The organism is Pseudomonas sp. MWU12-2319 (assembly GCF_023242525.1).
Lineage (GTDB): Bacteria > Pseudomonadota > Gammaproteobacteria > Pseudomonadales > Pseudomonadaceae > Aquipseudomonas > Aquipseudomonas gingeri_D.
The window spans coordinates 1-57,671 of record NZ_JALJES010000009.1 but is presented as its reverse complement, the minus strand read 5'-3'; the positions used below and the strand labels follow the sequence as shown (position 1 = coordinate 57,671).

The following is a 57,671-nucleotide window of genomic DNA, read 5'->3' as shown; positions in this document are numbered from 1 at the left end:
GTATTGTTGAAGTCGAGGACCTGCCGCTGGCGCTCGGCCGCATCCAGCAGGGCGACGTCGTCGACACGCTGTTGCGGGGTGTCGACAAAGGCCTGCAACAGGCGCACGTAGTGACGCATCAGTTGCTGGATAAATTCAGGGTCGAAGAAGTCGGCGTTGTAGGCCAGGTGACCATTCCAGTGTTGCTCGCCGGCACTGATCAACAGGTGCAGGTCGTTCTTGCCGTAGCCCAGGTTGGTTTCCAGGCTGTTGATCGCGAGCCCGGCGATCAGGGTGCGGCTGTCGCTGACGGACTGGAAGTTGAACAGCACGTCGAACAGCGCGGTGCGGCTCATGTCCTTGGCTGGATTGAGGGCCAGCACCAACTGGTCGAACTGCATGTGGCGATGACGACGGGCGTCGGCCAGGGTGCCGGCAGTCTGTTCCAGCAGGGTTTGCAGGGTGGTGTCGCTATCGCAGGTGCCGCGGATCACCAGCAGGTTGTCGAGCGGGCCGACCACGTCTTGCAGGGCCGGTTCGCGGCAGGCTGCCGTAGTGCCGATGACCAATTCATCGTGCCCGGCATAGCGCCGCAGCAGGGCGGTGAAGGCGCTCAGCGCCAGGCTGTCGGTACTGACGCCGACTTCCCGGGCCAGCTCGCCGAGGCGCTTGACCAGCGCCGCCTCGATAACGAACTCATGGGTGGCTTCGCTGAAGACATGCACCGCCGCCCGTGGGCGGTTGAGTGGCAGCTCCAGAGCTTGCAGCTTGCCGCGCAGTTGATAGCTCCAGTAGGCCCGCAGGTTTTCGCGCACGGCGGCCGGCAACTGGCGCTGCCAGGCGGCGAAGTCGCCGTAACCCAGGGACAGCGCCGGCAGCGTGGCTTCGCGCTCGGCGCAGGCGGCTTCATAGAGGGCCAGCAGGTCGCGCTTGATCAGTTGCATCGACGTGCGGTCGGCCAGCAAGTGGTGCACGGCCAGGGCCAGCACGGCATTTTTCTCGTCCGCGCGAATCAGGCTGGCACGCACCAGGCTGCCGCCGTTCATGTCCAGGGGACGGCGGGTTTCGGCCAGGGCCAGGGCCGTCAGGTTGCCCGGAGTACCCTGGAGCTGTTCCAGCACCAGGCTCGCCGGGCCGTCAAAGCTCTGCCAGGCGCTGGCACCGTCGGAATGCACCCGGCAGCGCAGGATGGCGTGGCGGGCCAGCAGCCCGTCGAGGGCGGTTTGCAGGGCCGGGACCTGCAGTTCGCCGAAGATCTCCAGCAGCAGCGCGACGTTGTGATAGACCGGGTTGGCCTCGTACAGGTAGCCGGTTTCGAAGGTGTCGACGAACCAGACCCGTTCCTGGTGATAAGACAGCGGCAGCCGTGCCGGGACTGGCACCAGCGCGCTGACCTCGGGTAGCGCCAGGGCGGCGTCCAATTCCAGGGCGCCGAGTCGGGTTTGCGGGGCTTCGGTGAAGCACTGCAGCAGGCGTTCGAAGCGCGCCGCCAGGCGTTCGACGGTACTGGCGTCGAACAGGGCGGTGGAATACGACAGGCTGCAGGACAGGCTCGCGCCGCCTTCGTCGATATGTAACGACAGGTCGTGCTGGGTGTTGTCCTTGTGCGACGGCAGGAACTCCAGGTTCAATCCCGGCAATTGCAACTGCCCGCCGGCACCGCCGGCGTTGGTGTAGAGCATGGTCTGGAACACCGGACTGTAGCTGGCGCTGCGAGGTGGCTTGAGGGCCTCGACCACTTGCTCGAACGGGGTGTCCTGGCGGCTGGCGGACTCCAGCAGCAGCTCCTTGACCTGTTGCAGCACCTGGTCGAGGGTCGGGTTGGCGTCCAGGCGCACCCGCAGGGCCAGGGTGTTGACGAAGAAACCGATCAACGCCTGCACGTCCTGGCGGTCGCGGTTGGCGGTCACGGTGCCGATCACCACGTCCTGCTGGCCACTGATCCGGGCCAGCAGGACCGCCCAGGCGGCCATCAGGGTCATGAACGGGGTCGCGGCACGGGACTGGGCGAAGCGGGTGATGGCCGCGGACAGGGCCACGGGCAAATCGAAGCTCAGGGTCTCGCCACGGTAGCTCTGCACCGCCGGACGTGGCCGGTCGGTGGGTAACGCAAGCAAGGCCGGGGCGCCGGCCAGGTGACTGCGCCAGAACTCGACGTGCTGGCTCAGGCGTTCGCCTTCCAGGTGCCGGCGTTGCCAGGCCGCGTAGTCGGCGTATTGCAGGGCCAGGGCCGGCAGGGGATCGGCCTGGCCGGTGCTGAAGGCCTGGTACAGCGCGGCGAACTCCTTGACCAGCACCCCGATGGACCAGCCGTCGGAGATGATGTGGTGCTGGGTGATCAGCAGGCGGTGTTCATCGTCGGCCAGGCGCAGCAGGCTGCCACGGATCAGCGGCCCGTTCAGCAGGTCGAAGGGCGCCGTGGCTTCGCGTTCGCTCAACCGGGCGGCCTGTTCTGCCGCCAGCTCGACGGACAGGTGGCGCAGATCGTGCTCCGCCAGGCTGAAGCCGCAGTTGGCCGGCGCGATGATTTGCACCGGCTGCTCGCCGTCACGGCGGAAGGTGGTACGCAGGCTTTCATGGCGGGCCACCAGTTGATCGAGGGCGGCCTTCAGTGCGTTGTGGTCAAGGCTGCCGCGCAGCACCAGTGCTGCCGGCATGTGGTAGGCGGCGCTGGCCGTCGGGTCCAGCTGATCGAGGAACCACAGGCGTTGCTGGGCGAACGACAGCGCCAACGGACCGTCGCGGTCCACGGCAACCATGTCGTCCGAGGTGGTATCGACGGTCCGCGTGGCGCCGCGCTGCTTGAGCAGGCGCAGCATGGCGGCACGTTTCAACTGGTCGAGACTATCGTTATGTGAGTTCAATTTATCAAGCATCCTTGGAGACGATAGCGAGCAGTTCGCTTTCAGACAGCGAAGCCATTTCTTGTTGCAGGTCCAGCAGTTCGTCCGACTCGTACTGCGCCAGTTGCAGGGTGGTGACCAGGTCGGCCAGGGCCTGCAGCGACGGGTGTTCGAACAGGCCCCTCAGGGGCACTTCGACACCGAAGGTCTCGCGGGCCCGGAGGGTGACCTGCACGGCCAGCAACGAATGACCGCCGAGTTCGAAGAAGTCGTCATGCCGGCCGATGCGTTCGAGGCCCAGCAGGTCGGCCCAGATCGCCGCCAGCAGGGTTTCGGTCTCATCGTTGGGCGCTTCGTACTCGCGGTGGGCGAAGTCTTCGGCGGCAGGGACCGGCAGGGCGCGACGGTCGAGCTTGCCGTTGGGGCTCAGCGGCAGTTGCTCGACCAGCACGAAGGCTGACGGCACCATGTAGTCCGGCAGTTGCGAGCTGAGGTAAGGCCGCAATGTATGGCTGGCATTGCGTCCGGCCAGGTGCGGCTCGACGCTCAGATAGGCCACCAGACGGGTGCTGCCCGGAACATCCTCGCGAGCGATCACCGCCGCCTCGCGTACGCCCGGCAGGGTCAGCATCAGCGCTTCGATTTCACCGGGTTCGATACGGAAGCCGCGGATCTTCACCTGCTGGTCGTTACGGCCGAGGAACTCGAGCACCCCGTCGGGACGCATCCGCACCAGGTCGCCGGTGCGGTACATCCGTGCGTTGTCGCTGAGGCCGAACGGGTCGGCGAGGAAGTGCTCGGCGTTCAATTGCGGCCGGTTCAGGTAGCCACGGGCAATCCCTTCGCCACCGATATACAGCTCACCCGAAACCCCCAGGGGCACCGGCTGGCCTTGCGGATCGAGCAGGTACAGGCGGGTATTGGGAATGGCCTGGCCGATCGGCACCGTGCCCTGTTCATCACCGGAGCAGCGGTGCACCGTGGCCCAGACCGTGCCTTCGGTGGGACCGTATTCGTTGTACAGGGTGATGGCCGGTTCGAAGCTGGCGCATTCCTGCACCAGCAGCGGCGGGCAGGCTTCGCCGGCGACAATCATCTCGCGCAGGCTGGCGTGACCCTTGCCGCTGGCCAGGCTGCCCAGCACCAGGCGGCCCAGGGACGGCACGCAGAGCAGGGTGGTAATCGCCTTGGCATCGATGAAGCGGGCAACGGCTTCGGGATCGCGGGCGGTCTCGGCATCCGGGATGCACAAGGTGCCGCCGCTGACCAGGGTACCGAAAATCCCCGCCACCGAGCTGTCGAAGGCAATCGAGGAGAGCAGCAGGAAGCGCCGGTCTTCGTTCGGTGCGTAGACGGCGCAGCGGGCCAAAGTCGAGGACACCAGGTTGCGGTGCTCGATCATCACGCCCTTGGGCTTGCCGGTGGAGCCGGAGGTGTAGATCACATAGGCCAGGTGCGCCGAGGTCAGGGCGCCGGCGGCGAACCGTGGATTTTCCAGGTTGGCTGCCGGCGTCAGCGTATCGGCCTGTTCGAGCGCCAGGTAGCGGGTCGTGCCAGTCAGTTCGCCCACCGCCGCGCGTCCGAGCGGATCGGCCAGCAGCAAGCGCGGTTGGGCATCCTCGACAATCGCGACGAGGCGTTCGGTCGGGTAGGTCGGGTCCAGCGGCACATAGGCGGCACCGGCCTTGAGAATGGCGAGGATGCTGACGATCATCGCCGCGCCGCGTTCGACACAGATGGCGATCAGGTCACCTGGCTGGGTGCCGGCCGCGATCAGCTGTTGGGCCAGGTGGTTGGCGCGGGCATTGAGTCCGGCATAGTCGAGGCTGCCCTGGGCATCGACCAGGGCGATGGCTTCCGGCGTCCAGCACACCTGCTCTTCGAACAGTTGCTGGATGCAGGCGTCCGTCGGGTAGTCCAGGCGATTCTGGTTGAAGGTTTCGAGCAACAGGGTGCGCTCCGCGGGCGGCAGCACATCGAGTTGCGTGAGGGGGATTTTCGGCGTGTACATCAGCGCCTGGGTCAGTTGCTCCAGGGCACGCTGCATCAGGGCGCAGAGGCGTTGCGGGTCCACCGGCCGCACGCTTTGCACCAACAGGCCGAGGTCGTCGCCGTAGTCGTTGACCGACAGGGTCAGCGGGTAGTTGGTCCGCTCGGCGCTGTCGAGCATGCGCATGCCCGGCCATTGCAACTGGCTGTCATCGCTCTGGTGGCGGTAGTTGAGCAGGCTGGTGAACAGCGGCAGGGCCTTGGCCACGCCACTGCAACGTTGGGCCAGGGCCAGGGATGCCTGTTCGTGGGCAAGCAGCTCGCCGAGGTCGCGGTGAGTCGCCAGGACCAGCTCATGGGCCCCTTGCGCGGCCAGTTGCACCCGCACCGGCAGGGTATTGATAAAGACTCCGAGGGCCCGTTCGGCACCCGCCGAACCTTGCAGGCGACCGGCGACCACGGTGCCGAAGACCACGTCGTCGCGGCCGGTGCAGCGGGCCAGGACCTGGGCCCAGGCCACATGGAACAGCACCGCCGGGGTCATTCCGCGTTCGCGGGCCTGGGCCCGGATACGCCGGCTGAGCTCGCTGCTCAGGTGCACCTCGGCTTCTTCGATGTGGTTGCCGTCGCCCTGGACTTCCAGCAGGTCGAACGGCGCGGTCGGTGTATCGACATCGGCCAGGCGGCGGCGGAAGTAGGCTTCATGGACTTCGGCCGGAGTGGCCTGGGTCTGGGCGATAAAGTCGCGATAGGGTTGCGGCACCGGCAGGCTGTCGCCCTGTCCGTGGAGGATCGCGTGGATTTCTTCCAGGACGATTTCCAGGGTCACATGGTCGCTGGCCATATGGTGGTTGAGCAATGCCAGCAACCAGCGCTCGGAGTGCGGATCGCGGGCGATACAGGCACGCATCAGCGGCGCCTGACGCAGGTCCAGGCGCAGTTGCCGTGGATCGTTGAGGTTGCGCAACTGCTCCAGCGGGTCCTTGTCGCTGTCGAGGGTGACACTGTGCACCGGCAGGCGAGCGTGACGTTGCACCACCTGCACCGCCTGGGGCAGGCCGTCCCAGTGCACGGCCGTGCGCAGGATGTCATGCCGCTCGATCACCTGCTGCAGGGCACCGATAAAGGCGTCCAGGTGCTGGCGGTCGTCGAACTCGATCATCGAGCGCACCAGGTAGGCGTCGCCTTCATGGCCGAGCAGGTGATGGAAGAGAATGCCTTCCTGCAGCGGCGCCAGGGGGTAGATGTCCTGGATATTGGCGGCCCCGCCGGGCACGGCGGCGACGATTCGCTCCAGCTGCGTGGCGTTCAGCGTCACCAGCGGCAACATATCCGCTGTCAGCTGTGTGCAATCGGCCGGGATCCGGTTGGCCGGTGCCTGGAACAGCGCTTCACTGGCCTGGCCCACGGCCAGGGCCAGCTCGCGCAGGCTCGGGGCACTGAAGACCCGCCGCACATCGGCGTTCAGGCCTTGTTCGCGCAGGCGTTCGATCAGGCTGACGGCCATCAGCGAGTGGCCGCCGAGCTCGAAGAAACCGTCATGGCGACCGACACGTTCCAGACCGAGCAATTGCTCCCAGATCGTGGCGATAACTTGTTCCACGGAGCCCTGAGGGGCTTCGTAGGTACGGCTGGCGTAGGCGTCCTGGCCCGGCTCCGGCAGGGCCCGACGGTCGAGCTTGCCGTTGGCGGTCAAGGGCAGGACATCCAGCACCACAAAGGCGCTCGGCACCATATGGCTGGGCAGGCGGGTCAGCAATTCGGCGCGCAATTGCTCGGCGCTGGCCGGTTCGCCACAGAGGTAGGCGATCAGGCGCTTGCTGTCGGCTTGTCCGGCCTGCTGCTCGCGGGCAATGACTGCCGCCTCGCGAACACCAGGCAGGGCGGCGAGGGCCGCCTCGATTTCCCCCAGTTCGACCCGCAGGCCACGGATCTTCACCTGGTCGTCATTGCGCCCGAGGTATTCCAGGGTGCCGTCGGGCAGCCAGCGGCCGACGTCGCCGGTCTTGTAAAGGCGGGCGTTGGCCAGTGCGGAGAACGGGTCGCTGATAAAACGCTCGGCACTCAGTTGCGGCAAGTTGAGGTAGCCGCGGGCAACGCCGACGCCGCCGATATGGATCTCGCCGCGGACCCCCACGGGCAGCAATTGACCGTGGTTGTCCAGCACATGCAGTTGCATATTGCGGATCGGCCGGCCAATCGGGATCGAACGCTCCTGGTAGGTCGCCAGGTCCATGTCCGCCGTGTGCCAGGCGACCACGTCGCTGCACTCGGTGGGGCCGTAGCTGTTGATCACCGCCGGGCGTGGCAGGGCGAGTTTTTCCAGCATGGCGATCTGAATCGGCTCGCCCCCCAGGACCACGCGTTTCAGGCAGGCCAGGGCCTGTTGTGGGTCAGCGTCCACCAGGGCGTGGAAGGCACTCGGTGACAGGTTGATGTGGGTGACGCCGGCCTCGGCGATCTGCGCGACGATGGCCGCGGGGTTGAACGGTTCTTCGGCCAGGTGCAGCGCCGCGCCGACCATCAGTGGCGCAAGGATATTCTTCTGGGTCAGGTCGAAGTTGTAGGAGGAGGCCAGCAGCACTGCGTCCCCGGCATGCAGCGCCAGGTCCTCGAGGTACCAGTCGAGCAGGTTGCGCAGGCCGCGATGTTCGACCATCACGCCCTTGGGCAGGCCGGTGGAGCCCGAGGTGTAGATCACATAGGCCAGATGGCTGAAGTTCAGCGCCGGCACCTGCGGGTTGTGATCCGCTACGTCGAGGAGCGTCGGGTCGTTCAGTTCAAGGGTCGCCAGGCCCGCGGGCAGCGGCAGTTCGTCCAGCCCTGGCTGGAACACCAGGGCCCGTGGCGCGCTGTCGGCGAGCATATGGGCCAGGCGTTGCGTCGGGTATTGCGGGTCCAGTGGCACGTAGGCAGCACCGGCCTTGAGGATACCGAGCAGGCCGATGACCATCTCCGGACTGCGGCGGGCGCAAAGGCCGACGGTGTCGTCAGGGCGCACGCCGAGAGCGATCAGGCGGTGGGCGATACGGTTGGCCCGGGCATTGAGCTCGGCGTAATCGAGGGTTTGTCCGACGCAGACCAGTGCCACCGCGTGCGGGGTGAGTGCCGCCTGGGCCTCGAAGACACGCTGGGGCAGACGCTGCGGCTGTTCGTCCAGGGGCGTTTGCGCTGGATTGAAGGTCGTCAGCAGTTGCTCGCGTTGATCTGCGTCGAGCCATGGCAGGCTCGCCAGCGGTTGTCCGGCATCGCCGAGCAGGGCGTCGAGCAGGTGCAGCAGATGGCGGCTCCAGCGGGCGATGGTGCTTTCGTCGAACAGATCGGTGGCGTATTCGAACTGGCCACGGATGCTTTCACCGTCGTCGTTGAGCGACAGGCTCAGGTCGAACTGGGTGGTGCCGGTGACTTGAGGCAGTGGGGTCAGTTCCAGGCCGGGCAGGGCCAGAACCTGGTCGTGAGGGGTATTGCCGAGCACCAGCATCGCCTGGAACAGCGGGCTATGGCCCAGGCTGCGCTCCGGTTGCAGGGCTTCGACCACCTGTTCGAAAGGCAAGTCCTGATGGCTGTAGGCGTCGAGGGTGGTGGCCTTGATCTGCGCCAGCAACTGGTCGACGCGGTGGTGGGCCTGGACATCGACCCGCAGGGCCAGGGTGTTGACGAAGAAGCCGATCAGCGCTTCGGTTTCCTGGCGTGGGCGGTTGGCCACCGGAGTACCGACCACCACTTGCGCCTGGTTGCTCAGGCGTGACAGCAGGATCGACCAGGCCGCCAGCAGGGTCATGAACGGGGTCAGGCCCTGTTGCTGGCTGAACTGGCGCAGCTTGGCACTCAGTGCAACGGGGAGTTCCAGCGGCAAGGTCGCACCGATATAACTCTGCACGTGTGGCCGTGGATGATCGCTCGGCAGTTCCAGCAGGCCGGGCGCACCGCTGAGGTGTTCGCTCCAGAAACGGGTCTGGGCCTGCAGGCGTTCGCCTTGCAGGTGCTGTTGTTGCCAGTTGGCATAGTCGGCGTATTGCAGGGCCAGCGGTGGCAGCGGATCGTCGAGACCCTGGCTGAAGGCGCTATACAGGCGGTTGAACTCGCCGATCAGCACCGCCACGGACCAGCCATCGGAGACGATATGGTGCTGGGTGACCAGCAGGATATGCTCGTCTTCGGCCAGTTGCAGCAGGCGTCCGCGGACCAGCGGACCCTGGCTCAGGTCGAAGGCAGCGTGGACTTCGGCCTGGCCCAGTTGTTCGACCGCCAGTTCACGGGCTTCGCCTGCCAGGGCGCGGAGGTCGTGCTCGGCCAGGGTAAAGCCGATGTCTTCAGCGGCGAAGCGCTGACTGACTTTGCCGTCCTGCCGTTCGAAGGTCGTGCGCAGGCTTTCATGCCGGGCGACGATGCGGTCCAGGGCACGTTGCAAGGCGGTGCGGTCGAGCTGGCCACGCAGGCGCAGGGCGGCCGGCATGTGGTAGGCGACGCTGGCGGCATGGTCCAGCTGGTCGAGGAACCACAGGCGTTGCTGGGCCAGGGACAGTGGCAGGTCCTGGTTGCGGGATACCGCTTCAATCGGCTGGACCCGCGACTGGGCCGCCTGGTCCACGCACTCGGCCAGGGCTTGCAGGGAACTCAGGCCGAACAGGCTGCGCAGATCGATCTCGGCACTGAGGTCCTGGTGCAGGCGGGCTTGCAGTTGCACGGTGAGCAGCGAGTGGCCGCCCAGTTCGAGGAAGCCGTCGTGACGGCCGACCTGATCCAGGCCGAGTAGGCTTTTCCAGATCCCGGCGATGGCGACTTCAGTGTCGCCTTGTGGTGCCTCGTAGATCTTGCTGGCCAGGGATTCCAGGCCAGGAGCGGGCAGGGCGCGGCGGTCGAGCTTGCCGTTGGCGGTCAGCGGCAGGGCGTCCAGATGGACGAAGGCGCTCGGCACCATGTACTCGGGCAGGTGTTTGAGCAGCTCGCTGCGCAGCTGTTCGGCGGACGCCGGCTCGCCGCACAGGTAGGCCACCAGGCGCTGGTCTTCCCGGGCAATGACCACGGCCTCGGTGACGCCGGCACAGCTCAGCAGCACACTTTCGATTTCACCCAGTTCGATACGGAAACCGCGGATCTTCACCTGGAAGTCGTTACGGCCCAGGTACTCCAGGGTGCCGTCGGCCAGCCAGCGGCCGAGGTCGCCGGTTTTGTAGAGGCGGGCATTCGGGACGTCGGAGAACCGGTCGGCGATAAAACGCTCGGCACTCAGTTCGTCGCGGTTGAGGTATCCGCGGGCCACACCGGCACCGCCGATATGGATTTCCCCGGCCACGCCCAGTGGTGCGGGTTCGCCACGGGCATCGAGGACATGCACCTGGACATTGGCAATCGGCCGGCCGATGCTCGGTTTTTCACCGAGATCACGGATCAGGTCGATGGTGGCGTCCACCGTGCACTCGGTCGGGCCGTACATGTTGTAGAAGCGGATGGTCGGGCAGTTGCGCAGCTTTTCCCAGGTGCTGGCGTTGATCGCTTCGCCACCCAGCAGCACGCTGATCGGCTGGTAGCTGCTGCGTTCCAGCAGGCCGGCGGAGAGCAGGGTATCGAGCTGCGACGGGGTCGAGTCGAAGGCATGCACCCGGTGCTGTTCAAGGAAGTCCAGCAGCTCGCCGCCACTGGCGCGGATCAGTTGCGGGATGATCACCAGCTTGTGGCCGGAGAACAGCTGCGAGATGCCCTTGATCGACATGTCGAAGAAGAACCCGGCGTTAAGGGCCACGGTAGCTGGCGTCGGGCAATGCTGGTGGGTGGTGCGGGTCAGCACGTTCCAGAAGTTGAACACCGAACGGTGCTCGACCATCACGCCCTTGGACTGGCCGGTGGAACCGGAGGTGTAGATGACATAGGCCAGGTTTTCCGGCGTCAGGCCTGGAACCGTCGGGTTGGCATCGAAAGCCTCATCGTCAGCGGCACGTAGCGACTCGGCGGTATCGAGCAGCAACAGCGGCGTGTCGCCAGCCGGCAGGGTGAGGGCTGTTTGAGTTAGCAGAGCGCGTGGTTGGCTGTCCTGCAACATGAAGGCCATGCGGTCGGCAGGATGCGCCGGGTCGATGGGTACATAGGCACCGCCGGCCTTGAGCACACCCAGCAGGCCGACAATCATGTCCAGGCTGCGTTCGGCGCAGATGGCCACGCGTTCGTCCGGCCGTACACCGAGGGCCAGCAGTTGCCGGGCCAGATGGTTGGCGCGGCGGTTGAGCTGGCGATAGCTCAGTTGCCGGTCTTCGCAGACCAGGGCCACGGCGTCGGGATTGGCACGGACCTGGCTTTCGAACAGGGCATGGATCGGCTCTGCCGGCGCGAACGCGGTAGCGGTGTTGTTGAAGCTGTTGAGCAGCAGTTGCCGCTCGGCTTCGGGCACGACGTCCAGGCTGCTGGCCAGACGTGCCGGGTTTTGCTCAAGCGCCTCGACCAGCTCGGCAACGGCCTGGCCAAGATAGGCGGCGATACGGTGCGGGTCGATGCCTTCGATGGCCTGGGCGGTCAGGGAGAAATCGACACCCTCATCCGCAACCGCCACTTCAATCGGGTAGTTGGTGCGCGCTTCGTTGCTCAGGAAGCGCACGCCCTCCCAGGCCAGTACCTGATCCTGGTTGGCCAGGGAGCCGCCATCGCTCGAATGACGATAGTTGAACAGGCTGGTGAACAGCGGCAGGCCTGCGGCCACCCCGCTGCAACGTTGGGCCAGGGCCAGGGAGGCCTGTTCGTGGACCAGCATTTCACTGAGGTCGCGATAAGTCTCGTCCACCAGCGCGGCGACACCGAGCTGGGCCAGTTGCACCCGCACCGGCAGGGTATTGATAAACACCCCGAGGGCGCGATCAGCCCCGGCCGAGCCCTGCAGACGCCCGGCGACCACGGTGCCGAACACCACATCGTCGCGGTCGGTGCAGCGTCCGAGCACCTGGGCCCAGGCAATATGGAACAACACTGCCGGCGTAACCCCGGCGGCTTGCGCACGGGCGCGGACCTTGTGGCCCAGGGCCGGATCGAGGCGCACGCTGGTTTCCGTTACCCGGGCACCGTCGCCCTGGACATCCAGTATGCCAAATGGCGCGGTAGGCTCATCGACAGTGGCCAGACGGCGGCTGAAGTAGGCTTCGTGGACCTCGGCCGGCGTGGCGAGGATCTGCGCGACAAACTCGCGATAGGGTTGCGGGGCCGGCAGCTCGGTTGCCTGACCCAGCATCAGGGCGCGGATTTCCTCGAGCACGATCCCGAGGGACACGTGGTCGCTGATCATATGGTGGTCGAGCAGGGCCAGCAGCCAGCGCTCGGAGTGCGGATTGCGGGCGATGCAGGCACGCATCAGCGGTGCCTGTTGCAGGTCCAGGCGCAAGTGGCGTGGATCGCTCAGGCGCTCCAGCTGGCGGCGCGGGTCTTCGTCCGGTGTCAGGGTGAGGGTCTGGATCGGCAGTTGGGCCCGGCGATGGACCACTTGCACCGCTTGGGGCTGGCCGACCCAGTGCACTGCGCTGCGCAGGATGTCATGACGGTCGATCACTGTTTGCAAGGCTTCGATAAAGGTATCGAGGCGCTGGCGATCATCAAACTCGATCAGCGAGCGCACCAGGTAGGCGTCGCCCTCGTGGCCCAGCAAGTGATGGAAGAGGATGCCTTGCTGCAGTGGCGCCAGCGGGTAGATGTCCTGGATATTGGCGGCACCCCCGGGAACGGCGGCGACGATCCGCTCCAACTGGGCCGCGCTCAGTGCCACCAGCGGCAACATCTCCGGGGTCAACTGGGTGCAATCGGCCGGGATACGGTTGGCCGGGGCCTGGAACAGGGCCTGGCCGTCGCGGCTGATGGCCTGGGCCATTTCCCGCACGCTGGGGGCGGTGAACACGGTGCGCACGCTGGCGTTGAGACCGTGCTGGCGCAGGCGGTCGATCAGGCTGACGGCCAACAGCGAGTGGCCGCCGAGCTCGAAGAAACGGTCATGACGGCCGACCTGCTCGATGCCCAGCAGGTCCTGCCAGACAGCCGCGACAATCTGTTCGATCTCGCCGCGCGGTGCCTCGTAGGCACGGCTGGCGAAGGCGTCCTGTCCCGGCGCGGGCAGGGACAGACGGTCCAGCTTGCCGTTGGGAGTCAAGGGCATGGCTTCCAGGTGCACATAGGCACTCGGCACCATGTAATCCGGCAGGGCTTCGAGCAAGGCGGCACGCAGTTGTTCAACCGGTACCGGTTCACCGCACAGGTAGGCGATCAGGCGTTTGCTGTCGGACTGGCCGGGTTTGCTTTCCCGGGCCACCACCACGGCTTCGCGGACACCGGCGCAGGCGGCGAGCACGGCTTCGATTTCACCCAGTTCGACACGGAAACCACGAATCTTCACCTGGTCGTCGTTACGGCCCAGGTATTCCAGGGTGCCATCGGCGCGCCAGCGACCAAGGTCGCCGGTCTTGTACAGGCGGGCGTCGGGGTCGGTGGTGAACGGGTCGGCGATAAAGCGCTCGGCACTCAGTTCGGCACGGTTGAGATAGCCACGGGCCACGCCCACGCCACCGATATGCAGTTCCCCGGCCACACCCAGCGGCGCCAGGTGGCCGGCGGCATCCAGTACATGCAATTGGGTATTGCGCACCGGCTTGCCGATGGAGCGGAAATCTTCGTTGTCACGCTCCATCAGGCGGATCGAGGCGTTGACCGTGGCTTCGGTCGGACCATAGGCGTTGAACAGTGCCGGGCGATGGCCCTCACGTTCGAACCACTGGGCCACGGCCTGCTTGCCCACGGCTTCGCCGCCGATCATGAATTGGCGCAGGGAGGTCGGCAGCGCCACATCGGCGTCGCGGCTGACCTGTTGCCAGAACACCGTCGGCAGGTTGGCCACGGTGATCGCGTACTGCTCGCACAGGGCGGCAAAGGCCGCGGTGCCGGCGATCCAGGCATCGCTGCGCAGCACCAGGGTGGCGCCGGACAGCAGCGCGCCGAAGATCTCTTCCACCGACATGTCGAAGGTCATGGTGGCGAATTGCAGGACGCGGTCCTGCGGATTGAGGCCGTAGCGCTCTTGCAGGGCACCGATCTGGTTGCACACCGAACGGTGTTCGAGCATGACCCCTTTCGGCTTGCCGGTGGAACCGGAGGTGTACATCACATAGGCCAGGTGCCGTGAAGTCAGGCCGCTGATCCGCGGGTTGGCGTCGTTGCCCGGGGTGTCTTCCAGCCGCAGATGGGGGATCGACAGCGGCGGCAGCTGTTCGGCCAGGTTGCCCTGGCTCAACAGTACCCGTGGAGAACTGTCGTCGAGCATGTGTTGCAGGCGGTCCTGCGGGTAGTTCGGGTCGAGCGGCACGTAGGCGCCGCCGGCCTTGAGGATGGCGAGGATGCCGACGATCATTTCCGGGCTGCGTTCCACCAGCAGGGCCACGCGCTCATCCGGGTTCAGGCCGGCGGCGATCAGGCGATGGGCGATACGGTTGGCCCGGGCGTTGAGTTCGGCATAGCTGAGGGCGATACCTTCGGCCTGAACGGCAATCGCCTCGGGACGTGCCTTGACCTGCTGTTCGAAAACTTCCTGCAGCAGCAGGCCTTCAGGGAACGGTACCAGGGCCGGGTTGAAATTGCCGAGCAGTTCGCGGCGCTGTTGGTGATCCAGCAATGGCAGGCTTGCCAGCGGTTGCGAGGCATCCTCAAGCAGGGCGTCAAGCAGGTGCAGCAGATGACGGCTCCAGCGGGCGATGGTGCTTTCGTCGAACAGATCGGTGGCGTATTCGAACTGGCCGTGAATGCTTTCACCGTCGTCGTTGAGCGACAGGCTCAGGTCGAACTGGGTGGTGCCGGTGACCTGGGGCAGTGGGGTCAGTTCCAGGCCGGGCAGGGCCAGGGCCTGGTCACGGGGGGTGTTGCCGAGCACCAGCATGGCCTGGAACAACGGACTGTGGCCAAGGCTGCGCTCCGGTTGCAGGGCTTCGACCACCTGCTCGAACGGCAGGTCCTGATGGCTGTAGGCGTCGAGGGTGGTGGCCTTGATCTGCGCCAGCAACTGGTCGACGCGACTGTCGGCCTGGACGTCGACGCGCAGGGCCAGGGTGTTGACGAAGAAGCCGATCAGCGCCTCGGTTTCCTGGCGCGGACGGTTGGCCACCGGGGTACCGACGACCACTTGCGCCTGGTTGCTCAGGCGTGACAGCAGGATCGACCAGGCCGCCAGCAGGGTCATGAACGGGGTCAGGCCCTGCTGCTGGCTGAACAGGCGCAGCCTGGCACTCAGCCCCGTCGGCAGTTCCAGTGCCAGGGTGGCGCCGAGGTAACTTTGCACCTGTGGCCGTGGGTGATCGGAGGGCAGTTCCAATAGGCCCGGTGCGCCGCCGAGGTGCTCGCTCCAGAAACGGGTCTGGGTTTGCAGGCGTTCGCCTTGCAGATGCTGTTGTTGCCAGACCGCGTAGTCGGCGTATTGCAGGGCCAGCGGCGGCAATGGGTCATCGAGGCCCTGGCTGAAGGCGGCATACAGGCGGTTGAACTCGCCGATCAGTACGGCCACCGACCAGCCATCGGAGACGATGTGGTGCTGGGTGACCAGCAGGATATGCTCGTCTTCGGCCAGCTGCAGCAGGTGCCCGCGAATCAGTGGGCCCTGGCTCAGGTCGAAAGGCTTGAGGGCCTCGGTCCGGGTCAGTTGCTCGACCTCCTGTTCGCGGCTTGCGTCGGGCAGCAGACGCAGGTCGTGCTCACCCAGGGCAAAGCCGATATCAGGGGCGGCGAAGCGCTGGCGGACTTCACCTTCGTGGCGTTCGAAGGTGGTACGCAGGCTTTCGTGACGGGCGACAATGCGGTCCAGGGCACGCTGCAAGGCATTGCGGTCGAGCTGGCCACGCAGGCGCAGGGCCGCCGGCATGTGATAGGCGACACTGGCGGCATGGTCCAGCTGGTCGAGGAACCACAGGCGTTGCTGGGCCAGGGACAATGGCAGATCCTGGTCGCGGGAGACCGCTTCAATGGTCTGGACCGACGACCGGGCCGCCTGGTCCACGCACTCGGCCAGGCTGCGCAGGGACGTCAGGCCGAACAGGGTGCGCAAGTCGATCTCGACGCCAAGGTCCTGGTGCAGGCGGGCTTGCAGTTGCACGGTGAGCAGCGAGTGGCCGCCCAGTTCGAGGAAGCCGTCGTGACGACCGACCTGATCCAGGCCGAGCAGGCTTTTCCAGAGTTCGGCGATGGCGACTTCGGTATTGCCTTGCGGTGCTTCATAGGCCTTGCTGGCCAGGGATTCCACGCCAGGGGCGGGCAGGGCGCGGCGGTCGAGCTTGCCGTTGGAGGTGAGTGGCAGGTTGTCCAGGTGCACAAAGGCGCTGGGCACCATGTACTCGGGCAGGTGCTTGAGCAATTCGACCCGCAGTTGTTCGGCCGGTGCCGGTTCGCCGCACAGATAGGCGACCAGGCGTTTGCTGTCCGGTTGGCTCGGATCGTCCTCGCGGGCCATCACCACCACTTCACGAACACCGGCACACAGGGCCAGGGCGGCTTCGACTTCGCCGATCTCGATACGCAGGCCGCGAATTTTCACCTGGAAGTCATTGCGGCCCAGGTACTCCAGGGCACCGTTGGCCAGCCAGCGACCGAGGTCGCCGGTCTTGTACAGGCGTGCCTGCGGATCGCTGGAAAACGGGTCGGCGACAAAACGTTCGGCGCTCAGTTCCGGCTGGTTCAGGTAACCGCGGGCGACACCGATGCCGCCGATATGCAGTTCCCCGGCCACGCCCAGGGGCTGCACCTGGCCCAGGGCATCCAGCACATGCATCTGGATATTGGCAATCGGCCGGCCGATCGGCACGCTTTCGCCCGGATCGGTGGGACGGCACTGCCAGGCGGTGACGTCGATGGCCGCTTCGGTCGGGCCATACAGGTTATGCAGCTCGACCCCCGGCAGTTGTTGTTCGAAGCGCCGTTGCAGGCCACGGGGCAGGGCTTCGCCGCTGCACAGCACCCGACGCAGGGTAGGGAAATCACGGGCAGCGCGGTGTTCGAGGAACAGGTCGAGCATCGACGGCACGAAGTGCAGCAAGGTGATGCGGTTGTCGCGCATCACCTGGGCCAGGTAGTCCGGCTCCTGGTGGCCGCCCGGGCGGGCCATGACCAGTTCGGCACCGGCGAGCAGCGGCAGGAAGAACTCCCAGACCGACACGTCGAAACCGAACGGGGTTTTTTGCAGTACCCGGTCATTGGCGTCGACGGCATATTCGTCGCGGGCCCAGAGCAGGCGGTTGACCACGCCCAGGTGTTCGTTCATCACCCCTTTCGGCGTGCCGGTGGAGCCCGAGGTGTAGAGCACGTAGGCCAGGTGCGTCGGCAGCAGGCCGAGGGCCTGGGTGTCCGGGTTGTAGGCGGGTTGCGCGGCCAGTTGCGCGCTGTCGTTGGTATCGTCGAGCACCAGCACCGGCACGTTCAAGGATGCCAGGCCGTCGAGCCATTCATGGGTGGTGAGCACCGCGCGCGGGGTGCTGTCGCCCAGCATGTAGGCCTGGCGGGCGCTCGGCAGGTCCGGATCGATCGGCACGTAGGCGCCGCCGGCCTTGAGAATCCCCAGTAGCGCGACGACCATTTCCGGGCCACGGCGCAGGCTGACGGCCACCCGGCTGTCCGGCTCCACGCCCAGCTCGATCAGGCGATGGGCGAGCTGGTTGGCCCGGCGGTTGAGTTGCGCGTAGCTGAGCAACGGCCCGCCATCGCCGCGTACGGCGCAGGCGTCCGGACGCTGGGCGGCCTGCTGTTCGATCAACTGGTGGATCAGCACATCGCGGGGATATTCATGGGCGGTGGCATTGAATTCGAGCAACAGGCGCTGACGTTCGTCCTCGCCCATCAGGGGGAAGTGCGCCACCGGCGTGTCATGCTGTTCCAGCACCGCTTCGAGCATCGCGAACATGCGCTGTTGCAGGCGCTGGGCTTCTTCGAGGCTGTAATAGGCGGTGTTGAAGTTGAAGTCCAGGTGGACGTCTTCGAACGGGTGGTAGTCGCGGACAAAGATCGCCATCGGCGTCTGCTCGTAGCCGTTGTCCATGGTGATCACCCGCGATGAGGTGCCACCGAACTGATCGTCGCCGTCCAGGCTTTCGAACGACAGCGAAACGTCGAACAGTTGCCGGCGTCCGCTCTGCGCCAGGCGCAGGGTGCGGTTGAGCTCGGCGATGGGGAAGCGCTGGTGGCGGTAGCAGCGGCGCAGTTGCCCGCCGGCGGCGTTCATCAGGTCCAGCAACGAGCCCTGGGGATCCACCGCCAGGCGAATCGGGCTGACCGAGGAGAACATCCCGGCGGTGGCTTTCTGGCGAGCGGTGGTGCGGTTGTGCACGGGCATGCCGATGACGATTTCATCGACGCCCACGGTGCGGCAGAAATAGGTGCTGACAACGCTGATCAGCACATGGGCCACCGACAGGCTGCGTTCGCTGGCGAACTGCGTCAGGGCGTTGTACAGGGCACGCGGCAGCATGGCCTGGACCTGCTCGCTGGGGGCCAGTTCGTTGGCTTTGCCGGCCTTGAAGTCGGCCCGGCGTTGCAGCAGCGACGGTGGCAATTGCGCGTAGGTGTCCTGCCAGAACTGGCGGTCGCGCTCGTAGCGCGAGGACTGCAGGTAAGCCCGGTCCTCTTCAAGGAACGACAGGTAGGAATGGCCTTCGGCAACCTCTTCGTTGCCGGCCAGCAGACCGTTGTAGGCGGCGCCCACGGCATGGCCGATCAAGGCCACGCCGATACCGTCGGTCACCAGGTGGTGGTAGCGGTTGAGCCAGTAATGGCGCTGCGGCCCGCAACGCACCAGGCGCGCTTCCCAGAGTTGTCCGGTCAGCGATTCGAAGGGTTGGCGGAAGGCATCGCGCAGGTAGGCCATGGCCAGTCCGGCATCGTCGTCGGCCTCGGAGAACTCCACCACTTCCAGCTTGACCTTGACCTCGGGCAGGACCCGCTGGCGGCCGGTGCCGCCCTCGTGGCTGAAGCTCAGGCGCAGGGTGTCATTGCGGTTGGCGACCATTTCAATGGCCTTCTCGAACAACGGGATGTTGACTTCGCCCTTGATCTCCAGGGACATGCCGATGTTGTAGTAGGGCAGGTCCGGGTGTGCGATCTGATCGAGCCAGATGCCCTGCTGGACCGAGGCCAGTTCGTGGGACGCGCAGGCTTGCGCGGACAGCTTGTCGGTCGACGAATCCATTTCGGAGCACCTGTTTGCAGAATCAGTGGGTTCGTCTCCGCTCGAAGCGCAGTGGTGCGTAGGAGTAAGGACAACTGCCTGTCGGCGGGACGAAGGAAAAGCGTGGGAAAAAACTAGAGCATCCACTGGGCGATGTCTGTCATGGGAAGCAGGGACAACCCCGTGCGGGGGCCATCGGCGCGTTTGGGACCGCGCGCGCGAGTCTGTTATATCAACGGCCCTGAGTGTTCTTGCGAGGGTCGCACAATGTCATTGATCGCCGAAGTGGATCGCCCTGAGTCGAAGTTCTGGAGTCTGTCGCGGTTTCCCAATCACCCCCAGGCGGGACCTGTCGAGGTGATCGATGCGTTGACGATTTCCCGGGAGGAATTCACCCGTCGCTACGTCAACCACAACCGTCCCTGCCTGGTGAAAAATGCCGTGCGCCACTGGCCGGCGTTCGAGAAATGGCAACGCCTGGATTACTTCAAGACGCATTCGCGCAACAACCCGGTGGTGGTGCGCTCAAAGATCGTCTCGGAGGTCATCGGCTGGTCGAACCCCGAGGTCAAGGCGGCGTTGACCGAGTATGCGGGCACGGTTTACCGGGAAATGCCGTTTCACGAGTTTCTCGATGAGTTGGGCCAGGGGAGTGACCCCCTGGTGGCCGACAGTTGTCGTTTTTCCGAAGGCTCGGCCATCGAGCAGATGAAGGATGATGTCGGCGGCCTGCCGTTCATGCCGCAGCTGTCCAAGTCCCGGCACTACCCCTCCCATCGCAGTTTCCTGTACCGCAATTCCTACACCGACTGGCATTTCCATGTCGTCGACGAGACCTTCATGGCTCAAGTCGTCGGGGCCAAGGAGGTCCTTCTGCTGCCGCCGGACGAGACCAGTTGGCGGGCGCTGCAGCCGGTCGTCGAAGAAGCCGGCTACCTGTACGACATCGATACCCGGCGTTTCCCCGGCACCCGTGGCCTGCAGGCGTTGCGCACGGTGGTGGAGCCGGGCGATGCGCTGTATATCCCGGTGTACTGGTGGCATGCGGTGCAATCGATGGATGACGCATTTGGCGCGACGGTGGCCGCGACCTTTCCGACGCCCTTGCATGTCAGTGGCGATATCCGCTCGCCGATCGCCAGGCGGGTACTGCGTACCTATCTGTTTTCCCGCCTGGCGCCGCTGGTGCTGGGAGCGGTGGCCTACTCCCTGGCCTGGCGACTGGGGCAGCGGGTGAAGTCGGTGTTCACGCTGCGCGATGTGCGCCCATGAGCCGCAAGCGCCGTCAGCCGGCCTTCGACCTGGGGCGAAGTTTCTATTTTCTGTGGTGCGGTGAGTCCCTGGCGATCGTCGGCACGGCGCTGATGGAGTTCGCCCTCGGCGTCTGGGTCTACTCCCATACCGGCTCGGCGGTGGCGTTTGCCAATGTGGTGCTGGCGGCGACCTTGCCGGCGGTGGTGTTCCTGCCCTTGGCCGGCGGGCTGGCCGACCGGGTCAGCCACCGGCTGATCATTGTCTGTTGTGACGTCAGCCTGGCACTGCTGCTGTTCGGCGTCATGGGCCTGCTCTGGTTCGACCGGCTGGAGCCGCTGCACCTGTATATCTTCAACTGCATGGCCTCGATCGTCTCGGCGTTCCGCAAGCCGGCCTATCAGGCTGCAGTCAATTCGATCGTCTCCCCGGACAAGTTCACCCGGGCCTCGGGCCTGATGGGCATCAGCAAGAACGCTTCGGCGCTGGTGGCGCCGTTGCTGGCCGGGGCGATCATGGCCAGGGCCGGGTTTGTGCCGATTCTGGCGGTGGACCTGATCACCTTCTGTTCGGGGACCTTGCTGGTGATCAAGGCGTTTTCCCATGTGCGGCCGGCACCGGAGCGTGCCGATGCTGTCGGCAAGAGCTCGGTCTTGCGCGGCTCACTGAACAATATCACCGCGGCGCTGAAGTTTTTTGCCGCCAGCCACGTGATGGCCGGCTTGCTGTTCTACACCATGCTGCGCAACGCGCTGTTGTCATTGGCAACGCTGATGATGACGCCGTTGCTGTTGTCCACCCTGGGCAGCCAGACCCTGGGCCTGGCCTACACCTGGGCGGCGCTGGGCGGATTGTCGGGCGCCGGGTTGCTGATTTCCATGGGCAACCCGCGGCGCTTGATGGTGCTGGTGGCGGTGGCCGACCTGCTGTTGTCGATCTGCGTCATTGCCATGGGCGCGGTCTCCCATGCCGTTGCCTATTGTGCCCTGGCCTTTGTCGCGATCACCGCGGCGAGTGTCGCCGATGCCAGCGTGAACTCGTTGTGGATGCGCAAGATCCCCACCGGCAATCGCGCCAGCGTGTTTGCCCTGATCAGCATGTTGACCATTGCCACCACGAGCCTGGTGATCTTCGTCGGCGGTCTGCTGGTGGATCACTGGTTCCAGCCGGCGTTGCTGCCTGGCGGTGCCTATGCCGAGTCGATCGGCCACTGGATCGGGGTGGGTGCGGGACGTGGCGTGGGCATGTTGTTTGTGGTGGCAGGGGCATTCTTTGCGTTGCTGTCCCTGACGGTCCTGATCTACGGGCCGATGCGTCGCCTGGAGGGTGCGCCGGCTGAAGCGGTGCCCCTGCGCAGCGGCGATACGGCCCAGGCCGACGCTCTGTGACAACCGGGTAGGGCACCCCTGTGCGATGGGGTGCCCTTGTGGGTTGTACCGGATTCCCGTGACAGACAGGCCAGGTCCCCTGGGTCAACCTTTGCAAGCTCCCGCGCAACGTCCCGGATTCGACAGGACTGCGCCGCACTGCCATCCGAGCCGACCACAATCGATAAAGGAGGACCTATGCGTCCGTCGTTTTATGAACCCAAGCGCTTTCCCAAGCTCAAGCACCTTGCCGACAACTGGGAAGTGATCCGTGAAGAGTTTCTCGCCCTCGATGCCCCGACCCTGACCATCAACCGCGTTGGCAAGTCGATCACCGAGATCGTCGATGAAGTGGCCGCCCATATGGAGGCTGGCGGCGAGTATGGCTGGCTCTGGGGTTGGGGCGACGACATGGACGTCATGCCCGAGTGGACCCAGTACGGCCTGGTGGCCTACGACACACCGATCCCCTATGCCCAGGCCGCCATGCCGGGGACCATCGAGCTGTTGAAACAGATTCCCGGGATCAAGCTGTGCGCCTTGCTGCGCATGGAGCCCAATGTGTTCCTCGGTACGCACTCACACACCGGCACCTGGGAAGAAGGCCTGCTGCACATGCAGTTGACCATCGACGCGCCGGCCACCCAGAACTATGCCTACCTCAACGTCAACGGCAGCTTCAACCAGAGCACCAATGGCAACCTGGTGATCTTCGACGGCTCCCTCGACCACTTCGCGGTCAATGCTTCGCGGGCACACCGTACCGTGCTCTATCTTGAGTTCCATCGTGAAAAACACATGGATACCTGAGGTCGACAGGAGCGGGCCGAGTGATCGGGCCGCTCCGCAGGTAGAGTACGGTTGTTGTAAAACCACAAACTGTAGAGGCCCGGCTTGCGGGCCGTACTCATTGCGCCTCGGTAGAAACCTCAATCGACAAATTCCACATGGCGGGCCATTTGACCCAGGCATCGCTTCTGCGCGATGCGGGTCAAGGCGGTCTCTACCGGCTGTCCTGGGACACTCTTCTGGACGGTCAGGCGACCACAGGCTGGAGGGTTTCTTCGAGGAAGTGGAAAGCGGTCTGTTTCGAGTACTGGGTGGAGGCAAAGAACGCCAGGTGGCTGCCGTTGTGCTCGACATGCAGGGTGGCATCGTCGATCGACGCGGCGATATAGCGTGAGCCGCCAATATGCGTGGTTTCATCCGCGTCGCCGGCCACCACCAGGGTCGGCACGTTGATGCGGGCCAGCCGCGACGCCAGCTCGGTCTTGTTCAAGGCATCGTTCAGGCGCGCATAACGATAGAACAGTTCCGGGTTGACGTAGGGGTAGAGCACCACATGGGCGATCGGCTCCGGCGTGGTGGCCAGCGTCGCCTGGTCGAGGAACATCGCCTGCAGGTCGGTGGCTTCCTGGCGGTCAAAGGCCGCCGCTTCCATCAGCCATTCGAAGTTCTGCTGATGGGTGGTGCGCAGGTTGTTGTCGCCCAGGTTGTAGTCGCCGTGCCACAGGCTCAGGGAGGTGACCCGGTTGTCGTGGGCGGCGGCCGCACTGAGGGCGATCACCGCACCGCCACAGATGCCCATCAGGTGCGCCGTCGGCAGTTGGTAGTGATTCATCACGCTGATCAGGTCGGCGACCTGGGCTTCGGTGTCCACCGCGACCTGGTCGAAGGACGCGCAGGAGCCGAACAGGCCGCGGGTCTCCCAGGTGACCACGAAGAAGCGCTCGCTGAGGACGTTGAACCAGTCGCGGCAAAGATCGAAGGGCATGCCGCAGGGCAGGGCCAGGACAATCGCCGGACGTTCCCGGTTGGTGCTCGCATGCACCGACAGGGAAACGTTGTCGCGGGTGGTCAGGTGCAGTGTCTCGACTTCCGGCACGGCACCGCTGAATTCGAAATGCTTGAGCAGTCGCCCGAACGCCTTGGCCTCTTCGGTATCGTCGAAGTGGTCGTAGCGGTAGTCGAGCGCCTGGCAGATTTTCCGGCTGATAAAAAACTCGAAGGACGACAGCTGTGCCTCGCCACCGTGCAGGTATTGCACGGTGCGCACGCCGATCCGCGCAAAGGCGGCGTTGATCGCCCGTTCCGTGGCTCTCACGCTGGGGGAAGCCTGCTCGGGGAGCAGGCCGTTGTCCGGGGCGAGAAAACTCAGGCACATGGGATCGGGCAAATGGATGGCAAGGTGCCTAAGCATCCTCACGGTCTCGCACAGGCGCATCGCTGCGTCGGTGGAAATAGTCATGGATTTCAACTCCTGTAGGCACATTGCCAGGCCAACTGTCGCCTGGCCGCTGTGGGTCAGACCGCTTCGAATTTCTTGCCGCGGGTGGTATGGGTCACGAGACGGTTGTATTCCGGTGTCTTTTCACCGATCACCTGCACCGCGCCGTATTTCTCCAGGCTGATGCGACCGCCGTACTCTTCGATATGGTCCGAGTCCGGGTAGATCTGTACGTGCGACGGCACATAACGCGAGGCGAAGCCCATACGCATTTCTTCTGTTTCGCCGCTGTGGGGGTAGGAGGCGTGCATCAGGGTCGACCAGAAAATAATGAACTGACCGGCTTTCATCTGCATCGGTACGGCCGCTGCCTCGTCGGGCTTCCAGTCCTTGTCGATCTGCAGCTGGCGATAGTCGTAACCAAAGAAACCGCGACGTACGCCGTCCTTGACCACGTCGCTGTTGTTGGCTTCGGGGTCGTAGCTCATGCGCTTGGTTTCGTCGTAGTTCATGCTGTTCTGGGTGCCAGGAATGAACTGCAGGCAACCATTGGCGATGTTGGCGTCGGTGAACGCGGTCCAGACGGTGATGGTGCCGCCGAACTCTTCGGCGTCCGGCCAGAGGATCTGCGGTTTGCCGGAAGCGTTGGCAAAGGTGTCGGCCTGGTGCCAGTCGGTGCCTTCATCACCCGGGTATTTAGGGAAGAACTCGGTGCGCCAGCACAGCACATCCGGGCCGAGGATGCTTTCGACGCGGTCGCAGATCTGCGCGCGGCAGATGTGGTTGGCGAGGAATTCGTCATCCAGGTGGCGGTCGTAGTTGGCGATGTTGGTACCGGCGGAGATGGCGTCCAGGTCCTGGTAGGCCGCAGCGCTACGGTCGAGCAGGCGCAGGCGGGTACGTCTCCAGGTTTCTTTCATTTCTTCCGGCGAGTAGGCGTCGAACGGACCGATAAAACCGTTCTTTTCGAACGAGGCACGCTCTTCCGGGGTCAAGGCGAATTTTTTGCTCACGGGCTTTTCCTTTTCGGTCAATGGGCTTGAACAAGAGTGCGGGAGATGTAATCGGCCAGCGCTTTGGCGGTGGCGCCGTCGGCCAGGACAGCCGGATCGATGTTGATCTGGTAATGGCTTTTGAGCTTGCTCAGGGAGCGGATCAGGGCCAGGGAGGTGCCGCCGAAATCGAAGAAGTCATCATTCAGGCCGATGTTCTTCAGGCCCAGGTCTTCACCCCACACCTTGAGCACGAACTGCCCGGGTGCAACGATGCGCGAGATGTAGTCAGCGAGGACCTTGGCGGTTGCGCCGTCGGCCAGGACACCGGGATCGATGTTGATCTGGTAATGGCTTTTGAGCTTGCTCAGGGAGCGGATCAAGGCCAGGGAGGTGCCGCCGAAGTCGAAGAAGTCGTCATTCAGGCCGATGTTCTTCAGGCCCAGGTCTTCGCTCCAGACCTTGAGTACGAGCTGCTCCGGTTCGCTGAGACCCTGGGCGTCCACCGAGTGCGACGGGGTGACGCCGGCGGTCGGCGAGGGCAGCTGTTTCTTGTCGATCTTGCCGTGAGCGGTCACTGGCAGTTGGGTCAGCGCCAGGTAGGCCGAGGGACGCATGTAGTCCGGCAGGCTGGCGGCCACCAGGGCGGCCACTTCGCTGCGGGTCTGCTCGGTCCAGGCGCCGAGGCCCTGGGTCGGGACCACATAGGCCACCAGGCGCAGGTCGCCATCGCCGTAGTCATGGGCGCCGACATGGGCGGCAGAGACGCTCGGGCTGGTTTGCAGGCAGGCTTCGATCTCGCCCGGCTCGATACGGAAACCGCTGATCTTCAGCTGTTCGTCGCAACGGCCGGCATAACGGTACTCACCGTCATTGTCGAGGATCAGCAGGTCGCCGGTGCGGTAGGCGCGGATCGAGGTGCCGGGCAACTGGATGAAACGCTTGGCGTTGAGCTCGCTGCGATTCAGGTAACCCTGGGCCACGCCGGCGCCTTCGATGTACAGCTCGCCGGCCGTGCCCTGGGGCACCGCGACCTGGTTGGCGTCGAGCAGATGTAACTGCCAGCCGTCCAGGGGTTTGCCGATGGAGACCATTGCGCTGGTTTCCAGATCCTGGCCGAGTACGCGCTTGAAGGTGCTGTGCACCGTCGCTTCGGTAATCCCGTACATGTTGATCAGGGCCGGTTTCTGGTCGCCATGGCGTTCAACCCAGGGACGCAGCACGGTGGCCGGCAGCGCTTCGCCACCGAAGACCACATAACGCAGGGCCAGGGGCGCGGTGGCGCCGCGATCGGCCTCGTCGAGGCCACGGAAGGCCGACGGGGTCTGGCTGAGCACGGTCACGCGCTGGTCGGACAGCCATTGGCGCAGGGCGGCAGGCGAGCGCGAGACGTCATACGGTACCACGCTGACCTGGCCGCCGTGGGCCAGGGCGCCCCAGATTTCCCAGACCGAGAAATCGAAACCGATGGAGTGGAACATCGACCAGACGTCCTGGGCGTTGAAGCCGTAGGTCCGTTGTGTGCTTTCCAGCAGGCGGCTGACGTTGCCATGGGAAACCAGTACGCCCTTGGGCTCACCGGTGGAACCGGAGGTGTAGATGACGTAGGCGCTGGCCTGGTCCGGGTCGCGGCGGCTGCCGTCAACGCTCAGTTCCAGCGCGGGCGCGGACAGCAACTGCTCGAGGGACAGCACACGCAGGGACGGGCTTTTCGGCAGGTTCGCGGCATCGCCGATCACCAGGCCCAGGCCGCTGTCACGGACGATGTGCTCAACGCGTTTGCCCGGGTATTGCGGGTCGACCGGGACATAGGTGCCGCCGGCCTTGAGGATGCCGAGCAGGCTGATGATCAGGTCGGCGCTGCGCGGCAGGTACATGCCCACACGCACGCCATCCTTGACGCCTTCGTGACGCAAACGTGCGGCCAGCTTCGACGACAGCGCCTCAAGCTGGGCATAACTCAATGTCCGAGTGGCGTCGGACACCGCCGTTCGCTCGGGAAATTCACGGGCCCGGGCACTGAATATCTCATGCAGGAAGGCACCGGGCGTGAGAGGGGCTGGCGAGGTGTTAACCGATTCGCCAGTGTTCTTGATCGGCATGACTAACGCTCCTGTGTAATAACAGGTGCAACGTCTTTTCGCCGTGGCGAAAGACGTTGCACTCGAGACATCCCTGCGGCCTGGAGGATCCATTCGAAGAGCCGGCACGATCCGCAGTTGCCGCATTTCAGCACCGACCGCGGGCCTGCGTCTGTCGCGGGAAATGGGGACAAACGCGTGCCGACGGTGATCGCGACGCATCCGCCGCCCGGGTCACCGCTGTCCCGGTTTGCGGTGACAGACAGCCCCCCGCCATCGGTGTTTTTATCCTTGCGCGGCGGCGGAGCCTGTTGATCTTGCCCCGTACAACGTGGATGTGAGGGGCTGTGGTCCAGGAGTTTGTTCATGAGTCTTCAAGCTAACGTTTCGCCTGTTTTCACCGAAGAACCGCTGGCGGATGCGCCGGCCTGGCCCGACCGGGCGGGGGATCCATCGGTACGTTTGTCCCTGCTGGCAGCCGACAGCAGTTTGCCCGTGGTGATCGAACCGGCCGCGCCTAGCCTGGATCCGGTGTTGTGGGCGAGTGCGCAACGCGAGGCGATCGAGGCGTTGCTGTGCCGTCACGGCGCGGTGCTGTTCCGTGGTTTCGAGCTGGGTTCGGTGGCGGCTTTCGAGGCCTTTGCCGAGGCGCTGTCGCCCGGGTTGCACGGCACTTATGGCGACCTGCCGAAGAAAGAAGGCGGGCGCAATGTCTATCGCTCCACGCCTTATCCCGAGCGCGAGATGATCCTCTATCACAACGAGAGTTCGCACCTGGAAAGCTGGCCGCGCAAGCAATGGTTCTTCTGCGAGCAGCCGTCACGGGTCGGTGGCGCGACGCCGCTGGCGGACATTCGCCAAGTGCTCCAGCGTCTGCCGGCCGAGGTGGTCGCGCGTTTCGAAAGCAAGGGCCTGATGTACAGCCGTACCTTTACCGCCGGCGTCGAGCCGAGCTGGGAATCGTTCTTCGGCACCCCTGAACGCAGCGTCGTCGAACAGCGTTGCCGCGAGCAGGGCACCGACTTCGAATGGCTCGACAGCGACACCCTGCAGATTCGCACCCAGTGCCCGGCGGTGATCAGCCATCCGTTCACCGGTGAGCGCTGCTTCTTCAACCAGGTGCAGCTGCACCACCCGTTCTGCCTGGGCGAGGAAATGCGCGAGGACCTGCTCGACATGTTCGGCGCCGACCGCCTGCCACGACTGGTCAGCTATGGCGACGGCTCGGACATCGAGGACTCGGTCATGGCCTTGATCGGTGAAGCCTACGAGGCCTGTGCGGTGCGCTTCGACTGGCGCAAGGGCGATGTGGTGATGCTCGACAACATGCTCGCCGCCCATGCCCGGGACCCCTACGAAGAACCCCGTCTGATCGTCGTCGCCATGGGCGAAATGACTGCCCGGGATGACGTCTGGCAACCGACCTGAGTGATCGCAATCGAGTGACCCTGGACTTTCAACGACCGGCCATTGCGCGGGCTAATGCATTCAAGGACAGCAACCAATGAAAAACGAGCAAGAGAAGAAGGCCAAACCTGGCTCGGTCATGCGTCTGCTGTGGCGCAATCATCCCTGGCTGACGCTGATGACCCTGTTGACCGGGATCATCAGCGGGGTGGCGTCCATCGCGGTGATCAAGGTGATCAACGAGGCGATTCATGAGGAAAGCTTCCAGTTGCAGTCGTTGTACTGGTTCGTCGGCCTGAGTGCGGTGTCGCTCTTGTTCCGCAACGGTGCCGCGTTGTTTCCGGCCTACGCCAGCATGCGCATCATGACCCGCCTGCGGATTGCCCTGTGCCGCAAGATCCTCGCCACGCCCCTGGAAGAGATCGACCGCCGCGGGGCTCCCAACGTTCTGACGATGCTGACCAGCGATATTCCGCAACTCAACAGTACCCTGGTGATCATGCCGTCGGTGCTGGTGGAGTTGGCGGTGCTGCTGTTCGGCATCGCCTACCTGGCCTACCTGTCCTGGGTGGTGTTCGCGGTAACCGTCGGCCTGATGGTGGTCGGGGTGGCGCTGTACCTGTTCTTTTTCCTGGGCGGTATCTCCTTCTCGCACAAAGTGCGTGACGAGTTCACCTCGTTCAACGAGTACACCCACGCCCTGGTGTTCGGTCTCAAGGAACTCAAGCTCAACGGCATCCGGCGCCGCTGGTTCAGCCGCTCGGCGATCCAGGAGTCCTCGACCCAGGTGGCGCGTTACAACTTTATCGAACGGCTCTGGTACACCGCCGCCGACAACGTCGGCCAGCTGACCTTGTCGCTGCTGATCGGTTGCCTGCTGTTCGTCGCGCCCATGCTCGGGGTGATCGATACCAATACCATGACCGCCAGCGTGCTGGTGGTGCTGTACATCATGGGCCCGCTGTCGCTGCTGATCGGCGCCATGCCGTTGCTGGCCCAGGGCCGTATCGCCGGCAGCCGCCTGGCGGATTTCGGTTTCTCGATCAACGACCCGCACCCGGAGCCGGAAGCCCTCGCCAGCGAATCCGCCAATGTGCTGCGCCTGGATCACAAGAAGTCCTGGGACAGCATCCAGTTGCGCGACGTGCACATGAACTATCAGGACCTGCTCACCGGCACCGGGTTCGGCCTGGGGCCCATCGACCTGACGGTGCGTGCCGGCGAACTGATCTACATCGTTGGTGGCAACGGCTGCGGCAAGAGCACCCTGGCCAAGGTTATCTGCGGCCTGTACATCCCACAGGGCGGGCAGGTGCTGCTCGACGACAAGCTGATCAACGAAGAGTCACGCAGCGACTACCGTGACCTGTTCTCCGCGGTGTTCTCCGACTTCCATCTGTTCAACCGGCTGATCGGTCCCGACGAAGAAGAGGACGCCAGCACCGAACTGGCGCAGAAGTACCTGGCGACCCTCGGCCTGGAAGACAAGATCAAGATCGAAGGGCTCGGTTATTCCACCACCAAGGCCCTGTCCTACGGTCAGCAGAAACGCCTGGCGCTGGTCTGCGCCTACATGGAAGACCGGCCGATCTACCTGCTCGACGAATGGGCCGCCGACCAGGACCCGCCGTTCAAGCGCTTCTTCTACGAGGAACTGCTGCCGGACCTCAAGCGTCGCGGCAAGACGGTGCTGATCATCACCCACGATGACCAGTACTTCCAGTTGGCCGACCGCATCATCAAGTTGGTGGACGGGAAGATCGTCTCCGACGTGAATTGCTCGGTGCAGGGCAAGCGCGCCTGATTTCCAGCGCTGTTTAACTTTTCCAGGACCGGCCCTTCGCAAGATTGAGCGAGGTTGGCCGGTCCCTGGACCTGACTCAATTTCCAGTTGTCGCCGCCTTTTGCGCGTGGCGAGGCTGACCCTTTGCGAGAAGAAATGTATGGCACTTGCCCTGACCGCTGCCCAACGCAATATCTGGCTGGACCAGATGACCCAGGGCGACTCGCCGTTGTACAACATTGGCGGCTACCTGGAGATTGACGGGCACCTCGACCCCGAGGTGTTCCAGCAGGCCGTGAACCTGTTGATCGATAAACACGATGCCCTGCGCATGGTCCTGCTCGAGCAGCGTGACGAGCAGGGCGTGCCGTTGCAGGCCTTCGCCGCGACACTGCCGGTATGGGTGGCACCGCTGGACCTGCAAGCACAGGCGGACCCGCGCCAGGCTGCCGCGAGCTGGATGCAGCGTCAGTTCGAACGGGCCTTCAAGCTCGATGGCGGCCCGCTGTTCCGACTGCATTTGCTCAAGCTCGAAGCGCAGCGCTTCTACCTTGTCATCCACGCCCACCATATCGTGCTCGACGGTTGGGGCATCGACGAGCTTTTTGCTTCCCTCTGCCAGATCTACAACGCCCTGCACGATCAGCGCACGCCTGATCTGTCGGCGCCGTCCTATGTCGATTTCATTGAAGACGACCGCAACTATCGCCAGTCGCCGCGTTTCGTTCGCGACCAGGCCTATTGGTTGGAAAAATACCGCGATATCCCCGAGCGCTTGCTGCTCCCGCGCTATCGCCAGGCCCAGGCTGAAGGCCCGAGCCGCAGCAGCCATTTCGCCCGCGATTTTGCCCGGGACCTGGAGAGCCGTATCGACGACCTGGCCGGGCAGCTGCAGGCCTCGCGTTTCCACGTCCTGCTGGCCGCACTGTACGTCTACTTCACTCGGGCCCAGCAGCGCGATGAGCTGGTGATCGGCTTGCCGATCCTCAACCGCTCCAACGCCAGCTTCAAGAAGACCCTGGGGCTGTTTGCCCAGCTCAGCCCGGTGCGTTTGCAGTTCAGCGCCGATCTGCCGTTCGCCGAGCTGGTCCAGGGCATCGGTCGGGCGCTCAAGCAGGATTACCGCAACCAACGTTTCCCGGTCAGCGATCTCAACCGCCTGCTGGAGTTGCGCCGTACCGAGCGTACGCAGCTGTTCGACCTGACCTTCTCCTACGAGCAACACAACTCCCTGCTGCGCTTCGGACCGGCGAGCGCCCGTGCGGTGAAGTGTTCGAACAATCACGAACAGACACCGCTGGCGATCCATCTGCGGACCAATGCTTACGATAGTGAATCCCGGCTGCACTACATCTACAACGAGGCGTATTTCCAGGCGGGCGAGATCGAGCCCATGGCCGAGCGCCTGCAGCACGTGCTGGACCAGGGGTTGGCGGATGCACAGTTGCCGGTTCGCGGGTTCTCCCTGCTCAATGCCAGCGAAACCGCGCAGTTGCAGGCTTGGAATGCCGAGCCACAACACTTCGCCGAAGACCGCACCATTCACCAGCAGTTCGAAGCCCGCGCCGCCGAGCGGCCGGATGCCGTGGCGCTGGTGTACCAGGATGAAAGCCTGAGCTACGGCGAGCTCAACGCTCGCGCCAATCAGGTTGCCCATCGTCTGTTGGCCCTGGGTGTGCGCCCGGACGATCGGGTGGCGATCTGCGTCGAACGCGGTCCTGCGATGATCATCGGCTTGCTCGGGATCCTCAAATCCGGCGCCGGTTATGTGCCGCTGGACCCGGCTTACCCTCGCGAGCGCCTGGCCTACACCCTCGGTGACAGCGCCCCGGTGGCCTTGCTCAGCCAGCACGCGGTGCAGGAAGCCTTGCCGGCAGTGCAGGTGCCGGTCATCAATCTCGACGATGCGGATCTGCGGGACGAGTCCGTGCGTAATCCGCAGGTGGTGATGAACCCCACGCACCTGGCCTACGTGATCTACACCTCCGGCTCCACCGGCCTGCCCAAGGGCGTGATGGTTGAACATCGCAACGTCGCGCGGCTGCTCTCGGCCACCGACGCCTGGTTCGGCTTCAATGAAACGGACGTCTGGGCGCTGTTCCACTCGTTTGCCTTCGACTTCTCGGTCTGGGAAATCTGGGGCGCGCTGCTGCATGGCGGTCGTTTGCTGATCGTGCCGCAACTGGTCAGCCGCTCCCCCGAAGACTGCTACAAGCTGCTCTGCAGCGCCGGTGTAACAGTCCTCAACCAGACCCCGAGCGCCTTTCGCCAGTTGATCGCTGCCCAGGACGAGAACCCGCAGGCGCATGTGTTGCGCCAGGTGATTTTCGGCGGTGAAGCGCTGGACACGGCGATGCTCAAGCCCTGGTACGCCCGGGAACTGAACAGCGCCACGCAACTGGTAAACATGTATGGCATCACCGAGACCACGGTGCATGTGACCTACTACCCGCTGCAGGCCGAAGACGCCCAACGGGTGGGCGTAAGCCCGATCGGCAAGCGTATTCCCGACCTGCGCCTGTATCTGCTCGACGGCTACGGCTATCCGTTGCCGCCCGGCGTGGTGGGGGAGTTGTACGTCGGTGGCGCGGGCGTGGCCCGGGGTTACCTCAACCGCGAGGAACTGAACGCTTCGCGCTTCCTCGACGATCCGTTTGTCTCCACCCCGGGGGCGCGCATGTACCGCTCCGGCGACCTGGGGCGCTGGCTGGCCGATGGCAGCCTGGAATACCTGGGTCGTAACGACGAACAGGTGAAGATTCGCGGTTTCCGTATCGAACTGGGCGAGATCGAAGCGCAGCTGGCCGCCTGCGAGGGTGTGCGTGACGCCGTTGTGCTGGTGCGCGAGGATGAACCGGGCGACAAGCGCCTGGTGGCCTATGTCATCGGCACGGCCGGCGTCGAACTGGACGCCGCGAAGTTGCGTGACCAACTGCGCCTGTCCCTGGCCGAGTACATGCTGCCAAGTGCCTTTGTCAGCCTTGAAGCCTTCCCGCTGACCGCCAATGGCAAGCTGGACCGCAAGGCACTCCCGGTGCCGGCGGCCGAGGCCTATGCCCGACGCGAATACCAGGCCCCCGAAGGTCCGGTGGAAACCACCCTGGCCGGGCTGTGGGCCGAGTTGCTTGGTGTCGAGCAGATCGGTCGGCATGATCAGTTCTTCGAACTGGGCGGGCATTCGTTGCTGGCGGTGAAACTCATCGAGCGCATGCGCCAGGTCGGCCTGAGCGCCGATGTCCGCGTGCTGTTCGGCCAGCCGACCCTGGCCGCATTGGCGGCCGCCAGCGGCAAGGGCGGCGAGATTGTCGTGCCGGCCAATGCGATCCCCTCCGGCTGCCAGCACATCACGCCGGACATGTTGCCCCTGGCTCAACTTACCCAGGCCCAGATCGACCGCGTGGTGGCCGGTGTCCCGGGCGGTGTCGGCAATGTGCAGGACATCTACGCGCTGGTGCCCCTGCAGGAAGGCATCCTCTATCACCATCTTTCGAGCGACGAGGGCGATCCGTACCTGTTGCAGGCCCTGCTGCGGGTCGACACCTTTGAACAGTTGCTGGGTTTTGCCGAGTCCTTGCAGGCGGTGATCGACCGTCACGATATCCTGCGCACCGCGGTGGCCTGGGAAGCACTTGATGAGCCGGTCCAGGTGGTCTGGCGCGAGGCGCGGCTGCGGGTCGAAGCCTTTCTGCCGCATCCGGACCAGGGGGATGTGGCCGCTCAGTTACAAGAACATTTCGATCCGCGACGGATTCGCCTGGATTTGCGTCAGGCACCGATGATGCGCCTGCATTATGCCGAAGACGCCGATAACGGCGGCTGGGTCGCGGTGTTGCTGTTCCATCACCTGATCGATGACGCCACCTCCCTGGCCCTGCTGGGCAAGGAGATCGAGGCGTTCAGCCGGGGCCGCGGCGCCGAACTGGAAGCTTCGGTCCCGTACCGCAACCATGTGGCCCAGGCCCGCCTGGGAGTGAGTCGTGAGCAGCACGAGGCGTTCTTCCGCGAAATGCTCGGTGATGTTGACGAGCCGACTTTGCCCTTCGGCCTGCAGGATGTGCAGGGCGACGGCAGCGGTGTCGAGGAAGCGCTATTGCCGGTGGACCCGGATCTGGCCCAGCGCCTGCGTGCCCAGGCCCGACGCCTCGGGGTGAGCAATGCCAGCCTGCACCATCTGGCCTGGGGCCAGGTGGTGGCGCGCTTGTCCGGGCGTCGCGACGTGGTCTTCGGCACCGTGCTGATGGGCCGCCTGCACAGTGGCCAGGGCGCCGAACGCGCGCTGGGCATGTTTATCAATACCTTGCCGCTGCGGGTGGCCGCGGGCGAGCAGGGGGTCCAGGCGGCGGTGCGGACCACCCACGCGCGGCTGGCGGCCTTGCTCGGTCATGAACACGCGCCATTGTCATTGGCCCAAGGCTGCAGTGGCGTGGCGGCGCCGACGCCGTTGTTCAGTGCCCTGATGAACTACCGGCATGTCGCCGTGGGCGCCCAGGCGCCGCAGGACGCCGGCCAGGCCCGGACCTGGGCCGGGGTCGAGGTGCTTGGCGGCGAGGAACGGACCAACTATCCGTTGTCGTTGTCGGTGGACGACCTCGGCGAGTCCTTTGGCCTGACCGTCCAGGCCGTGGCCGGGGTCGGTGCCGAACGGATCGCCGGTTATATGCATACCGTGCTGGAGCAACTGACCGAGGCCCTGGAGCAACAGCCCGATGCGCCGTTGCACAGCCTCGACTGGTTACCGGCCAGCGAGCGCCGCCAGTTGCAGGAAGACTTCAACGCCTTCGATTGCATCTATCCGACGGACCTGTTGCTGCACCAGATGTTCGAGGCCCACGCGGCGGCCCGGCCTGACGCGGTGGCCGTCACCTATGAAGGCCAGCGCCTGAGCTACGGCGAACTGAACCAGTGGGCCAACCAGATTGCCCATCGGCTGATCGCCGAGGGCATCGGCGCCGACGATCGGGTGGCGATCTGTGTGGAACGCAGCCTGGAAATGATCGCCGGCCTGGTGGGCATTCTCAAGGCCGGTGCCGGTTATGTGCCGCTGGATCCGTCGTACCCGGCCGAGCGCCTGGCCTATATGCTGGAGGACAGCGCGCCGAAGGTGCTGCTGACCCAGCGCGGCCTGCGCGAACGCTTCCCCCAGGCTCTGATGCCGGTGTTGTTGCTGGAAAGCGAAGCGCGGATCGAGAGTGGTATCGACACCGCGTCCCGGCACAATCCGCAGATCGAGGGGCTGAATGCGCAACACCTGGCGTACCTGATCTACACCTCGGGTTCCACCGGCCAGCCAAAGGGCGTGGCCATGCCCCACGGGCCGCTGGTCAACCTGATGCACTGGCAGATCGCCCAGACCGTCGAGCACGGTCGGCCCGGACAACGGACCTTGCAGTTTGCCGCCCTGGGCTTCGACGTGGCCTTCCAGGAAGTCTTCAGCACCTTGTGTGCCGGCGGCGAGCTGTCGCTGATCCACGGCGATATCCGCCTGGATTTCCGTCGCCTGTTCCAGCATATCCGCGAGCAGCGCATCGAACGCCTGTATATGCCGTGCATTGCCCTGCAAGCCCTGGCCGAAGCCATGGTCGCCGAAGTCGAGCAACCCGAGTGTGCGTTGCAGGACGTGATCACCGCCGGTGAACAGCTGCGAATCACCGAACCGATGCGGCGCTTCTTCGAACGCCTGGATGATGCGCGGCTGCACAATCACTACGGCCCGACCGAGTCCCACGTGGTCACGGCGCTGACCCTGACGGGAGATCCGCAGGCCTGGCCGACCTTGCCGAGTATCGGTCGGCCGGTGGCCAATACCCGTATCTACCTGCTCGACGAGCAATTCCGGCCGGTGCCGGTGGGTGTGGCGGGGGAGCTCTACATCGGCGGTGCCTGTGTCGCCCGCGGCTACCTGAACCGCGACGAACTGACCGCCGAACGCTTTATCCGCGATCCGTTCGCCACTGCCGAAGGGGCACGGCTGTACAAGACCGGCGACCTGGGTTGCTGGCAGGCCAACGGCAAGATCGACTACCTGGGCCGTAACGACGACCAGATCAAGATCCGTGGCTTCCGTATCGAACTGGGTGAAATCGAAGCGCGCCTCGGCCAATACCCGGGCCTGCGGGACACGGCGGTGCTGGCCCGTGAAGACCGTCCCGGGGAAAAACGCCTGGTGGCGTATTTCAGCGTGCAGGCCGGACAGGTGGCGCCCGAAGCCGACCAGATGCGTCTGCATTTGCAGGCGCTGCTGCCCGACTACATGATTCCGGCGGCCTATGTGCACCTGGAAAAACTCCCGGTTTCACCTAACGGCAAGCTGGACCGTCGTGCGCTGCCGGAGCCTTCGGCCGATGCCTTCGTCAGCCGCGACTACCAGGCGCCGCTCGGCGACACCGAAACCACCCTGGCCGCGCTCTGGTGCGAAGTGCTGGGTGTGGAGCGGGTCGGTCGCCAGGACCATTTCTTCGAACTCGGCGGCCATTCGCTGCTGGCGGTCAAGTTGATCGAGCGCATGCGCCAGGCCGGCCTGAGTGCCGACGTCCGCGTGCTGTTCGGCCAGCCGACCCTGGCGGCGCTGGCGGCGGCCGTGGGCGGCGGGATCGAGATCGTGGTGCCGGCCAACGGTATTCCCGCCGGCTGCGAACGCATCACCCCTGGCATGCTGACCCTGACCACTCTGGATCAGGCCAGTATCGACCGCATTGTCGCCGGCGTGCCCGGTGGCACCGGCAACGTGCAGGATATCTACCCGCTGGCGCCGTTGCAGGAAGGCATTCTTTATCACCATATCGCTGCTGAAACGGGCGATCCGTACCTGTTGCAAGCAACTTTCGCCCTGCAGGACCTGGCACAGCTGCGCGGTTTCGCCGAAGCCTTGCAGGCGGTGATCGATCGCCATGACATCCTGCGCACGGCGCTGGTCTGGCAAGGTCTGGAAGAACCGCAACAAGTGGTCCTGCGCCACGTCGAACTGCCGCTGGAACAGATCGCCCTGGACCCGGCCGCGGGCGATATCCTCGGTCAGTTGCAGCGTCGCTTCGATCCCCGCGAGTGCCGCCTGGACCTCGGCCAGGCGCCGCTGATGCACCTGGCTTTTGCCCAGGATTCGGCCAACCAGCGCTGGGTGGCGATCCTGCTGTTCCACCATATTGCTCTCGATCACACCGCCCTGGATGTGATGAGCGAAGAGATGCTCGCCCATCTGCATGGCGCGGCCGGACAACTACCGGCGGCGATGCCGTACCGCAACTATGTGGGTCAGGCCCGCCTGGGGGTGAGCCGCGAGCAACATGAAGCGTTCTTCCGCGAAATGCTCGGCGATGTCGACGAGCCGACCTTGCCGTTCGGCCTGCTGCAGGTGCAGGGCGACGGGCAGGGCGTCAAGGAGGTCCGCCGTGATCTTCCGGCTGAACTGTGTCAACGCCTGCGCACCCAGGCCCGGCAACTGGGGGTGAGTGCCGCCAGTCTGCATCACCTGGCCTGGGCCCGGGTGCTGGGCAGCGTCAGCGGCCGTGAGGACGTGGTCTTCGGTACCGTGCTGTTGGGCCGTATGCAAAGCGGCCTGGGTGCCGATCGTGCACTCGGGATGTTTATCAATACCTTGCCGTTGCGGGTCGACGTCGGTGCCTGCGCGGTACGCCAGGCGGTGCGCCAGACCCACGCCCGACTCACCGCACTGCTCGGCCACGAGCATGCGCCGTTGGTGCTGGCCCAGCGTTGCAGCGCGGTGGCGGCCTCGTCGCCGCTGTTCAGCGCGTTGCTCAACTACCGGCACAGCCCGGCGCTCGAAGCCAATGGTGGCGATTATTGGGCAGACACCCAGGTCCTCGGCGTCCGCGAGCGGACCAATTACCCCTGTGCCTTGTCGGTGGACGACCAGGGCGAAGGCTTCCTGCTGAGCGTGCAGGTGGCGGCCGGAGTCGACGGTCAGCGGGTCTGCGGTTATATGCAGACCGCCTTGACCCAGCTGGTCGAGGCCCTGGAGTCCGCGCCGGATTCAGCGGTGCGCGACCTGGCGGTGCTACCGGAGGATGAGCGTCGGCAATTGCTGCAGGACTTCAATGCCACGACAACCGATTACCCGATGAGTCGCACCGTGCACAGCCTGTTCGAGGACCAGGTACGCCTGCGGCCACAAGCGACGGCGGCCGTGCACCATGGCCAGGCCCTGAGCTACGCGCAGTTGAACCGACGGGCCAACCAGCTTGCCGCCTATCTGCTCGGTCTCGGCGTGCAACCGGGGGCGCGGGTGGCGATCCTGCTGGAGCGTTCCCTGGACCTGCTGGTCAGCCAGTTGGCGATTCTCAAGTGCGCGGCGGTCTATGTGCCGCTGGACACCAAGGCGCCGCTGGAGCGCCAGCAGTTCATGCTTGAAGACAGCCAGGCCGCGGTCCTGCTGACCCGGGGCGGTTTTGCGCTGGCCAGCGGTACGGCGACGCGGGTCGATCTCGACACCATGGTGCTGGACGCCTTGCCGACGGATGACCGGCCATTGGCGCAATCGAGCGAAACCCCGGCCTACATCATGTACACCTCCGGCTCCACCGGGGTGCCCAAGGGTGTGGTGGTGCCGCACCGGGCCATCACGCGGCTGGTGATCAACAACGGTTATGCCGACTTCAACGAGCAGGATCGGATCGCCTTCAGCTCCAACCCGGCGTTCGACGCCAGCACCATGGATGTCTGGGGCGCCTTGCTCAATGGCGGCCAGGTGCTGGTGGTGGACCATGACACGCTGCTCGAACCGGCGCGTTTCGGCGAGCTGCTGATCAGCTCCGGGGCCACGGTGCTGTTTGTCACCACGGCGGTATTCAACCAGTACGTGCAACTGATCCCGGAAGCCATCAAGGGTTTGCGGATCCTTCTGTGCGGTGGTGAACGCAGCGACCCGGCGTCGTTCCGCCGCCTGTTGGCGCTGGCGCCGCAACTGCGCCTGGTGCATTGCTACGGGCCGACCGAAACCACCACCTACGCCACCACCTATCACGTGACTGCGGTGGCCGAAGATGCCGAGAGCGTGCCGATCGGCCGTCCTATCGGCAATACCCAGGTCTATGTCCTCGATGCCCGCCAGCAATTGCTGCCCCTGGGCGTCAGCGGTGAAATCTGCATCGGTGGCAAGGGTGTGGCGCAGGGTTACCTCAACCGCGCCGACCTGACCGCCGAGAAATTTATCGCCGACCCGTTCAGCAACGAGCCCGGCGCCTTGCTCTATCGCACCGGCGACCTTGGCCGCTGGTTGGTCGATGGCCAGCTGGAATGCCTGGGGCGTAACGACGACCAGGTGAAGATTCGCGGTTTCCGGATCGAACTCGGGGAAATCGAGGCGCGCCTGAGCACCCATCCGCAGGTGCGCGAATGCATCGTGCTGGCCCGCGAGGACGTTCCCGGCGACAAGCGCCTGGCGGCCTATATCACCACGACCGGCGAGCCGGCCACGGTGGAAACACTGCGCGGCTACCTGCAAGGCCTGTTGCCGGAGTACATGGTGCCCAGCGCCTATGTGCAACTGGACGCATTGCCGCTGACCCTGAACGGCAAGGTCGACCGCAAGGCGCTGCCGGTGCCGGAGTCGGACGCCCTGGCCCGTGGCGATTACCAGGCGCCGCAAGGTGAAGTGGAAACCCTGCTGGCATCGATCTGGGCCGATGTGCTCAAGGTCGAGCGGGTCGGGCGTCATGACCACTTCTTTGAACTGGGCGGCCATTCGTTGCTGGCGGTCAGCCTGATCGAGCGCATGCGCCAGGTCGGCCTGAGCGCCGATGTGCGCGTACTGTTCGGCCAGCCGACCCTGGCCGCGCTGGCGGCGGCGGTGGGCGGCGGCACGGAAATCGTGGTGCCGGCCAACCTGATCGCCGATGACTGCGCACACCTCACCCCGGACCTGCTGCCGCTGATCAAGCTGACCCAGGCGCAGATCGACCAGGTGCTGGCGAGCGTGCCGGGCGGCGCACGGAATGTGCAGGATATCTACCCGCTGGCACCGTTGCAGGCGGGCATCCTTTATCACCATATCAGCGCCGAACAGGGCGACCCCTATGTTCTGCAAGCGCTGTTCGGCCTGCGGGACCGCGCGCGGCTGGAGGATTTCAGCAACGCCCTGCAAGGGGTGATCGACCGTCACGACATCCTCCGTACCGCCGTGCTCTGGGAAGGGCTCGACGAACCGTTGCAGGTGGTCCTGCGGCGGGCCACGCTGGAAGTCACCGAGCTGTTCCTCGATCCGGCGGCCGGTCCGCTGGCTGAGCAACTGCACCAGCGTTTCAATCCGCGCCACTACCGCCTCGATGTGCGCCAGGCGCCGTTGATCCGCATTGTCTTTACCCACGATGCGGCCGCTGACCGTTGGCTGGCGATGCTGCTGTTCCATCATATGGCCCTCGACCACACCGCGCTGGACGTGGTCCAGCATGAAATCCAGGCGCACTTGCTCGGCGAGGCCCATACCCTGGGCGAAGCGATGCCGTATCGCAACTATGTGGCCCAGGCGCGCCTGGGTGTCAGCCAGGCGCAGCACGAGGCGTTTTTCCGTGGGGTGCTGGGCGATATCGACGAGCCGACCCTGCCGTTCGGCCAGCAGGATGTGCAGGACGGCGGACGTGAAATCGAAGAGGCCAGCCTGGCCCTGGCGCCCGAGTTGAGCCTGCGTCTGCGGGCCCAGGCCCGCCAGGCCGGGGTCAGTGCCGCGAGCCTGATGCACCTGGCCTGGGCGCGGGTGCTGGGCAGTGTCTCTGGCCGCGAGCAAGTGGTGTTCGGCACGGTACTGCTGGGCCGCCTTCAGGCGGGCGAGGGTGCTGACCGGGCGTTGGGGATGTTTATCAATACCTTGCCGCTGCGGGTCGATATCGGTACGCAGACGGTGCTCGCCGGACTCAAGGCCACCCACGGCCAACTGACCGCGTTGCTTGGGCACGAACATGCGCCGTTGGTGCTGGCCCAGCGTTGCAGCGGCGTGGCCGCGCCGGCACCGTTGTTCAGTGCGCTGCTCAACTACCGCCACAGTGTGGTGGCCGCTCCCACGGCCGAGCATGAAGCGGCCTGGAGTGGTATTGAGGCTTTCGGCGCCGAGGAGCGCACCAACTATCCGCTGACCCTGAACGTCGATGACCTGGGCGATGGCTTCAAGTTGTCGGTTCTGGTCACCGCCGAGGTGGGTGCGCAACGCCTGTGCGGTTATATGCAGGCAGCGGTGGCGCAACTGCTCCAGGCGCTGGAACAGACCCCGGCGGCGACGCTGGACAGCCTGTCGATCTTGCCGCCGGCGGAGCGTGAGCAGGTGTTGGTCGGTTTCAACGCCACCGCCACCGATTCGCCACGGCATACGACGGTGCACGCTCTGTTCGAGTCCCAGGTACAGCGCACGCCTGAAGCCGCGGCGGTGGTGCATGACGCGACGAGCCTGAGTTACCGCGAGTTGAACCGGCAGGCCAATCGCCTGGCGGCGGAACTGCTGGAACTCGGCGTGCAGCCTGGGGAGAGCGTGGCGCTGTTGTTGCCGCGCTCCATCGATCTGGTGGTCAGCCAACTGGCGGTGCTCAAGTGCGCGGCGGTCTATGTGCCGCTGGATATCAATGCCCCACGCGAACGCCAGGCCTTTATGGTGCAGGACAGCCAGGCCGTGCTGGTGCTGACCTACAGCGCTGAAACCCTGGACCAGGGTGTACGGCGTCTTGACCTCGACACCCGGTCTGTCAACGCAGAGCCGGCGGCCAATCCGGACCGAGCGGCAACCGCCGAGTCGGTCGCCTACATCATGTACACCTCCGGTTCCACCGGCACGCCCAAGGGTGTGCTGGTCCCGCACCGGGCCATCGGCCGCCTGGTAATCGACAACGGCTACGCCGACTTCAATGCGCAAGATCGCGTGGCCTTCGCCTCCAACCCGGCCTTCGACGCCAGCACCCTGGATGTCTGGGCGCCGCTGCTCAATGGCGGTTGCGTGGTGGTGGTCGAACACTCGGTATTGCTGTCCCAGGATGAGTTCCGGGCGCTGCTGCTGGCGCAATCGGTCAGCGTGCTGTGGCTGACCGCCGGGCTGTTCCATCAATATGCCGACGGCCTGATGGAGGTCTTCGCCCGCTTGCGCTACCTGATTGTCGGTGGTGATGTGCTGGACCCGGCGGTCATCGCCCGGGTACTGGCGCAAGGCGCGCCGCAACATCTGCTCAACGGCTATGGCCCGACCGAAGCCACGACCTTTTCCGCGACCTACGAGATCACTTCTGTGGGCAGCGGCGGTATTCCCATCGGTCGACCGATCGGCAACAGCCAGGTCTACGTGCTTGATGCACGTCGCCAACCGGTGGCGGTGGGTGTGCCCGGCGAGCTGTATATCGGCGGGCAGGGCGTGGCCAAGGGGTATTTGAACCGGGCGGAATTGAGCGCCACGCAGTTTGTCGCCGATCCGTTCAGCGCCCGGGAGGGTGCACTGCTGTACCGCACCGGTGACCTCGGTCGCTGGAACGCGGACGGTAACCTGGAGTACCTCGGCCGCAATGACGGTCAGGTGAAGATCCGTGGTTTCCGTATCGAACTGGGTGAAATCGAGGCCGCTCTGGTCACGCACCCGGCGGTACAGGAAGCGGTGTTGCTGGCACGGCAGGACGACGGTGAGAAACGCCTGGTGGCCTATTTCACCCAGGGCGAGTCGCAGCAGAGGCTGGATATCGAAAGCCTGCGCAGTCATCTGCAGGCCTGTCTGCCGGACTATATGGTGCCCGCGGCCTACGTGCGTCTCGACGTGCTGCCGCTGACCCCCAACGGCAAGCTGGACCGCAAGGCCCTGCCGGCACCGGATGCCCAGGCACTGGTCAGCCGTGGCTACGAGGCGCCCGAAGGCGTGGTCGAAACCACCCTGGCGGCGATCTGGGCCGAGGTGCTCAAGGTCGAGCGGGTCGGGCGTCACGATCACTTCTTCGAACTGGGCGGGCATTCGCTGCTGGCCGTCAGCCTGATCGAACGGATGCGCCAGGCCGGCTTGAGCGCCGATGTGCGCGTGCTGTTCGGCCAGCCGACCCTGGCCGCATTGGCGGCGGCCGTCGGTGGGGGCTCTGAAATCAAGGTCCCGGCCAATGCCATCCAGGCCGGTTGCACTCGGATCACGCCGGACCTGCTGCCCCTGGCCGATCTCGACCAGGCCGCCATTGACCGTATTGTCGCCAGCGTGCCGGGCGGGGTGGCCAATGTGCAGGATATCTACCCGCTGGCACCGTTGCAGGAGGGGATTCTTTATCACCATCTGGCGGCCGAGCAGGGCGATCCGTATGTCTTGCAGACCCTGTTCGAGATGGCCAGTCGCGAGCGCCTGAGTGCCTTTATCGACGCCTTGCAAAGCGTTATCGAACGCCATGACATCCTGCGTACCGCCGTGCTCTGGCAAGGGCTGGAGACACCGATGCAGGTGGTCTGGCGCCAGGCCCGGCTGTATCTGGAGCAGGTCGAACTCGATCCGGCCGAGGGTGATATCGCCGAGCAGTTGCATGAACGCTTCGACGCACGTCATTCGCGGCTGGACCTGACCCAGGCGCCGCTGGTGCGCCTGGTCTTTGCCGAGGACGCGCCGAACCAGCGCTGGGTGGCGATGCTGTTGTTCCACCATATGGCCCTGGATCACACCGCGATGGATGTGGTGCGCCAGGATATGCAGGCGCACCTGCTCGGCCTGGCCGGCCAGCTCGGTGCCGCCGTGCCGTATCGCAACTATGTGGCCCAGGCCCGCCTGGGTGTGAGCCGCGAGGCCCATGAAGGGTTCTTCCGCGAGATGTTGGGCGATATCGATGAGCCGACCCTGCCGTTCGGCCTGCTGGATGTGCAGGGCGACGGTCGCGATATCGAGGAAAGCAGCCTGGCGCTGGACAGCCGGCTGGACCTGCGCCTGCGGGCCCAGGCCCGTCAACTGGGGGTGAGCGCCGCCAGCCTGGTGCACCTGGCCTGGGCCCAGGTACTGGGCAAGGTGTCGAGCAAGCGCACGGTGGTGTTCGGTACCGTGCTGATGGGCCGGATGCAGGGCGGCGAGGGTGCCGACCGGGCGCTGGGGATGTTTATCAATACCTTGCCGCTGCGGGTGGACCTGGGCGAGCAGGGCGCGCGGGACGGGGTCCGGGCGACCCATGCCCGGCTCACCGCGCTGCTCGGCCACGAACATGCGCCGTTGGTGCTGGCCCAGCGTTGCAGCGGGGTGGCCGCGCCGTTGCCGTTGTTCAGTGCACTGCTCAACTACCGGCACAGTGGCGCGGCGGAACAATCGGGCGAGGCCCTTGAGGCCTGGCGTGGTATCGAGGTGCTCAGTGGCGAGGAGCGCACCAACTATCCGTTGACCTTGAACGTCGACGATCTGGGCGACGGTTTCAAGCTGACGGTGCTGGTCACCGGCAGCGTCGGAGCCGGGCGCGTTTGCAGCTATATGCAGACAGCGTTGGAAAGTCTGGTGGGGGCGTTGGAACTGTCACCGGCCACGGCGCTCGACAGTCTGTCGATTCTGCCGGCCGCCGAGCGTGAGCAGTTGTTGTTCGGGCTTAACGATACGGCACTGGATTATCCGCAGCAGCAGACTATCCATGGGTTGTTCGAGGCGCAGGTGGAACGTACGCCGGAGGCTTTGGCGGTGGTCCATGGTGAACAGCGTCTGAGTTATCGCGAACTCAATGAACTGGCCAACCGCCTGGCGCATACCTTGCGTAAACAAGGTGTGCGGCCGGATTCGCGGGTCGGGATCTGTGTCGAGCGCGGGACAGAGATGGTCGTCGGCTTGCTGGCGATCCTCAAGGCGGGCGGTGGTTATGTGCCGCTGGATCCGGCTTATCCGGTAGAGCGGATTGCCTATATGTTGCAGGACAGTGCTCCGGCAGCCGTACTCGCGCAGGCCGCAACCCGTGACTTGCTGGCAGGGGTTTCGGTGCCCGTGATCAATCTCGATCAGGGCACCTGGCAGGACGAGTCCGTCCAGAATCCAGAGGTGCCGGGGCTGACGTCGGCACATCTGGCGTACCTGATCTACACCTCGGGGTCGACCGGTCTGCCCAAGGGCGTGATGATCGAACACTGCAACACCGTGAACTTCCTGACCTGGGCCCATGCCGCTTTCGGCGGTGGTTCGGCGTTGAACAAGACGTTGTTCTCCACCTCGCTGAACTTCGACCTGGCGGTCTACGAGTGCTTTGCCCCTCTGACCTCGGGCGGCAGTATCGACGTGGTGAAAAACGTCCTGGAGCTGCAACACGGCGAACACGATATCGGTCTGATCAACACTGTGCCGTCCGCCCTGAAGGCCTTGCTGGAAGTCGACGGCCTGCCGGAGTCGGTGCACACGGTCAACGTTGCAGGTGAGGCGCTGAAACGCAGTCTGGTGGAATCGCTGTTCGAGAAGACCGGCGTCCAACGCCTGTGCAACCTCTATGGCCCTTCGGAAACCACCACCTATTCAAGTTGGGTAGCGATGGATCGCGAAGACGGTTTTGCCCCGCATATCGGCAAACCGGTGGGCAACACCCAGTTCTACCTGCTGGATGAACAGCAACAACCCGTTCCACTGGGTGTTCCGGGTGAGATCTACATTGGCGGCGCCGGCGTAGCCCGAGGCTACCTGAACCGCGACGATCTCACCGCCGAACGCTTCCTCCAGGACCCGTTCGCAATCACGCCGAACGCCCGGATGTACCGCACCGGCGACCTCGGTCGTTATCTGCCGGACGGCAATATCGAATACCTGGGCCGTAACGACGACCAGGTGAAGATCCGTGGTTTCCGTATCGAACTGGGCGAGATCGAAGCGCGCCTGGCCAAACATCCTGCGGTGCAGGAAGCCGTGGTCATGGCCCGCGAAGACATCCCGGGCGACAAACGCCTGGTGGCTTACTACACCGTCCAGTCCATGGACAACGAGCCGGCGATCGACAGCCTGCGCGGTTGGCTGCTGGGGCAACTGCCGGCCTATATGGTCCCGGTGGCCTATGTGCGGCTCGACGCACTACCGCTGACCCCCAACGGCAAGCTCGACCGCAAGGCCCTGCCGGCTCCGGACGGCGGCGCGCTGATCAGTCGCGGCTACGAAGCCCCGCAAGGCGAGACGGAAACCCTGATCGCCGAGATCTGGCAAACCTTGCTGGGTATCGCCCAGGTCGGTCGGCATGACCACTTCTTCGAACTGGGCGGCCATTCGCTGCTCGCCGTGAGCCTGATGGAACGCATGCGCCAGGAAGGTCTGGAAGCCGATGTCAGGACCCTGTTCGAACACCCCACCCTCTCGGAATACGCGGCAACGACGGAAAGAATGGAGATTGTTCTGTGAGCGTGATCGAACTGTTGGCAATACTGAAAGAGAAAGATGTGCAACTTGCCGTCAAGGGCGACCAACTGGTCGTCAGCGGCAGGCGACAGTCCCTCACCGAGCCCGCCGTGCTGGCGATGTTGCGCGAGAACAAGGCGGCGTTGATCGAACTGATCAATGCCGGCGAGTATTCCAGCGGCAAGGCCGGGGAAGTGGAGATTCCGGCCCAGGCGATCCCTGCCGGCTGCGCGCGCATCACCCCGGACATGCTGCCCCTGGTCCGGCTCGACCAGGCGGCCATCGAGCATATCGTCGCCAGCGTCCCCGGTGGTGTCGGCAATGTGCAGGACATCTACCCGCTGGCACCGTTGCAGGAGGGCATCCTCTATCACCATATCGCCGCCGAGCAGGGCGATCCCTACGTCCTGCAGGCGCAATTCGCGATTGCCAGCCGTGCCCGTTTCGACGAGTTCACCACGGCCTTGCAGCAGGTGATTGACCGTCACGACATCCTGCGCACCAGCGTGGTCTGGGAAGGCCTGGACGAACCGGTGCAGGTGGTCTGGCGCCAGGCGCGGCTGGTCCTCACTGAAATCGAGATCGACCCCGCTGCCGGCGCGGCCAGCGAGCAACTACGACAACGCTTCGACCCGCGCCACTACCGTCTCGATATCAGTCAGGCGCCTTTGCTGCGCCTGGCCTTCGCCCACGATGCGGCCAACCAGCGCTGGGTGGCAATGCTGCTGTTCCATCACATCGCCATCGACCACGCGGCCCTGGAAGTGGTGCAGCAGGAAATCCATGCGCACCTGTACGGCCAGGCCCAGGCCCTGGGCGAGCCGGTGCCGTATCGCAACTATGTGGCCCAGGCCCGACTCGGGGTCAGCAGCCAGCAGCACGAAGCGTTTTTCCGCGAGATGCTCGGTGATATCGACGAGCCGACCCTGCCGTTCGGCATTCAGGATGTGCGCGGCGACGGTCATGGTGTCGAAGAAGCGACCCAGACCCTGCCCGTCGAGCTGAGCCGGCGCCTGCGGGCCCAGGCCCGGCTGCAGGGGGTGAGTGCGGCGAGCCTGCATCACCTGGCCTGGGCCCAGGTGCTCGGGCGCCTGTGCGGGCGCAACGACGTGGTGTTCGGCACCGTGCTGCTGGGGCGGATGCGCGGCAGCGAAGGGGTTCGCCGGGCCCTGGGAATGTTTATCAATACCTTGCCGCTGCGGGTTGCCGTGGGCGAGCAGGATGTGCGGGCCGGGGTCAAGGCGACCCATGCGCGGCTGACCGCGTTGCTCGGTCACGAGCACGCCTCGTTGTCCCTGGCCCAGCGTTGCAGCGGCGTGGCCGCGCCGACGCCGTTGTTCAGCACCTTGCTCAACTACCGGCACAGTTCTGCTGAGGCGGTGACGGGGGAGGCGGTGCAGCTGTGGGAAGGGATCGAGGTGTTGGGGGGCGAAGAACGCACCAACTATCCGCTGATCCTGTCCCTGGATGACCTGGGCGAAGGTTTCAGCCTGAATGTGCAGGCGCTTGCCGGTATCGGTGCGCAGCGGGTCTGCGGGTATATGCAGACGGCGTTGGAGCAGTTGGTCCAGGCCCTGGAGCGGGCTTCGACTTCGGCGCTCAACAGCCTCTCGATCCTGCCGGCCGATGAGCGCGAACAGTTGCTGGTGGGGTTCAACGATACGGCACTGGATTATCCGCGGGAACAGACCATTCACGGGTTGTTCGAGGCGCAGGTTGAGCGTACGCCGGATGCTTTGGCGGTGGTGCATGGCGAACAGCGCCTGAGCTATCGCGAGCTTAACGAGCAGGCCAACCGTTTGGCCCATGCGTTGCGCAAGCAGGGTGTGCAGCCGGATTCTCGGGTCGGGATCTGTGTCGGGCGTGGGGCCGAGATGGTTGTCGGGTTGCTGGCGATTCTCAAGGCGGGTGGCGGTTATGTGCCGTTGGACCCGGCCTACCCGGCGGAGCGGATTGCCTACATGTTGCAGGACAGCGCTCCGGCGGCGGTCTTGGCACAGGCAGCTACCCAGGCATTGTTGGCGGGCGTTTCGGTGCCCGTGATCAATCTCGACCAGGACACCTGGCAGGACGAATCCGTCCAGAATCCGCAGGTGCCAGGGCTGACCTCAGCGCATCTGGCTTACCTGATCTACACCTCGGGTTCGACCGGTCTGCCCAAAGGCGTGATGATCGAACACCGCAATACCGTGAACTTCCTGACCTGGGCTCATGTCGCTTTCGGTGATGAGGCGTTGAACAAGACCTTGTTCTCCACCTCGCTTAACTTCGACCTCGCGGTCTACGAGTGCTTTGCCCCCTTGACCTCGGGCGGCAGCATCGACGTGGTGAAAAACGTCCTGGAGCTGCAACACGGCGAACACGATATTGGTTTGATCAACACCGTTCCATCTGCACTCAAGGCGTTGCTGGAAGTCGATGGCTTGCCGGAATCGGTCCATACGGTCAACGTTGCAGGTGAGGCGCTGAAGCGCAGCCTGGTGGAATCCCTGTTCGAAAAAACTGGCGTCCAACGTCTTTGCAACCTCTACGGCCCGTCGGAAACCACCACCTACTCAAGCTGGGTGGCCATGGACCGCGAAGACGGTTTCGCCCCGCATATCGGCAAGCCGGTCGGCAACACCCAGTTCTACCTGCTGGACGAGCAGCAACAGCCCGTTCCGCTGGGCGTGCCGGGTGAAATCTACATTGGTGGCGCCGGTGTAGCCCGAGGCTACCTGAACCGCGACGACCTCACCGCCGAACGCTTCCTCAAGGACCCGTTCAACCAGGATGCCTCGGCGCGGATGTATCGCACCGGCGACCTCGGCCGTTACCTGCCGGACGGCAATATCGAGTACCTCGGCCGTAACGACGACCAGGTGAAGATCCGTGGCTTCCGTATCGAACTGGGCGAGATCGATGCCCGCCTGGCCAAACATCCGGCGGTCCATGAAGCCGTGGTCACGGCCCGCGAAGATATTCCGGGCGACAAGCGTCTGGTGGCCTATTACACCCTGGCCGATGGACATACCTCGGTCGATATCGACAGCCTGCGCCGTCATCTGCAGGAAAAGCTGCCGGAGTACATGGTCCCGGCCATCTACGTTGTGTTGGACAAGCTGCCGCTGACCCCCAACGGCAAGCTCGACCGCAAGGCCCTGCCAGCCCCGGACAGCGATGCGCTGGTCCGTCGTGGCTACGAAGCGCCCCAAGGCGAAACCGAAATCACCCTTGCACGGATCTGGAGCGACCTGCTCAAGGTCGAGCAGGTCGGACGCCATGATCACTTCTTCGAACTGGGCGGCCATTCGCTGCTGGCCGTCAGCCTGATCGGCCATATGCGCCAGGCCGGGCTCAGTGTCGATGTGCAGGCGCTTTTCAGCCAGCCGACCCTGGCCGCTCTGGCCACTGCCGTGGGCGGCGGGCGGGAAATCGTCGTTCCGGCCAACGCCATTCCGGCAGGCTGCGAGCACATCACCCCGGAGATGCTGTCCCTGGTCAACCTCGACCAGGCCGCCATCGAACAGATTGTCGCGAACGTGCCCGGTGGCGCGGCGAATGTGCAGGATATCTATCCGCTGGCGCCGTTGCAGGAAGGCATTCTCTATCACCATCTGTCTGCCGGCAGCGGCGATCCCTACGTCCTCCATGCACTGTTCACGGTGCCGGACCGCCAGCGCCTGGACGCTTTCGCCCTGGCGTTGCAACAGGTTATCGATCGCCATGACATCCTGCGCACCGCCGTGCTCTGGCAGGGCCTGGAAGAACCGGTCCAGGTGGTCTGGCGCCAGGCCCGCCTGCACCGCGAGGCCCTGGAACTTGACCCGCGTGCCGGTGATGTGGCCAGCCAGCTCAAGGAGCGTTTCGACACCCGTCACTCGCGCCTGGACGTGACCCGAGCGCCACTGATGCAGCTGGTGTTTGCCGAGGACGAAGCCGAGCAGCGCTGGGTGGCGATGCTGCGCTTCCATCATATGGCCCTGGACCACACCGCCCTGGAAGTGGTCCGTCATGAAATCCAGGCACACCTGCTGGGGCAGGCCGCGCAGTTGGGCAGCCCGGTGCCGTACCGCAACTATGTGGCCCAGGCGCGCCTGGGTGGGCGTCGGGGGGAACACGAAGCGTTCTTCCGCGAGATGCTGGGCGATATCGACGAGCCGACACTGCCGTTCGGTTTGCAGGATGTGCAGGGTGACGGTCATTCCATCGAGGAAGCCACCCGCGTGCTGTCGCCGGCGCTGAGCCTGCGCCTGCGGGCTCGTGCCCGGCAGTTGGGCGTGAGCGCGGCCAGCTTGCATCACCTGGCCTGGGCCCAGGTATTGGGCAAGGTTTCGGGCAAGCAGGACGTGGTCTTCGGCACCGTGTTGATGGGCCGGATGCAGGGCGGCGAGGGGGCCGACCGCGCGCTGGGGATGTTTATCAATACCTTGCCGCTGCGGGTGGCCGTGGGCGGGCAGGGCGCGCGTGCCGGGGTCAAGGCGACCCATGCGCGACTGACCACGCTGCTGGGGCACGAACATGCGTCCCTGGCCCTGGCCCAGCGTTGCAGCGGCGTGGCCGCGCCGACGCCGTTGTTCAGCGCCTTGCTCAACTACCGTCACAGTGCCGTCGGCAGTGTTTCCGAAGAAGCCGCTCTGGCCTGGCAGGGTATCGAGACCCTTGGTGGTGAGGAACGTACCAACTATCCGTTGACCTTGAACGTCGATGACCTGGGCGAGGGCTTCAGCCTGAATGTGCAGGTCAACGCCGAAGTCGGCGCCATGCGGGTCTGCGCCTATATGGAGGCGGCGCTGGAGCATCTGCTCCAGGCGCTGGAGCAGAACCCCGAGGCCCCGTTGAGCAGCCTGTCGATTCTGCCGGCTGACGAGCGTGAACAACTGCTGGTGACGTTCAACGATACGTTGCTGGATTATCCACGGCAGCAGACCGTGCATGGGTTGTTCGAAGCGCAGGTGCAGCGTACGCCGGATGCCCTGGCAGTGGTGCATGGCGGGCGCCGCCTGACTTATCGCGAGCTTAACGAGCAAGCCAACCGTCTGGCGCATACCTTGCGTAAACAGGGTGTGCAGCCGGATTCACGGGTCGGGATCTGTGTCGAGCGCGGGGCGGAGATGGTCGTCGGCTTGCTGGCGATTCTCAAGGCGGGTGGCGGTTATGTGCCGCTGGACCCGGCTTACCCGGCGGAGCGGATTGCCTATATGTTGCAGGACAGTGCTCCGGCGGTCGTACTGGCGCAGACCGCAACCCGTGATTTGCTGGCGGGTGTTTCGGTGCCGGTCATCAATCTCGATCAGGGCACTTGGCAGGACGAATCCGTCCAGAATCCAGAGGTGCCGGGACTGACTTCAGCGCATCTGGCCTATCTGATCTACACCTCGGGGTCGACCGGCTTACCTAAAGGCGTAATGATCGAACACCGCAACACCGTGAACTTCCTGACCTGGGCCCATGCCGCTTTCGGCGGTCCGGCGTTGGAAAAAACGTTGTTCTCGACTTCGCTGAACTTCGACCTGGCGGTGTACGAATGCTTTGCACCGCTGACTTCGGGCGGCAGCATCGAGGTGGTGAAAAACGTTCTGGAGTTGCAACAGGGCGAGCACGATATCGACCTGATCAACACAGTGCCATCGGCGCTCAAGGCGTTGCTGGAAGTCGATGGCTTGCCGGAATCGGTGCACACGGTCAACGTCGCCGGCGAAGCGCTGAAACGCAGTCTGGTGGAATCGCTGTTCGAGAAGACTGGCGTCCAACGCCTGTGCAACCTTTACGGCCCATCGGAAACCACCACCTACTCAAGTTGGGTGTCGATGGATCGCGAGGACGGTTTCGCCCCCCATATCGGCAAACCGGTCGGCAACACCCAGTTCTACCTGCTGGACGAGCAGCAACAGCCCGTTCCGCTGGGTGTTCCGGGTGAAATCTACATCGGCGGCGCCGGTGTGGCACGGGGTTATCTGAACCGTGAAGACCTGACCGCCGAACGTTTCCTCAACGACCCGTTCAGCCGGGAAGCCTCGGCGCGGATGTATCGCACCGGCGACCTCGGCCGTTACCTGCCGGACGGCAATATCGAATACCTTGGCCGTAACGACGACCAGGTGAAGATCCGCGGTTTCCGTATCGAACTGGGCGAGATCGACGCCCGCCTGGCCAAACACCCGACCGTCCACGAAGCCGTGGTCACGGCCCGCGAGGATATTCCGGGCGACAAGCGCCTGGTGGCCTATTACACCCTGGCGGCCGGGCAGACTTCAGTCGATATCGAATCTCTGCGCAGCCATCTGCAAGAGCAGTTGCCGGAGTACATGGTTCCCGCCATCTACGTGCTGCTTGAGGCCATGCCGCTGACCCCGAACGGCAAACTCGACCGCAAGGCCCTGCCGACCCCGGACGGCGATGCGCTGATCCGCCGTGGTTATGAAGCGCCCCAGGGCGAAACCGAAACCACCCTGGCACGGATCTGGATGCAGCTGCTCAATGTCGAGCAGGTCGGGCGCCACGACCATTTCTTCGACCTGGGCGGCCATTCGTTGTTGGCCGTCAGCCTGATCGAACGCATGCGTCAGGCCGGCCTGAGCGCTGATGTCCGCGTGCTGTTCAGCCAGCCGACTCTTGCGGCCCTGGCTGCTGCCGTGGGCGGTGGGCGTGAAATCGTCGTCCCGGCCAATGCCATCCCGACCCCTTGCGCGCACATCACCCCGGACATGCTGCCCCTGGTCACTCTCGACCAGGCCGCTATCGACCGGGTTGTGGCTAACGTACCGGGCGGCGCGGCGAACGTGCAGGATATCTACCCGTTGGCGCCGCTGCAGGAAGGCATCCTCTATCACCATCACCTGGCCGTGGACCACGTCGACCCGTATCTGCAACACGCGCTGTTCGCCTTCGACAGCCGCGACCGGCTCGACGCCTTCGCCCAGGCCCTGCAAGGAGTGATTGCACGCCACGATATCCTGCGCACCGCGGTGGTCTGGGAAGGCCTCGATACGCCGCTGCAAATGGTCTGGCGCCAGGCGACCCTGGCGCTGCACGAAGTGTCGCCGGACCCGCTCGCCGGTGATACCGCCGGACAACTGCGCGGGCGCCTCGATTCTCCGCAGACCCGCCTGGATATCCGTCGGGCGCCGATGCTGCAGCTCGACTATGCACAGGACCCGTCCAACCAACGCTGGATCGGCCTGTTGCAGTACCACCACCTGGTCAACGACGCCACCTCCCTGGGGGCGTTGGTGGGCGAAATCGAAGCCCATATGCAGGATCGCCAGGTGCAACTGCCGGCCTCGATCCCGTACCGCAACTATGTGGCCCAATCGCGCCTCGGTGTGAGCCAGGCCGAGCACGAGCAGTTTTTCCGCGAAATGCTCGGCGATATCGACGAACCGACCTTGCCGTTCGGTCTGCAGGATGTGCAGGGCGACGGCCAGGATATCGAAGAGGCCCGCTGTGCCGTGGACAGCGGCCTCAGCCGCCGGCTGCGAACCCAGGCGCGGCAATTGGGCGTCAGTGCCGCCAGTCTTTGTCACCTGGCCTGGGCCCGTGTGCTCGGAGGTGTCTCGGGCAAGGACGAGGTGGTCTTCGGTACCGTCCTGCTCGGTCGCCTGCAAGGCGGCGAGGGCGCCGACCGGGCGCTGGGGATGTTTATCAATACCTTGCCGCTGCGGGTGGGAGTGGGTGGATTGGGTGTGCGAGAAGGGGTCAAGGCCACCCACTCACGCCTGACCGCCTTGCTCGGTCACGAACATGCGCCGCTGACCCTGGCGCAACGTTGCAGCGGCGTGGCGGCGCCGACCCCGTTGTTCAGCGCGCTGCTGAACTATCGACACCTGGCGAGTGGCAGCAGCGACCTGCCGGCCTGGAACGGCATCGAGATGCTCGGTGGCGAAGAACGCACCAACTACCCGCTGACCCTGTCGGTGGACGATCTGGGCGAAGACTTCGCCCTGCACGTCGGTACCTTGGCCGGTACCGGGGCACAACGGGTCTGCGGCTATATGCTCAGCGCCCTGGAAAGCCTGGTCGAGGCCCTGGAACAAACACCGGCCTTGCCGTTGGCGCAGTTGTCGATCCTGCCCGCCGCCGAGCGCGAGCAACTGCTGGTAGGGTTCAACGCCAGTGCTCGCGACTACCCACGGGCGCAAACCGTCCATGGCCTGTTCGAAGCCCAGGTGCGGGCGCGTCCCGAGGCTTGCGCGGCGATCCACGATGGCGTGTCGCTGACCTACGCCGAACTCAACACCCGGGCCAACCGCCTGGCCCGCCATCTGCGCGGTCTCGGTGTACAACCGGGCGACAGCGTGGCGATCCTGCTGGAACGCTCCCATGAGCTGCTGGTCAGCCAACTGGCGGTGCTCAAGTGCGGCGCGGTCTATGTGCCGCTGGATATCAACGCCCCGGTCGAGCGCCAGGGTTTCATGATCGAGGACAGCCAGGCCCGGGTCCTGCTGACTCGCCGCGAGGTGCCGCTGGTCACCAACGTACAACGTGTGGACCTCGATCATCTGAGTCTGGAGCGCCTGGACGGCGATGACCTGGTGATGCCGCAGTCCAGCGAAAGCGTGGCCTACATCATGTACACCTCCGGCTCCACCGGCACCCCCAAGGGTGTTCTGGTGCCGCATCGGGCCATCAGCCGCCTGGTGATCAACAACGGTTATGCCGACTTCAATGCCCGGGATCGGGTGGCCTTTGCCTCCAACCCGGCATTCGACGCCAGTACCCTCGACGTCTGGGCGCCGCTGCTCAATGGCGGCTGCGTGGTGGTGATCGGCCAGGCCGACTTGCTCTCCCCGGACAATTTCCAGCGCCTGTTGCTGGAACAGTCGGTCACGGTGTTGTGGATGACCGCCGGCCTGTTCCATCAATATGCCGCGGGCCTGGGCGATGCCTTTTCGCGCCTGCGCTACCTGATTGTCGGCGGCGATGTGCTGGACCCGGCGGTTATCGCACGGGTCCTGGAGAACGCCGCTCCCGAGCACCTGCTCAATGGCTACGGCCCGACCGAAGCCACGACCTTTTCCGCAACCTACGAGATCACCCGGGCGGACCGCGGCAGCCTGCCGATTGGCCGGCCGGTGGGCAACGGCCGTCTCTATGTGCTCGATGCCCAGGCCCAGCCCGTGCCGCTGGGGGTGATCGGTGAGCTGTATATCGGTGGCCTGGGCGTGGCCAAGGGTTACCTGAACCGGGATGAGTTGACCCGGGAAAAATTTGTCGCCGACCCGTTCGACAGCGACCCGCAGGCGCGCTTGTATCGCACCGGCGACCTGGCGCGCTGGCGTGCCGACGGCAACCTGGAATACCTGGGGCGTAATGACGACCAGGTGAAGATCCGTGGCTTCCGGGTCGAACTGGGTGAGATCGAAGCGCGCCTGGCCGAACATCCCGAGGTCAAGGAAACCGTGGTGCTGTGCCGCGAAGAGACCCCGGGCGACAAGCGTCTGGTGGCCTATTTCACCCCGGCCTTTGCCGGGGCGGTGGAGCGGATCGACGCGTTGCGCGGGCATTTGCACGGGCAGTTGCCGGAATATATGGTGCCCATGGCCTATGTGCGCCTTGAGCGCCTGCCGCTGACGGCCAACGGCAAGCTGGATCGCAAGGCCCTGCCGGCGCCGGATGAACGGGCGCTGATCAGCCGTGGCTACGAGGCGCCCGAGGGAGCAACCGAGACCTTGCTGGCGCAGTTATGGTCCGAGCTGCTCAAGGTCGAGCAGGTCGGTCGACATGACCACTTCTTCGAACTGGGCGGGCATTCATTGCTGGCGGTGACGCTGATCGAGCGTATGCGCCAGGCCGGCCTGAGCGCCGATGTCCGGGTGCTGTTCAGCCAGCCGACCCTGGCCGCGCTGGCCGCGGCGGTGGGCAGTGGTCGTGAAATTCGCGTGCCGGCCAATGGCATTACCCTCGATTGCTCGCGTATCACCCCCGAACTGTTGCCGCTGGCGAACCTGGACCAGGCCGCCATCGACCGGATCGTCGCCACGGTGCCGGGGGGCGTTGCCAACGTCCAGGATATCTATGCCCTGGCTCCGTTGCAGGCCGGCATCCTCTATCACCACCTCAGCGCGGAGCAGGGCGACCCCTACGTGCTGCAATCGCAGTTCGCCTTCGACAGCCTGGAGCGCCTGGAAGAATTTGCCAGTGCCTTGCAGTTCGTGATCCAGCGCCATGACATCCTGCGCACCGCGCTGGTCTGGGAAAGCCTCGACGAGCCGGTGCAGGTGGTCTGGCGTCAGGCGCAGCTGGTGCGCGAGAGCCTGGAACCGGACCCGCAGGGCGTTGATGTGGCGAGCCAGCTGCATCAGCGTTTCGACTCGCGGGACTACCGCCTGGATATTCGCCAGGCACCGATGCTGCGGCTGATCCAGGCCTGGGATACGCAAAACCAGCGTTGGCTGGCCTTGCTGCTGTTTCATCACCTGGCGATGGACCATACCGCGATGGATGTGGTGCAGCACGAGATGCAGGCCTATCTGCTGGGGCAGCAGGCGCAACTGGGCGCGCCGGTACCCTATCGCAACTATGTCGCCCAGGCCCGCCTGGGCGTGAGCCAGGAAGAGCACGAGCGCTTCTTCCGCGAACGGCTCGGGGATGTCGACGAACCGACCCTGCCGTTTGGCTTGCAGCTGGCTGATGTTCAAGGTATCGATGAAGCCCGTCTGCCTGTTGGGGTTGCGCTGGGTCGCCGTTTGCGAGTCCAGGCCCGTCAACTTGGGGTAAGTGCCGCCAGCCTGGTGCACCTGGCCTGGGCCCAGGTACTGGGCCGGGTTTCGGCCCGCGACGATGTGGTCTTCGGTACGGTGCTGATGGGCCGGATGCAGGGTGGCGAAGGGGCCGACCGCGCCTTGGGCATGTTTATCAATACCTTGCCGCTGCGGGTGGTCCTTGGCGCTCGCAGCGCACGGGAAGGGGTCAAGACCACCCACGACGAACTGACCGCGTTGCTTGGCCATGAGCATGCGTCCCTGGCGCTGGCCCAGCGTTGCAGCGCTGTCAGCGCTCCGCTGCCGTTGTTCAGCGCCTTGCTCAACTACCGTCACAGCAGCGTTGTCGTGACGGACGAGGCGCTGACGGCCTGGCACGGCATGCAGGCCCTGGGCGGTGAGGAACGCACCAACTATCCGCTGACCCTCAACGTCGATGACCAGGGTGAAGACTTCCTGTTGACCGCCCAGACTGTTCCGCTGATTGCGGCTGAGCGAATCTGCGCCTATATGCAGCGGGCCTTGCACAGCCTGGTCGATGCCCTGGAGCAGACGCCCCAGGCGCCATTGCAGGACTTGTCGGTGCTGCCGGAGGCTGAACGTCGGCAGTTGTTGGAAGCCTTCAATACCACTGCGGTCGAC

At 64.9% G+C, this 57,671-nt stretch carries 12 protein-coding genes (1 of these 12 running past the window's edge); 7 read left to right on the top strand and 5 right to left on the bottom strand.

The window, feature by feature from the left end; all coding sequences use genetic code 11:
• Positions 1-2,843, bottom strand: partial view of a non-ribosomal peptide synthetase gene (locus M5C01_RS16090; protein ID WP_152740413.1) — the 5' portion only. 10,759 nt of this gene lie to the left of the window's left edge; the window shows 2,843 of its 13,602 coding nt (coding positions 1-2,843); it begins with the start codon at positions 2,841-2,843; its stop codon lies off the left edge, out of view.
• Positions 2,844-2,847: 4 nt separating this feature from the next.
• Positions 2,848-18,987, bottom strand: coding sequence for a non-ribosomal peptide synthetase (locus tag M5C01_RS16085; RefSeq protein ID WP_248764351.1), 16,140 nt, complete (start codon positions 18,985-18,987; stop codon positions 2,848-2,850).
• 246 nt (positions 18,988-19,233) lie between these two features.
• Between M5C01_RS16085 and M5C01_RS16080 the strand changes: the two genes are divergently transcribed.
• The 3 genes from M5C01_RS16080 (at position 19,234) to M5C01_RS16070 (ending at position 22,394) form a co-directional block, all read left to right on the top strand.
• On the top strand, positions 19,234-20,238 hold the full coding sequence (locus M5C01_RS16080) for a cupin-like domain-containing protein (RefSeq protein WP_103498873.1): 1,005 nt from the start codon (positions 19,234-19,236) through the stop codon (positions 20,236-20,238).
• Positions 20,235-21,605 (top strand): MFS transporter, encoded by a 1,371-nt coding sequence (locus M5C01_RS16075; RefSeq protein WP_152742293.1) that lies wholly within the window; start codon positions 20,235-20,237, stop codon positions 21,603-21,605. The genes M5C01_RS16080 and M5C01_RS16075 overlap by 4 nt, the downstream gene beginning before the upstream one ends.
• 177 nt (positions 21,606-21,782) lie before the next feature.
• Positions 21,783-22,394 (top strand): aspartyl/asparaginyl beta-hydroxylase domain-containing protein, encoded by a 612-nt coding sequence (locus M5C01_RS16070; RefSeq protein WP_103498871.1) that lies wholly within the window; start codon positions 21,783-21,785, stop codon positions 22,392-22,394.
• A 226-nt stretch (positions 22,395-22,620) separates the two neighbouring features.
• On the opposite strand, the gene syrC is transcribed toward M5C01_RS16070, so the two are convergent.
• The 3 genes from syrC to M5C01_RS16055 are packed head-to-tail and all read right to left on the bottom strand — an operon-like array spanning position 22,621 to position 26,905.
• Positions 22,621-23,832 (bottom strand): syringomycin E biosynthesis aminoacyltransferase SyrC, encoded by a 1,212-nt coding sequence (syrC, locus tag M5C01_RS16065; protein WP_152742294.1) that lies wholly within the window; start codon positions 23,830-23,832, stop codon positions 22,621-22,623.
• A gap of 56 nt (positions 23,833-23,888) precedes the next feature.
• Positions 23,889-24,824 (bottom strand): syringomycin E biosynthesis L-threonyl-[L-threonyl-carrier protein] 4-chlorinase SyrB2, encoded by a 936-nt coding sequence (gene syrB2, locus M5C01_RS16060; protein ID WP_178130049.1) that lies wholly within the window; start codon positions 24,822-24,824, stop codon positions 23,889-23,891.
• A gap of 17 nt (positions 24,825-24,841) precedes the next feature.
• Positions 24,842-26,905 carry an amino acid adenylation domain-containing protein gene (locus M5C01_RS16055; RefSeq protein ID WP_152742296.1) on the bottom strand — a complete coding sequence of 688 codons (2,064 nt, stop codon included), beginning with the start codon at positions 26,903-26,905 and terminating at the stop codon, positions 24,842-24,844.
• A gap of 345 nt (positions 26,906-27,250) precedes the next feature.
• Here M5C01_RS16055 and M5C01_RS16050 point away from each other — a divergent pair, with 345 nt between their 5' ends.
• The 4 genes from M5C01_RS16050 to M5C01_RS16035 form a co-directional block, all read left to right on the top strand.
• The gene (locus M5C01_RS16050) at positions 27,251-28,312 is read left to right on the top strand and encodes a TauD/TfdA family dioxygenase (RefSeq protein WP_152742297.1); all 1,062 of its coding nucleotides are present in this window, start codon (positions 27,251-27,253) and stop codon (positions 28,310-28,312) included.
• A gap of 76 nt (positions 28,313-28,388) precedes the next feature.
• Entirely contained in the window at positions 28,389-30,095 is a 1,707-nt protein-coding gene (locus M5C01_RS16045; RefSeq protein WP_152742298.1) for a cyclic peptide export ABC transporter, read from the top strand.
• Positions 30,096-30,234: 139 nt separating this feature from the next.
• Positions 30,235-46,350, top strand: coding sequence for a syringopeptin non-ribosomal peptide synthetase SypA (gene sypA / locus M5C01_RS16040; RefSeq protein WP_152742299.1), 16,116 nt, complete (start codon positions 30,235-30,237; stop codon positions 46,348-46,350).
• The coding region (locus M5C01_RS16035; protein ID WP_349292398.1) for an amino acid adenylation domain-containing protein at positions 46,347-57,671 on the top strand (11,325 nt) is incomplete at its 3' end. The genes sypA and M5C01_RS16035, both read left to right, overlap by 4 nt.

Coding starts and splice junctions, on each gene's coding strand:
- sypA (WP_152742299.1), top strand. CDS start 30,235: ATGGCACTTGCCCTGACCGCTGCCCAACGCAATATCTGGCTGGACCAG.
- M5C01_RS16070 (WP_103498871.1), top strand. CDS start 21,783: ATGCGTCCGTCGTTTTATGAACCCAAGCGCTTTCCCAAGCTCAAGCAC.
- M5C01_RS16045 (WP_152742298.1), top strand. CDS start 28,389: ATGAAAAACGAGCAAGAGAAGAAGGCCAAACCTGGCTCGGTCATGCGT.
- syrC (WP_152742294.1), bottom strand. CDS start 23,832: ATGACTATTTCCACCGACGCAGCGATGCGCCTGTGCGAGACCGTGAGG.
- M5C01_RS16055 (WP_152742296.1), bottom strand. CDS start 26,905: ATGCCGATCAAGAACACTGGCGAATCGGTTAACACCTCGCCAGCCCCT.
- M5C01_RS16085 (WP_248764351.1), bottom strand. CDS start 18,987: ATGGATTCGTCGACCGACAAGCTGTCCGCGCAAGCCTGCGCGTCCCAC.
- M5C01_RS16075 (WP_152742293.1), top strand. CDS start 20,235: ATGAGCCGCAAGCGCCGTCAGCCGGCCTTCGACCTGGGGCGAAGTTTC.
- M5C01_RS16050 (WP_152742297.1), top strand. CDS start 27,251: ATGAGTCTTCAAGCTAACGTTTCGCCTGTTTTCACCGAAGAACCGCTG.
- M5C01_RS16080 (WP_103498873.1), top strand. CDS start 19,234: ATGTCATTGATCGCCGAAGTGGATCGCCCTGAGTCGAAGTTCTGGAGT.